The organism is Clostridium sp. C8 (genome assembly GCF_001010885.1).
GTDB lineage: Bacteria > Bacillota > Clostridia > Clostridiales > Clostridiaceae > Clostridium > Clostridium sartagoforme.
The window spans coordinates 1-57671 of the sequence record NZ_LBMX01000082.1 but is presented as its reverse complement, the minus strand read 5'-3'; the positions used below and the strand labels follow the sequence as shown (position 1 = coordinate 57671).

Sequence of the window (57671 nt, the reverse complement as noted above, 5' to 3'; positions counted from 1 at the left end):
AATATAATATTAAAGAAAATCAAATAAGACAGTTCGGAAACCTCCTGTCTATAAATAAAACTACGGTAATTAATTGCAATTTGTATTAAGTGTGATTTTATTTCTAGAGGGTTCATTTATATGAGCTCTCTATTTTATTTCTACATGTATTATACTTGTAATTTTATTTCGTATTTTTATATTTTTGAGGTGTCTATTTAAGGCACCTTTTTATTTTGATAAAATTCTAAGTGAAATTTTGGAGGAGATTATATTGAAAGAAAACATAACAAAAAAATTAGTTAAAGCAGCATTAGTTGCTGCAATTTACGCAGCACTAACAATAGTATTAGCACCTATAAGCTATGGTCCGGTACAATTTAGATTATCAGAAGTTTTAGTATTGTTAGCATTTATAGATCCGTTTTACATAGTTGGATTAACTATAGGATGTCTATTAGCAAATATATTAGGTGGACTAGGTATTATGGATATTGTCTTCGGGACCTTAGCTACATTTTTAAGTGTATCTGCAATATCTCTTACAGCTAAGTATATAAAATCGAAAAAACTTAGTTTAATAATTGCTTCATTATGGCCAACTATTTTTAATGGTGTAATAATTGGATGGATGTTAAATTATGTCCTTGGTGTTCCACTAGTATTAACTATGCTTCAAGTAGGTATTGGAGAATTTGTAGTTGTTACAGTAGTAGGTGTACCAGTATTTAAATTAATACAAAATAAATATAAAGATAGACTTGCTTTGCAATAAAAGATAAGCTTAGATACTTTTTATAGTTGTCTAAGCTTACTTTTTTATTTAAAATATACTTAGACACTAATAGACAAATGATTTAAGGAGAAAAATATGAATTTAATTACATTAGAAAATATAACTAAGACTTATAGTGAAAAAGTTTTATTAAACAATATAACCTTAAACATAAATGATGGAGATAAAATTGGTTTAATAGGATTAAATGGAGCGGGAAAATCAACTTTACTTAAAATATTAACCGGAAGAGATGAATTCTTTGATGGAAAAATAATAAGAGGAAAAAATATAAGGGTAGAGTATTTAGCTCAAGATACAAAATATGATGATAATTCTACTATATTAGAACAAATATTTAAAGGAGATACTCCTGAAATGAAGCTTTTAATGGAGTATGAGGAATTACTAGAAAAGATTAATAATGATACATCCCTTAATGATAAGTTGATAGCAATTCAAAGTAAAATAGATACTATGAATTTATGGGATTTAGAAAGTGATGCAAAAACTATCTTAACTAAACTTGGAATAAATGATTTTAATAAAAAAATGTCAGAATTATCTGGTGGTCAAAGAAAAAGAGTATTTTTGGCATCTTCACTAATAACTCCTTGTGAATTACTAGTTCTAGATGAACCTACTAACCACCTCGATTCAGAATCAATAGAATGGCTGGAAGATTACTTAAATTCAAGAAAAGGTGCTTTAATTATGATTACTCATGATAGATATTTCTTAGATAGAGTAACAAATAAAATACTAGAACTGGATAGAGGAAATCTTTATTTATATGATGGTAATTATAGCGACTTTTTAGAGAAAAAAGTAGAAAGGCTACAAATAGAAGCATCAAAGGAAGAAAAAAGACAAAAACTTATTTTAAAAGAATTAAAATGGGTAAAAAGAGGTGCAAAGGCTAGGACTACTAAGCAAAAGGCTAGACTTCAGAGGTTTGATGAATTAGTAAATACTGAGTATTTTACAGTAAATACTGATATAGAAATGCCTTTTGTAGGAAGAAGATTAGGTAAAAAGATTATAGAAATAAATAATATTTCTAAAACTTTCGATAATAAAGTTTTAATTAAGAATTTTAATTATATTTTTTCTAAAAATGATAGAATAGGTGTAATAGGTAAAAATGGTGTTGGAAAAACAACCTTAATAAATATGCTGATAGGTGCTATAGATCCGGATAAGGGTGATATAGAAATTGGAGATACAGTAAGTATAGGAGCTTTCTCACAAGATAATAATCATATGGACTTAAATCAAAGAGCTATAGATTATATAAAAGAAGGTGGAGAAAATATACCAACTGAGGATGGATATAATATAACTGCCTCTCAATTAGCTGAAAGATTTCTCTTCGATGGTACAATGCAATACACTCCAATAGAAAAACTATCAGGAGGGGAGCGAAGAAGATTACATTTACTTAGAATATTGATGGAATCACCAAATGTACTTATTCTAGATGAGCCTACAAATGATTTAGATATTGAAACCTTAAAGATATTAGAGGACTTTCTAGATGAATTCTTAGGCGTTGTAATTATAGTATCTCATGATAGATATTTCTTAGATAGATTATGTAATAGAATCTTTTCATATCAAGGTAATGGCGTAATAAAGCAATATGTAGGTAATTATAGTGATTACTTAATACATAAAGAGTATGAAATAAAACCTGAAAAATCTCAAAATGAAATAAAAGAAAAGAAGTCTTATCAAAAAGAAAATAAAAATACTTTATCTAAACCTAAATTTACTTTTAAAGAGCAAAAAGAATTTGAAGAAATTTATTCTACTATAGAATCTTTAGAAAATGAACTTACTAAAATAGAAGACAAAATGTCAAAAAACTCTTCAAATTATGGAGCTTTAAATGAGCTTATGAAAGAAAAGGAATCTGTAGAAGAAGATCTTTTATTTAAATATGAAAGATTAGAATATCTAGAAGATATTGCTAATAAAATTGAAGAATTCAAAAATAAATAATCAATTTTAAGTGCAACATAAGTTATGAACTAGATAATTTATATTACTAAGAAGAAATAATAAAATTAGTAGATGGATTGGCGCTAATAGTGATTATAACATTAGTTTCATAAATGTTATAAAATATTTAAAAATACAACTTTATTGACAATAAGATAAATATTTGATAATCTTTTAAAGGTTGATTTATATTACAACAACATAGGAGGAAATCATGGAAGAAACGAAAGAAGTAAAGATTTTAGTTGCTGATCCTTCAGCTCTAGGATTATTTGGTTTAGCTGTTATAACATTAGTAGCATCATCTCAAAAATTAGGTCTTACAGAAGGGGTATCTCTTGTGTTACCTTGGGCTATTTTCTTAGGTGCTACAGCTCAATTATTTGCATGTATAAATGATTTTAAACATAATAATACATTTGGTGCAACTGCTTTTGGAGCATATGCTTTCTTTTGGTATGCTATGGGAATGACATGGCTTATACAAAATGGTGTATTGGGAGACAAGCTTGCAGCAGCTACTGATACAAAACAATTAGGGTTTGCTTTTTTAGCTTACTTAATATTTACATTGTTTATGACTATTGGTGCAATGGAAACTCACAAGGTATTATTTATAATTTTTGTTTTAATAGACTTTCTATTTATAGGATTAATGTTAAACTCATTTGGAATTATACCTCATTTTGCACATAGTTTAGCAGCGTACTCAGAACTTGGAATTGCAATTTTTTCATTTTATGGAAGTGGTGCAGCTGTTCTAAATAAGCACTTTGGTAAAGTATTTTTACCTATTGGCAAACCATTTAATATTTTTAAATAACTAATAATTATGATATTATAAATATAGTGTTATTGTATTAAACTACTTAACACTATATTTTTTTCATTTTAAGTTTTATTAATATTATGAAAATTTTTATCTAATAAAATAATTAATTATGAATCAACTTGATTTAAGTTTAAATTTATACAATATAAGGAGAAAATATGAAAGTATCTATATTTTTAAAAGGAAAGAAAGAACCCGTTATATATGAAGGAGAAAGGATTGATATAGTAGATTTAAGCCTAAATAATATTGATTATACACAAATTAGATATTTTAAAAAGGGCAGCTCTAAATCAGAGCTAATAGTAAAGAACTTAATAAGTAAGATTATAGAAAGTGGGAAAGTGCATTAATAGCACTTTTTTATTATATTTTGTTCTAAAGGTTAAATGTTTACAATATTATATAATGAAAAGATACTAACAGCTTAATAATACATGTATCTTGAAAAGACACTTACAGCAATATTATAATTTCATTTATAATAATAAAAAACGTGTCTTGTAATACTTTTTAGGAGGATAAAATGTCAGGAATATTAAGTAAATTAAGAGAAGAATTATATAAAGTCTCGGAAATAGATATAGAGGAAAGTGAATCACTTAATGTAAATGAAGTTGAAAAATTTATAGATAATATAGTTTACTTTAGAAATGCTACAGAGGAGGAAATAATAGAAAATTTCAGAAGAATATTTTATTCTGGAACATCTTATAGCATAAAATTATTATTCTTTATTAGGGATAAGGTAAATGGACTAGGGGAGAGAAGGGTATTTAGGGTTCTTTTAAATTACTTAGGAAATGAGCATCCAAAGTATATAGAAAATAATTTAACATTAATTCCTAAGTATGGGAGATGGGATGATTTATATTCTTTATTTAATACAAAGGTTGAAGATGCTGTTATAGATTTGTTTAGAAATCAAATACAAATTGATATCAATTCTAATAAACCATCAACCTTAGGCAAATGGTTGAAATCAGAAAATACTTCCTCAAAGGAATCAAGAAGCTTTGGTAATAAGACCAGAAGATTACTTGGATATTCACCTAAAGAATACAGAAGGTTATTATCTAGCTTAAGAAGAAAAATTGATATAGTAGAAACGAATATAAGTAGGAGAGAGTATTCGAAAATAAACTATGAAAATCTTACAGAATTAAATATAAAGAAATATAAAAAAGCCTTTTTAAAGAATGATAAAGCTGATTATGAAAAATTCAAATTGGAAAATCCTAAAAAAACTTTTATATTTAAATCTCTTGAGAATATAATTTCTATTATTAGAGAAACATTAAATAATCCTGGCATAAACAGTATAGAAGATATGTATCTTAAGAATTTAGAATATCTAATTGATAAGAATATAAAAGACTTAAATACTTTTGAAGATACTTTAATTATTAATGGAATTGAAGGAGAGTTAATTCAAAATAAAAATAGATATTTTGATATACTAATTTCGACAATCCTTTTATACAATAAATTAAATTTGAACAGCTTTAAAAACTACTATATGTCTTTTAAAAATAATCCTAAATTTAATAAATTAACTAGCACTGATTATATAGGTAGTATAAAGAGCATGTCAAAAAATAATATAAATTATAATATGGATTTAAATTCTGCTTTAGATTTATTACTATTTACTAGTATAAAAAAGAATTTAAAACCTGAAGCAATACCTAAATCAATAATGTTCATATACAACAAATCAGAAGATATAAGTTTTAATAATCTTAAATTCATTAGTGAGAAATGGATAAATTCAGGATTTGAAATGCCTAAAATAAAGCTTTGGAATTTAAAAGACTTATCATCAAAATTTTCAATATCCTACAAAGATAACGTAGTGATAATTAGTGGATATAATAAATATATTTGGAAATACATTCTTGAATCTAGAGAAATTAAGAATTCTAATATAATTATAGATAAATTTAATAATATTCAATATAATGATTTAATTATTTAGTCTTAAACAATGCAAATGCATTGTTTAAGACTAAATAGATTTACATAACTTTTAATATGTTATATAAGCTTTAATTTTAATAACTTTTAAAGTTGAATTATTAAAATGACAATTGATAACATGCCGTGAATAAAATTGTGAATATAATTATGCAAAATCCATGTATAGCAAAATAACTTATAAAAAAATATAAAGTTTAATAATAATTTATATAAATACAATTTAAAACATATATACTATTATATTTAAAATTAATGTAGTTATTTGAAATTTATAATTTCTATATAGAAATAAATCATATAATAGTATAAAAAACCATAAAATTTCATTAAAATTAGCTCAAAAAGCTCAAAAATAATTTCGCTAAATATACATTTATTGCATTTCGTCGTATTGCAAGTTATAAAATGCTATGATATAATAAAATCAAGGCTTTACAGAGATTTTGGAGGTTAAAAAATGTCTACATTGCGAACGAAAACATATAAATATAAAGATTTTACTTATACTGAGGATATAAAAAATCTTTTGAACGTAGAGTTATCAAATAAAGATAAGAAAAAACTTCATTCAGTTTATTCTAATTATTACGATTTAGGTGTGGAACGCGGCTACGAATATATAATTGAAGATCTATTTAAACTTACTGAAATACATAAATTATCAACTTCTCAGCTTTCAGAAATTTATGATACAGGAATTAGGAATGTTCAAATTTGGCTTAAAGAACTTGGAATAAATCGTAGTATAAAAAAAGCTAAAAAGATTAATAAAAAGAATTCTAAATTGAATTTAGAATTGAATTCTGTCGAAAATTTGAATTCAAACTCAACTTCAATACAAAGTAAGTACGGTATTGAGCAAGTTCAAATTAAAAATTTACCAGAATCCGTTATCGACTTTTTAAACTACTTAGAAACAATTAAAGGAAAATCTCTTAATACAATTAAAGGTTATGAAATAGATCTAACTTTATTCTTTAGATTTTTAAAAGTATATAAAGGACTAATCACTGATGATTCTTTGGAATTTTCTGAAATAAATATTAGAGATATAGATAATTCATTTATTAGAAAAATTAAATTAACTGACTTATATGCCTTTTTATCTTTTACGGAAAAACAAAGAGAAAACGGAAATTATGCAAGAGCTAGAAAAGTTGCCGCTCTTAAATCTTATTTTAAATTCCTTCAAGGAAAAGCAAAAATTATAGATGATAACCCTACTTTAGAACTAGAGTCACCCAAAATAAATAAAAGACATCCAGTTTATTTAACACTAGACGAAAGCATAAACTTATTGAGTTCATTAGATAAAGATAACAAAAATTTTTATAGAGATTATTGTATTTTAACTTTATTCTTAAATTGCGGAATGCGATTATCTGAACTATGTAGCATCAAACTAGATAAAATTAAAGGTGATACTTTAACTATAATTGGGAAAGGAAATAAAGAAAGAACTGTTTACTTAAATGAAGCTTGCTTAAAAGCAATAAATAATTACTTAGCTGTTCGAGATGCTTCTAAATGCACAGTTGAAGACAAGGAATACCTACTACTCTCCTCCCGATTTAAACCTATTAATAAAAGAACTGTTGAATTGTTAGTTAAAAAACATATTTTAAATTCAGGGTTAAGTAATGAAAAATATACACCTCATAAATTAAGACATACAGCTGCTACATTAATGTATAAGCATGGTAATGTTGATATACGAAGTTTACAAAGTATTTTAGGACATGAAAATATATCTACTACACAAATCTATACTCATATAGATGATGAGACTTTAAGAGATGCAGTAAAGTCAAATCCATTGTCAAAATTATAAAAAGGTTAAGAGCTTCCTCTTAACCTTTTTATAATTTATTAGTACTTCCCTTTTAGTTTTCTAACTCCTGGGAAAATTTCTTCTGTAGCATCTTCTAATGAATCTTCACCAAATATGTCTAGATCATCTATGTATTCAATATGATCAAAAGCATCAACATAATCACTTGACTCATTTTCTAAATCATACTCTCCTACTTCTTCAATTTTAACATCTGATAAATGCTCTTCTTTTAAAGATTCTAGCATTTTTTTATATTCATTTTCTAAGAATTCATTTTCTTCAACAGTTTTAGCAATATCTTCTATCTTTATTGCTCTTACATCTATCCCTTCTTCTTTTAAACAATCTCCACAATTATCACAGATTCTATTAGGATATATATCGCAGTAATCTTCTTCTGAATATTTTTTTAAATCCATTACTTATCACCTACACCTATAAATTCAATTGAATATGATTATATCAAAGTTATTTAAAATAATCAAATTTAGTTATTTAAAGAACGTTAGTTTCGAGAACGTTAGTTTGATATTAATATTATCTTATGATATAATGTTAATAATAAAGCGAGGTGTAATTATGAACGAAATAAAAGATAAACAACTAGAAATTTATGAGTTCTTAAAAATATATACAGAAAACAAAGGTTACCCGCCTTCAGTAAGAGAAATCTGCGATGCTGTTAATTTAAGATCCACATCAACTGTTCATGGACATTTAAAGCGATTAGAAAAAAAAGGTTTTATAAAAAGGGATCCCACTAAACCTAGAGCATTAGAAATTATGGAAACTTCTAATTCAAAAAAAGAAATGCTGAATATTCCTTTAATAGGAAAGGTAACTGCCGGAACACCTATATTAGCTATAGAAAATATAGAAGATACCTTCCCTATTCCAATTGATTATATAAAACATAATGAAGAGTTATTTATGTTAAGGGTAACAGGAAATAGTATGATCAATGCAGGAATACATGATGGGGATTATGCTATTATAGAAAAATCTCAAACTGCTAAAAATGGAGATATAGTTGTAGCCTTAATAGAAAATGAAGCAACTATAAAAACATTTTATAAGGAAAAAGATCATATAAGACTTCAACCTGAAAATGATAGCTTATCGCCTATTATTGTTGAAGACTGCAGTATTTTAGGTAAATTAGTTGGTTTGTTTAGAGCATATTAGAAAATAAGAGTCATACAATATTGTATGACTCTTATTTTTTAGTGAGCATTTTAGGAGGTGCTAATTTGAAAATATCTATTTTAAAAAAAGATGATACTATAAGTAATTATTTACTAGATCAATACACGGAAGGATATATCATAAAAAAAGACTTTTTTAATATAATCTTATTTATTAAAGTTGTTGTGGCTTCCATATATGCTTTTGGGTTAGGATACAGTTTATTTTTTGTTGGAGATAATTTTATAAAGATAGGAATTAAATTTCTATTTCTATTAATAGTCTTATATATTTTTATAGAATTGCCATATGCATTATTTAAAGCATTATTATTACCAAAAGTCTTTAATAAAGATATTATTAAATTAGAATTATATCCTTTTAATATGAGTATATCAATATCATCCAAAAAACCTGTGCCAAAAGAAAGGATATTAATTTCTTTGATATTACCTTTCTTAGTTTTTGCATTAATTCCAACAATAGCAAGCTATACATTAGAATTTGATATTTTATTATATGCTATTGCTTCTAGTTCTGCAATAATATCTGTGCAAGATTTGATATTTTTTATATTACTAGTATTTGATAATTCTATAAAAGGAAGTTTGATAATGACTCCTTCTGAATATATCGATTCTAATATTAATTTAAATGAAATTAGTCTAGACTTAAATGAAGATAATAATAATGTTTATAAAGATGAATTTTGCTATCAGTTATTAGAGAATATAGAAAAAAATAAAATAAAAGAAAGTCTTAATAAAAAACAAGATGAAAAGCAATTTAAGGATGCAGAATATATTAAAGAAATGATTTTTAATATAGATGATGGTAATGAATAACAAAAAACACTAGCTAGATAAATAGCTAGTGTTTTTTGTTAAATACAAATCTATTTTAAATTATATTATTTAAAGAAATTAATATACCTATTTTAGCATGATCAAAAGTAAGACCACCTTGCAAATAAGCTATATATGGCTCTCTAATAGGTGCATCCGCTGATAACTCAATTGAAGAACCTTGAATAAATGCTCCTGCAGCCATTATAACCTCATCAGTATATCCTGGCATAGCCCAAGGTTCACATTCAACAAAAGAGTCTATAGGAGAGCCCTTTTGGATACCCTTACAAAATTGTATAAGCTTTTCTTTATCTCCAAACTTAATAGCTTGAATAATATCACTTCTCTTTTCATTGTACTTAGGCAAAATATCAAACCCAGCAAGTTCCATTATTCTTGAACAAAATACAGCACCTTTTACAGCTTCCATAGCTATATGTGGAGCCAAGAATAGGCCTTGATAAAATTGTCTCATAACTCCAAAGGTTGAGCCGCACTCTCCTCCTATTCCTGGTGTTGTTAATCTAAAACTAGCTTGCTCTACATATTCCTTTTTACCAGCTATATATCCACCAGTTGGTGCAATTCCTCCACCTATATTTTTTATAAGTGAGCCAGCAATTAAATCAGCTCCAACATCAGTAGGTTCTATAACATCAATAAACTCACCATAACAGTTATCAACAAAAACTACAACATCTTCTCTTATGCTTTTTACAAAATTAATAACTTCACCAAGCTCCTTAACTAAGAAAGAATTTCTCCATCCATAGCCAGTACTTCTTTGAATATGTACAAGTTTTATAGTTTTATCAGAAGTTAGTGTTTCCTTTATTTTATCTAAATCAAATTTGCCATCTTTTAAATCAACTTGTTTATAGTTAACACCATATTCTCTAAGGGATCCTATATTTTCTTTACCACTTATACCTATTATATTATGCAATGTATCATAAGGAGCTCCTGAAATACATACCATTGTATCTCCTGTCCTTAAATTTCCCATTAACGCACATCCTATAGCATGTGTTCCATTAACGAAATGAGGTCTAACTAGTGCACTTTCAGTATTAAATACTCTAGCATAAACTTTATCTAATGAATCTCTTCCTATATCATCATATCCATATCCAGATGAGTTTGTAAAGTGAGATTCACTTATTCTTTCATCTTGAAAGGCCTTTAGTACCTTTAATTGGTTGTATTCCCTTATTTCATCATAAGATTCAAAAACTTCTTCCACATCTTTTAAAGCCATTTTATATAGCTCAAATGTTTTAGATTTAAAGTTAAATTTCTTCATCATTAATTCTTCTGTTTCTCTTAGCATAACGTTATTATTACATATTATTTGATAATATGTAATCTCTCCCTTCTAAGTAAATTAAATAAGCTATTATATCACATAAATAAAATATTATCATATTTTATTATAATTTCATAGTATATATGTTTAATAAAAGGTTAACCTTCAAATAAAGTAAAAATTATAATACTAGATAAATATAGTCAGCACAAAATAAAAAGCAGGCAAATTGCCTACTCTTCATCATTATTAAATAAAATTGGTTTTGCTGGTGTTATAGTTGTTATTGCATGTTTATAAACTAACATTTGCTTATCATCACTATCAAGTACTACAGTAAAACTATCAAAACCTTTTACATATCCTTTTAGTTGAAATCCATTAGTTAAGTATATAATTACTGAAATCTTATTCTTTCGTGCTCCATTTAAAAATATATCTTGTAAGTTATTTGGTTGCTTATTCACCATATTCACCTCCGCATAATTCTTATACTACTATTATACAATTTGTGGTAGAAAATCACCAACTATTCTTTTAAATATATCATCTTCACTAAGTATATCCTTATCTAAAAAAATAGCTCTAGGGTCTCTTCTAAACCAAGTTAATTGCCTTTTCGCATAATTTCTTGACCCTTGTTTAATCATATCAATTGCCTCATGTAAGGATATTTTGTTTTCTAAGTAATAAAAAATCTCTTTGTACCCTATTCCTTGCATTGACTGTACAGATGAATTATACCCCATTTCCTTTAAGTTTATACATTCTTGCAGTAAACCTTTATCCATCATCATATCAACTCTTAAATTTATCCTACTATAAAGTTTTTCTCTATTCATGTTAAGCACATAATAGCTCACATCATATTTCCCATTAAAAAACTCTTCACCTGCATTAAAAGAACTAAAAGGTTTATTTGTTAATTTATACACTTCTAGAGCTCTTATTACCCTTTTCCTGTTATTATAATGAATTTCTTTATAACTTATAGGATCTATTTCTTTAAGCATATTATGGATATATTCATTACCATGCTCTTCTGCAAGTTTTTCTAATTCATTTCTATATTCTAAATCATTTTCTGCTTCTGTAAAGTTCATATTACAAGTTAATGCATTTATATATAATCCTGTACCACCAGTTAATATTGGAATCTTTCCACTATATAAAATATCATCTATACATTTTTGCGCCATTTCTTTATATTCAGCAACTGAAAATGGAGTGCTAGGAGTTATTACATCTATCATATGATGAGGAACTCCACACATTTCTTCTTTAGTAATTTTAGCAGAGCCTATATCCATGTATTTATATATTTGCATTGAATCTGTTGAAATTATCTCACCATTTAATTCTTTAGCTAGTTTTATAGATAAATCTGTTTTACCAACAGCTGTTGGTCCTGCTATAACTAAAATTTTTTCTTTCATTGTTACTCCTTTTATACTATTCGTCTAAACTTCTTATCTAATTCATAGTTTGTAAATTTGATTATTACTGGCCTACCGTGAGGACAATGGAATGGATCATCTATATACTTTAAATCATTTATAAGCTTTTCCATTTCAATTTGATTTAAAGAATCATTAGCTTTAACAGCAGCTTTACATGCAAGGGTTGCAATTCTATTATACTTTACTTCAGTTGTTTTTCCGCTACCTAATGACTTTATATTATCTAAGATATTAATAAATAAATTCTTAGGATCTAGTTTGCCTAAAAAATAAGGAACTTCCTTAATTGCTATAGTATTTCCACCAAAGTTTTCAATAGAAAATCCTGCTATAGTAAATACTTCTGAATTCTCCTCATAATAACAAAAATCATCTATAGTTAAGTCTATTAAAGTAGGCACTAGTAGTTGTTGTACTACTATATCCCCCTCTTCTATACCCTTTAAGTACTTTTCAAAAAGAATCTTTTCGTGAGCAGCATGTTGATCTATCATATATAGCACTTCATCATATTCAGCTAATATATAGGTCTTATTAAACTGTCCTATTATTCTTAAATTAGGGAACTTAGCATTTCTATTTTCTATATTATTTAAATTTTCTTTGTTACTTATTATATTTTCACTATTTGCTTGTTCTTTATTTATTTCATTTTTGATGAGTTCTTTTTTATCTTCACAAATTACAGTATTTGAATTATATTTTACAGGTTTATAATCAATACCATTATCATTATTTATGCTATTATTATTGTTATGTGCTTTAATATCTATTTTACCAAATTCTTTTAGGTTCTTAAGATTATTATAGAGCTCTTCTTCTCTTCTTAAATCCTCATAAGAAACTCCTAGTAAATTATTTATTTCATTTTCTTTAGCCTTATTACTATTATCATCATATTGAGATAAAGGCAAGTTATTTGAATAAGTATTATTTAAATTTATATTAAAAGATATTTCTTCAACTACTTCTGTTGGAGTGTTATCTTTTTGATCTTTTTCTTCTTCTGGAATGTAGAAATCATTGAAGACTTCACTTTTAAATGCTTTATGAACTGCATCAAATACCTTTTTAAAGATTCCTCTATCTTCCTTAAACTTAATTTCAGCCTTAGTTGGATGTATATTAACATCTACAAACTCAGGATATACTTCAAGGAATAAAACAAAGAAAGGAAATTTATTTACTGTTGCAAAAGACTTAAAAGCATTTTCTATTGCTGCAACTATAGTTTTATTCTTAATATATCTACCATTAACAAAGATGCTTTGATTATTTCTAGAACCTCTTGCTATTTCTTCTTTACCTATATATCCATATAAATGAATTGCATCTTCTACACTTTCAAAATATATTAGATTTTCACTTATAGATTTTCCATATACAGTTCTAATAACATCTTTAAGATTGCCTGTGCCATAAGTATGTAAAACCTTTTTACCATTGTTATAGAATTTTATAGATACATCTGGATTAGATAAAGCTATCCTTGATACTATATCGCTTATTAATGCTCCTTCTCTAGAAGTAGATTTTAAAAACTTTCTTCTAGCAGGTACATTATAAAATAAATCTCTAACTTCTATTATTGTTCCTTTATTAGTTCCTGTTTCACTTGAAGAAAGTATTTCACCGCCTTCTATTGAAATCTCTGAACCAAAATCTTCGTTATCTATTTTACTTCTTAATAATACTTTTGATATAGATGCTATAGAAGCTAAAGCTTCCCCTCTAAAGCCTAAGGTCATAATAGAATATATATCCTCTACATTTTGAATCTTAGAGGTTGCATGAGGCATAAAAGCTTTTTTAATATCATCTCTATGTATTCCATTACCATCATCTATAATTCTTATTAAAGAAATACCTCCTTCTTCTATTTCGATGGTGATATTTTTTGCTTCTGCATCTATTGAATTTTCTACTAATTCTTTTACAACTGAAGAAGGGCGTTCAACCACTTCACCAGCTGCTATTTTATTAGAAGTATGTTCATCTAATAGATTTATTCTTTTCATATAATCACCTCACTAATTTTCCCATTTTATAATTACTTTACCCTTTTTGCTTCAAGTGTTAACTTGTATAAGGTGTTCATTGCATCCATAGGGGTTAAAGACATAACGTCTATATCTGCAAGTGAATTAATTAAATTTTCTTTTTCTATCATTGTAAAATCTATCTGATAATCGTTTATTTCATCTTTAGAATTCTTTTTCTTTTTAGAATCCTTCTTCACAATAGTAGTATCTTCTAATATTGTATTATTTGTAGATTTTTTTTCTATATCCACATCATTAGAACCTTCTTGAATGTTATCTATTGAATTATTATCTAAATATACTTTATCTTCTTTAATATTATCACCATTATTTACTTTAATTGTTTCAAGTTTATCAGTTGCAACTTCCTTTATTGAAGTAATATCTAATGAATTACTATTTGATGTACCTTCTAGCGAAGAAAGTATTTCTTTTGCTCTATCAATAACTTGTTTTGGTAATCCTGCAAGTTTTGCAACCTCTATACCATAAGATTGATCTGCTCCACCTTCTACAATCTTCCTTAAGAATATTATAGTGTCATTAACTTCACTTACTGCAACTGAATAGTTTTTAACCCCATCTATAACACCTTCAAGTTTAGTTAATTCATGATAATGGGTTGCAAAAAGTGTTTTGCACTTAAGTTTATTATTTTTAGATATATATTCTATTACAGACCAAGCTATACTAAGCCCATCATAGGTTGATGTTCCTCTTCCAACCTCATCTAGTAATACTAAGCTTTTAGATGTGGCATTTTTTAGAATATTTGATACTTCCCACATCTCAACCATGAAGGTAGATTTCCCCCCTGCTAAGTCATCAGAAGCACCTATTCTTGTAAATATCTTATCACATATAGAAATATTAGCGGATTTAGCTGGTACAAAAGATCCTATTTGAGCCATAAGGGTTATAAGTGCCACTTGCCTCATATATGTAGACTTTCCTGCCATATTAGGACCAGTAATAAGTAAAAGTCTATTATCATTTGGATTTAATGTAGTATCATTAGAAACAAATTCACCTTTTCCAATAACTTTTTCTACAACAGGGTGTCTTCCTTCATTTATTTCTATAATTCCATCTTCATTTATTCTAGGTTTAACATAATCATTTTCTACTGCTATTAAAGCTAAAGTAGATAAAGCATCTAAGTTACCAATAATTCTAGCACTTTGTTTAAGCCTTGCAATTTCTTTTTCTATAGCTTCTCTTATTTCTATAAATAAGTTATATTCTAAAGACACTAACTTTTCTTCAGCACCTAAGATTTTATCTTCCATTTCCTTTAACTCCTGAGTTATAAATCTTTCAGCATTTGCTAGTGTTTGTTTTCTTATATATCTACCTTCAGGAATTGCATCATAATTAGCTCTTGATATTTCTATATAATATCCGAATACTTTATTATACCCAACCTTTAATGACCTAATTCCAGTAAATTCTCTTTCTCTATTTTCTAAAGCTGCAATCCATTCCTTACCATGAAGTTTAGCTGTTCTTAAATCATCTACTTCTGCATTATATCCATCTTTAATTATGTTACCTTCTTTTAAGGCAATAGATGGATCATTTAAAATTGAATTAGATAACAATTCTTTTATATCAGTAAGTTCATCTAAATCTTTATACCATTCCTTTAATATGTTTGAAGTAGAATCCGCTAAATGTTTTTTTATACCTGGTAACTTTTCTAATGAACATTTTAGTGAAATTAAGTCCTTAGCATTAGCATTCTTATTAGAAATTTTCCCTACAATTCTTTCTATATCATAAATTTCTTTAAGTAAAATTCTTAAATCTTCATTGAAGTAAGCATTATTATATAGCTCCTCTACACCTTCTAATCTCTTTTCAATTTCAGATTTTATTATAAGAGGCTCTTCAATCCATTTTCTTATTGATCTTCCTCCCATAGAAGTAGAAGTTTTGTCTAATACCCAAATTAAGCTTCCTTTTTTAGATTTCTCTTTTAAGCTTTCAGTAAGTTCTAAGTTTCTTCTTGAGTTACCATCTATAGTCATATAATTAATTATGTCATAATATTCTAAAAGATTTATATTAGTTAAAGTCATCTTCTGAGTATCATATATATATTTTAATAAAGCTTTAGATACAGTCTTAGATAAATCATTTAAGCTAGTTATACATACTTCAGAAAATTGTTTAATAAGTTCTTCATCTGTACAAATGCTCTTACTTAAATCTCTCTTAGTAATTAGCGCTGAAGTAATAGAAGTAATTTCTGATAATAATTCATCACTTATATTAATATCTACAATTATTTCTTTTGGAGATATCTTAGTTATTTCATCTAATAAACTTGCCTTTATTGCGGCAGTGCTCGTTACTTTAAATTCGCCAGTAGATATATCAGAAGAGGCTAACCCGTAATAACCACCATTTTCAACTATACACATTAAATATGTATTCTTATATTCACTATCTTCGCTGTTTTCTATATATGTACCAGGAGTTATAACTTTAATAACATCCCTTTTTACTATACCTTTAGCAACTGAAACATCTTCAACTTGTTCTCCGATAGCTACTTTATATCCTTTATTAACAAGTCTTGCAATATAAGAAGGGGCTGCATGAAATGGAATTCCACACATAGGAGCTCTTTCTTCAAGACCACAATCTCTTCCCGTTAAAACAAGTTCAAGTTCCCTAGAAGCGGTTTTAGCATCTTCAAAGAACATCTCATAAAAGTCACCTAATCTAAAAAATAATATACAATCTTTATAATTCTCTTTTATTTCAAAATATTGTCTCATCATTGGAGTTAACATATTTTTAATACCTCACAAACATAAACTTAAAATCTTTATAAACAAAAGATTTTATTACTATTATACTATAAAATTGGAATAAGTAACAAGTGAGTAGTATGTATCAAGTAATAGGTAATAATCAGAATTGAATATTCACGAACTAATAAAATAATTTTTATGAGTTAAGAATTAAATCAGAAGGTATTAATATTAATTTATAAAATCATCTACAACTAAAAGCAGCCTCCAATTTTATAATTGAAGACTGCTTTTTAATATTAATGTTTATAGTATGTATTATGACCATTGCTGATGACATAAGCCCCATTAGGAACCTGAAAACTAATTAAAATAATATTTAATAAATCAACACAAGATCCACCTGCATTCAATAAACATAATAAACAAATAAATCCATTTAATATTCCCAAAATACTTAAAATCATTGGTAAAATAAAAGACAGTGTTATATAAGGCATTAAAGAAATAATTATAAACCTACTCTTTTTTATCTTTTCTTCAGTATAAACAAAAGCGAACATACCATTAAATCCCCAATATGTCTTATTTGATTTTAGCATATTTGGTACATATATAGCATGAATAAGTTCATGTATAAACAGAAAAATAATAATAGCTACTAAATATACAAATATATTTAAATTTAAAGTTAGCTCAAATTTTAATTCACTATTCCCTTTAATAATATCTTTAAAAGGTTGATATAAAAAGAAAATTAATATTAATTCAATAAAAAAAGAAATGATCATAATTGGGAATGAATAAAGAATTGCAGCCTTAACATCCTTAGGTTCTTTTAGCTTTTTCCAACCATTTGATAATAAATTTTCACATATTAAATAGTCCGTAGAAGGAATATTTTTTATATACTTCAACTTAACACCTCCCATAAAAAAGAAATATTCTATTTAATAAGTCCATTATTACATACATATATAAATACCACAATTTCAAAGATAAAACTGTGGTATTTTAATCTTAAATTATTTCTTTCTAAAAGTCATTAAATATTCTGATTCCTTTGTATCCTCATTAATAAGTTCATCTAAAATCATAAAATCATTTTTATTATAGAAATTTATTGCCTTGTGATTTTTTTTAAATACATGCAAAGTTAAATAAGAATATTTATTTTTACAAAAATCTATTAGCTTTTTTCCTATTCCTTCTCTTTGGTAATTCTTTTTTACAAAAATTCCACCTATATAATTATTTTCAACTATACCTACAAAGCCTTTGATAACATCATTTTCCTCAAATATATAAACATCAGCTTCTTTAAGTAACTCTTTAACCAAATCATAATTTTGAATCCAATATTTTTTATCTATAAAGTCATGAGCATCTATATTTGTTTCTAACCAAATTCTCATTACTTCTTCTAATTTATTCATACTTAGATTTTTTATCATACTCTTTCTCCTTAATTTATATAAATTTTAAAAGTAAGAGTTTAAAACACTCATTAAGTTCACCCTTTCTAACGAAATATCAATGTTAATTTAATATTATAATTATATAATATTAATTTCCAATTGAAAATAGCCCAAGTATATCTTCTTCGCTTAGTGTATTTATGCTTGATATATCATTTTCATTGTCAAGTATCTTCTCAATTAGTTTTCTTTTTTCGTCTTGAAGATTTACTATTTTTTCTTCAATTGAATTTTTAGCTATAAGCTTAATCACTTCTACTATATTAGTTTGACCAAATCTATGAGCTCTATCTGTAGCTTGATCTTCAACAGCGGGATTCCACCAAGGATCAAAATGTATTACTATATCTGCTGATGTTAAATTAAGTCCAGTTCCTCCTGCTTTTAAGCTTATTAAAAATACAGAATTCTTTCCTTCATTAAATTCATTTACAAGTTCTAACCTTTTTTCAGAAGGTATAGATCCATCTAAATAACTATATAAAATATTTTCTGTTTTCAATTTATTTGTAATATTCTTTAAGACTGAAGTAAATTGTGAAAATACTAATATTTTATGGCCTTCTTCTATACCTTGTTGAAGAATTTCAATTAATGCTTCTACTTTGCCACTAGTTCCAATATAGTCATTTATTAACACTGAAGGATCAAGACATAATTGCCTAAGTTTAGTTATGTATGACAAAATTTCTATTTTACTTGTTTTTAAATCATCATCTTTAACTTTCTTTTCAATTAAGCTCTTAGCATGATCTGCATAAATAGAGTACACCTTTTCTTGCTCTTCAGACATTGAAACAACTAGTTTTTTTTCTATTTTAAGAGGTAATTCTTTTATTACATCCTTTTTATATCTTCTTAAAATAAAAGGTTTAATAAGTTTATTTAATTCTTCTAAAACTTCTTCTGATTCATTTAACCTCTTATGGTATCTTACACTAAACCTTTTTTCATCAAATAAATATCCAGGCATTATAAAATCAAAAATTGACCATAATTCCATTAGTGAGTTTTCTAAAGGTGTTCCTGTTAATGCAAATTTTCTATATGATTTTATTTTCTTTACAGCTAATGAATTTTGAGAAGTACTATTTTTTATATATTGTGCTTCATCTATAAAACAATAATCAAATTGAATCTTTTCGTACTCTTCTAAATCTCTTTTAACTAAATTATAAGTAGTAATTATAACATCGTATTTTTCAATAGTATTTATTATATTACATCTTTCATCTTTAGATCCATTTACAACAGCATACCTAATAGTTGGAGCAAATTTTTCTATCTCACTGCTCCAATTATAAATTAATGATGTTGGTGCGACAATTAATGTTCTTGATGGCAAACTTGATAATATAAAAGTTATTGCTTGAATTGTTTTCCCAAGTCCCATCTCATCACCTAAAATTCCACCAAAGCCCAGATAATCCATAGTTTTAAGCCAATTATAACCTTCTTTTTGATAAGGTCTAAGTTCAGCAGATAATTGCAGGGGCTCTTTAAATGTTAACTTATTTATATCTTTTATCTTCTTTTGAATCTGCGATAATTCTTTTTTCCCCTTTATATATCTAATATTATTATCTTTAATAAAACTATCTAGATATAATCCTTTATTTTTACTAAACAATATACTATCACCATCTATTTCATTTTCTAAGGATAGTACATCTAATAATTTTATAAAATTCTTTAATTCTATTTCTTCTAAATCTAAGAACTCGCCATTTTTAAGCTTGAAATATTTAAGATTGTCTCGAAGAGCTAATATTATATCTTTAACTTCAGTTTCTGGTATATCATCAATTTTAAATTTTAATTCAAAATAATCAAATTTACCGCTTTTAATTTGGCCTATAATATTTTTATTATTAATATTTTTTATTATTTTAAAGTTTTGTGAATAAAAAACTTCTCCTATATCTTGAAGTTTATCTATATCATATTTAAAAAATTTAAATAAGTAATCATCTCCAAGTAATAAATAAAGTTTATCTCCTGAAGCTTCAAATCCAAGAGATCTTAAAAATGATATTACTTCTCCTTCTTTATTTATATCTCTATAAATAATTTTATTTGTGTACTCATGAAAAATATTAAATTCATGTTCTCCATATTTAACCTTTAAGGTTAATGTTATATCTTTATTTACTTTATCAAAATAGAATCTAAACTCAACATTTTCTTTTACAATTTTATTTTTTATAGATTTATTAATACTTATATAATCAGACAGCGTGTAGAGCTTAGGTAATAGTCTATATAAAATTCTTATTTCCTGATTCTTATCTATTGAAATGGATTTTGTATTATTAAATATATTTAAATATGAAGATATATCATAACAATACTCAAAACTTGGTAGATAAATACTGCTTGCATATAAAAATACTGTACCCTTTTTATCAATTTTCTCAGGAATTCCATCCTCTAAACTTAATATATATTCTTTCTCTAACCCCTTTAAAGAAATTTTAATATTAGGTTTATCAAAAATAATTTCAGTTTCTACTGGCTTATAGAAAAAGCCTTCATTTAAATAAACTCTATTTTTTGAAATTATATTAAAAAATTCTCTTATTAAGAAATCCGGAATTATCAACATTTTTCCATCTATATATTTATCTTGTCTTTTCATAAATCCAGATGAAGTTGATTCGATATCTTTTACCTTTTCAAGAAAATCTATTATTTTCTTTTCCTTTATACTTAACCTTTGATATCTTGGATCAAAGCTGAAGTCCTTACCATATTTAACTGGTATTTTATTGTAGTAGGAAGTTAAAAGCTGATTTATATCTTTAACAACATATAATTTGTTTGAAGATAATCCCTTCAAGCCTATTTTAAATTCCGCTGCTAATTTATTTTTTATACCTTGTTTATTTATATAAACTTCTATTTTTATTTCTTCTTTATTGTCTTCTTCTAGAAGTAAATCTAGTATATTATCTTTTTGATTTTTAAATATATTCTTACTTAAAATAGATTTATTAAATTTAGATTTAAGTTCTTCATTATCATCTAATTCATTTAAAAACTTGTAAAAACTTGCAAATAAATGCTTACAGCAATAATTATTTTTACGAAGTTCATTTCTTTCAAAATCATCACATGTACAAAAGGTAGATATTATATTTTTAGTATTTATATCTATTTCTAATTTATTTATATATTCACTAAAATAATTTTCAGATATTATTTTAGAATTTATATAAATTAACTCTTCATCATGCTTTATATCAAAATTTGAAATCAAATCATTTTCTAAAATTCTTTTACCACCTAAATCATTTTTACCACAGGTATCTTTATTAAATTTTTCTAATAAAACTTGTTTAATCATAATTCTCACCTTAATTAATAATGGGTATAAACTGCTTAGCAATTTATACACTATCTTTAATTATAACAAAAAGAAGTGGCTTTTGCCACTTCTCCTTATGCCTCCATCCATAAATCTTTTAATTTATACTTATTCATCTCAAAATCATAGGAAGGGCTATATTTAATTCTTTTTCTTAAGATATATTCCTTAATTGGATTTTTAAAATCATTTTCAACTAGTATAGTTGTAGTAACTTTGTTTTCAGAATTCATAAAACATATAGGTAAATTACTTTGAAACATTAACATTTGAAGATGTTCTTTGTCTGAATCAATTGATTTATTATATATACGTCCATAGATAAACTTATCATTTCCTGCAAATTTAAAAAGCAATATAATCACAGGTTGTCCACCAACTGTAATTGTAGTTGCTTTCATTTCAAGGATTCCCTTATCTAAAATATAATTTAAATTTTCATTACTTTCTTTTAAGTAAAAACTTGAAGATATTTTATCTTCATCAAATTTTGTAATATAATTACCTATATATCCACAATCTAGCTGTAATAAATTTTCAGTGTACAAGGCCATTCCCCTCCTAAGAATACATATTATCATTAATTAATTATACTACTGTTATATCATAATATTAAAGGAGTATTTAATGGGAATAATGCCATTAATCCTTAAAGTCATATTAAGGTTTCTCGCCATAAAAAAATAATTTTAATATCATTATAGAAGAATAACTTAAATCAAAAAAATCATTATATTCATTTAATACTTTTGATAAAGAAGGATTGTTTAATGCATTATTATCTATTTTATATCTAAAATTATCTTTTCCTAATATATCACTATGATTTATTACACCCTCAATATCTAAATTTACAAATCCTATTGTTTTGAGTAAAGTTATTAATGCTCTGCCTATTTTTCTATTCCCTTCAAGGTTAGATTGAATTTTAGATAAATTTTCGTTTAACATTTTTATTAAATCATTTTTAGGATTTGTTAGTCCCCATAAATCACTATCAACATCTATAATAATTACACGTCCTCCTGGTTTAAGTAGTCTAAAGATTTCTTTTAAGGCTGCTATTGGATTACTTAAATGTTGAAAGACAAATCTTGCAATAATATAATCAAAATAATCGTCTGGTAATGAAGCTTTGGTTATATCATCTTTTACAAAAGTTACCCTTTCTCCATAATCTTTATTAAGATTGTTATGTGCAAGCTTAAGTAGTTTTTCATCATTATCTAAAGAAATTATTTTAGCCTCACTAAAATTATCTAATAATATTTTAGTAAAAAATCCAGGTCCACTTCCAATTTCAAGAATTTCACTATCTTCTTTAACTCCAAATAATTTAAGCATTCGCACTTCTTTATAAGCTCCAAGATTAGCCTGCTTTTCTAGTCGCTCCATCTCCCTTTTAAAACCAATTTTCTCATAAATTTCATTATATGACATAAAAATTTCTCCTAAGATTTATATACATTACAGTATATACCTAGAAATTTATTTTGTTCTGTTTTAAAGGATAATAAAATAAGGTAGGATAAAATATAATCCTACCTTATTTTTTATTAATCAACTGATTTTAATGACTCAACCATTTGAACTTTTTTTAATTTATAATACATTACTATATTAACTAGTATTGAAAATATTAATGTTAATACTGCAGATATTATAAAACTTAATAAATTTATACTTCTACCAAACATCATAGCATCAATTTCTACTGTTGCCATTATAAACTTGTGAAGGAATATACCCAGAAATTCTCCAAAAAGTATTCCTATTAATGTTAATATTATATTTTCCCTATAAATATATGCAGAAACTTCATTATCATAAAATCCTAAAACTTTTATAGTTGCAATTTCTCTTATTCTTTCACTTATATTAACATTAGTCAAATTATATAAAACAACAAAAGCCAAAGCACCTGCTGATACTATAAGAACTAATACAACATAATTTAAGCTCTTAATTGTATTATCAAAGTTATTTTTTATATTAGTATTAAAAGAGACTCCTCTAACTATAGAATTTTCCATAATCATCTTAGAAAAGCTGTCTTCATCTTCTATATTTTTAGTGTTAGTTAATATTGAATTATATTTAATATCTACATCAAATATATTTTTGTAATAGCTTTGAGACATATATGCATAATTAAATGTATAATTTTCAGATATCCCCGATACCTTTAGTGAAATATCCTTATTATTAATTTTAATTTTTACTTCATCCCCAACTTTGACTTTAGATTGCTTTGCCGCTTTTTCTGATAAAATTATTCCATCATTAGTTAATGTAATTTTCTCTTTAGAATTTCTGTTTTTTAAATTTATAAAATCATCTAATGTTCCTAATGACTCTGGAACTATAATATTCAAATCTTTTTCTCCAGATTTAGTACTTAATTTAGCATTTTCTAATAGTATCATAAGAGATTTGTCTACTTGAGGTAAACTATTAATGTAAGCATAAAAATCATCTTTCTCTAAAGTACTAGCATTTTTATCTATATTTATAGTTAAAGTATATTTAAATATATCTCCGAATTGTTTATTAACTATTGTTTTTATGGAATCTTTTATTCCAAAGCCAGTAACTATTAATGCTGTACAACCAGCTATACCAAAAACAGTCATAAAAAATCTCTTCTTATATCTAAATATATTTCTTATAGTTACCTTTCCTATAAAACTTAATTTTCTCCAAATAAAATCAATTCTTTCTAGTAATATTCTCTTTCCATTTTTAGGAGCCTTTGGTCTCATAAGCGTTGAAGGCGTTTCAAGTAATTCTTTGTAACAAGCAAGAAAAGATGAACTAGTTGTAACTAAAACTGATATTAATGTTATAGAAACAGAGATTAAAATATTAAATTCTAACTCTACCTTTGGTAAAGTGTACATAATTCCGTAGGCATCAAAAATTACTATTGGGAATACAGTAAGACCTATAGCTAAACCAAGAATACTTCCTAAAAGACTTGCTGAAAATGCATAAATAATATATTTAGATACTATTTGATACTTTGAATATCCTAGTGCCTTTAATGTTCCTATATTAATTCTTTGCTCATCTACCATTCTTGTCATAGTGGTTAAACATACTAGCGCTGCAACTAAGAAAAAGAAAACAGGAAATATTCTAGCTAATTTATCTATACTATCAGAATTATTCTTGTAATCTAGATAGGAATAGTTACTATTCCTATCTAAAATATACCAACTTGGTTCATCAATTATCTTCACGTCATTTTCAGCCTTTTCTATCTTTGCTTCTGCTGACGCTATTTCTCTTGCAAATTTATTTTTGCCTTCCTCATACTCTAATTTACCTTTTTCTAAAGTTTTCTTACCATTTTCTATTTCTAATTTACCATTTTCAAATTGTTTAAGAGTATCTACTTTAGATTTTTCTAATTGTAGTTTCTTTTCTTTTAAATTTCTTTCTCCATTTATTAATTCCTCTTCTTTAGTGATAATTTCATTTTGCGCTAATTTTAATTTTTCTTCTCCACTTTTAATTTCATTACTAATATATTCAATGCCATTAATTAGTTCATTTCTTCCCATTATTAGAGATTCTAATTGAATATTTAACCTAGTTTTTTCCGACTCTGGTAAGTTTGGTGTTTTCAAAGCAGTTTCTATTTCTAAAATTCTATTATCAAGATTTATTTTGGTGTTTTCTAAATTAGAAAGAGTACTTCTTGCAATATTAAGTTGTTCTTCGGCTTTTACTTTTTCTGTTTCAAAGGTCTTTTTGGCTGATTCTAGTGCAGCTTTACCTTCATCTATTTTATATTGGGCCAAGTAAAGTTCATTTTCTGCTTTAGAAATAGATTGATTAAACTCAGTTTCCTTTTTAATTAACTCACTTTCTCCATCTTTTAATTCTTTTTCTGATTTATCTAACTTAGCTTTAGCATCATCAAGTTCTTTTTGTCCTTTATTTTTTTCATCTTCTAATTTAAGTTTATTTTCACTTATCTTTTTATTAGCTTCATCTAAAATTTCACTATATCTTAAATCAGCTCTTTTATATCCAATATCCTCTAATGGGTTTTTTACTTTATCAATAACTTTAAAATATTCATCCGAATATGAATTTAATTTTTTTGCATCATCTAATGTTATATATACTTCTGTGTAGGCAGGAAGCTTAAAATTTTCTTGTGGAATAACAATAAAACTAGTAATCTTACCACTTCCTATATCTGAAGTTCCTTTTTCATAAGATAAATAATAAGGTGTTCTTACCTTACCAACTACCTCATATTCAATATTTTCTAATTTATCACTTAATGATTCATCTGATCCTGATGAAACAGTTATTTTGCTACCTACTGATAAATTTAATTTTTCTAGTTTTCCAGCTTCTACAACACATTCATTAGATTTTTTAGGAAGTCGTCCTTCAATTAACTTATACTTATTTACATTAACTTCTGATTCCAATGGTAATCCCATAACCTTTAGGACATTTTCAGAAGTATCTGTTTTTATTATTGCATCTAAGGAATAGGTTGGGAAGGTATCTAAAACCCCGTTAACTTTACTTATTTCCTCAATATCTTCGTTTGTAAATCCTAATGTAGAATATAATGTTAAATCCATAAAATTATAATCATCATAATATTTATCCGCTGTTTTCTTCATATCTATAGGAGCAATTTTTATTCCGGAAAAAAAAGCAACTCCTAAAGCTATAATTGCAAATATAGAAATGAATCTTCCCTTAGACTTTTTTATATCTCTAAATATATCTTTAATAAAAGCATTTTTAGGCATTACCATTCAATCCTTTCTACTGGAAGAGGATTTCTGTTTAATGTAATACTTTCAATAACTCCATTTTTAACTTTAATTACTTTATCACCCATTGGTGTTATTGCAAGATTATGTGTTATTATTACTACAGTCATATTATATTTTCTACATGTGTCTTGAAGTAATTTAAGTATTGCTTTTCCAGTAGTATAATCTAATGCACCAGTTGGTTCATCACATAAAAGTAATTTTGGATTTTTAGCTAATGCCCTCGCTATTGCGACACGTTGTTGTTCGCCTCCTGAAAGCTGTGCTGGAAAATTAAGTTTTCTTTCTTCTAAGCCTACTGCATTTAATATCTCAAATGAATCTAAAGGATCTTTAGAAATTTGCGTTGCTAATTCAACATTTTCTAGCGCAGTAAGATTTTGAACTAAATTATAAAATTGAAATACAAAACCAATATCATAACGCCTATATGTTATAAGTTCTTTATCTGAATAATTACTTACAAGATTTCCATCTACCATAATTTTACCGCTAGTTGATGTATCCATTCCTCCTAAAATATTTAAAATTGTACTTTTCCCAGCGCCACTAGCTCCAGCTACTATTACAAATTCCCCCTTATTAATTTCAAATGAAACTCCGCTTAGGGCCTCTATAGTTACTTCCCCCATCTTATATGTCTTTTTAACATCTTTAAATTCTATAAAACTCCTCAAACTTATACCCCTTTTTATTATTTATTTATTCATCTATTTCTTTATATGGCGTTATAAATTTTATTCCCTTATTCTTTAATGAAACATTTAATTTGTTACTTGTTGTAATTTCTCCATCAAGGCATATTGTAAAGTTTTCTTTAGATTTTATCTTTATACTATTACATTTTTTATATATAATATAATCTTTCAATTCTTCACTTTCTAAGTGCCTTCCTTCTTTATACAATTTCATTAAATTTACAAGTTTTAGTCGTGATATCTTTCTTACAATACATAAATCAATTAAGCCATCATCTATTTCTGCCAATGGTGCTCCTAAATAACCTCCACCATAGGATCTTCCATTTGCTATAACACACAATAAAAAATCTCCATTAATAATCTCACAGTCATCTATTTCTATTTCTAAATTAGTACACATTTTATTGATTAGTGAATAAAATACTGAAAGTGTATAGGCACCTTGTCCACTAATTAAAGGAATTTTTTTGAACTTAACCATATTTTCAGCAACTTTAGCATCAAATCCAATATTGCATAGATTAATAGAATATTGACCATTTACATTTAATAAATCTACTTCTTGTAATTTTGATTTTATTTGTTTATCTATATCATAAAATCCTATTTGTGACTGAAAGTTTCTTACAAAATCATTTCCTGTTCCATATGGAATAACTGAAACACTTGCATTTTCGTATCCTATAATTCCGTTAATAACTTCGTTTAAAGTTCCATCTCCTCCACATGCATAAAATCTTAAATTTCCTTCCTGACTTTCACATACATTTTTAGTATATATAGTTGCATCATTTTTATTTTTAGTTATGTAAATGCTATATTCTTCAGGTGAATCTTCAAATATTTTATTTATATCACTACTAATTTTTTCAGAAATATCAGTTTTCCCAGCTTTAGGATTTATCACAAAAAAATGTTTGTTTTTTGTCATTATTGTACCTCTCCAATTTTCTATTTAATAAGGTATATCGTTTTTTTATTTAATTTATATTTTTCATTACTCTATAAAGTATTTAAATTAAGTATACTATATAACATTATATTAATCATTATATTTTGTGAGTCAAAAAACTTTATTATAAAAAAATTCAAAAAAAGAAATTATAAAAAGGTTATTATTAAAATAAACATTTCATAATTTCTTAGATAATAAAATTAAAATTAAATATTAGTCTTTTTAAGTTTAATAGAAGTTGTAATTTAGGTCTTATTGTATTTATAAATAAGCATTTAATTTTGCATTTGATAACATAAGCTTAATTCTATTTTCCTGATTTATTTGAGATTGAGATGGATCATAGTCTATAACTACAATATTAGCCTCAGGGTTCTTATCAAGTATTTTTCTAATAGCACCTCTTCCTACTATGTGGTTTGGCAAACATCCAAATGGCTCTGCACATATAATATTATTGGCTCCTGTATGTATAAGTTCTAACATATTAGCAACTAAAAGCCATCCTTCGCCCATTTTAACGCCATAACCAATATATCCATCTGCCATTTTTCTTATTTCTTCAAAATCTGTAGGTTCTTCAAATTTAGAATATTTTTTTATATTTCTATTTATTTTACGTTGAAGTTTTAAAATAAATTTATAAGCTATTTGCGCTAGTTTAGATTTTAAAAATCCTCTTTTATAAAGCTTATAATCCATTACTGAATTTAAGATACAGTAATTAACAAAATCCATAAGACCTGATTGTACAACTTCTGCATCTTCTTTTATCAAAAATTCTTCAAGATGATTATTTCCCATCCTTGAATACTTCATATATATTTCTCCAACTATTCCAACTTTAATTTTTGACTTATTATTTATTTCAATTGAATCAAAGGCTTGTATGATTAATTTTGATATTTTATTTATTTTAAAGTATTTAAATCCAGAAAGTTTTGTATTCAAAGTTTCAACTAATTTATCTAATATCTTATCAGTTTCTCCTTTATTAACTTCATATGGTTTAACTTTATTATATAGGCACATAATCAAATCACCATATATAATTCCATAAACAGCTTTTAAAATGATTATTGGAGTTAATTTTAATCCTGGATGTTTTTCTATTCCAGATAAACTTAATCCTATAGCAGGAACATAATCAAAATCACTATTTTCAAGAGCTCTTCTAATTAAGTGAATATAATTTGAGGCTCTACATCCACCTCCAGTTTGCGTCATAAGCAGTGCAGTTTTTTCTGTATCATATTTACCACTTTTTAAAGCAGATATAAATTGTCCTATAACTATCATTGCTGGATAACATATATCATTATTAGAATATTTAAGTCCTTCATCAATTATTTTTGAAACATCATCTTCTAAAAATTCGATATCAAACCCATAATCCTTTAAAATTTTATCTAGTATCTTAAAGTGAATTGGTAACATATTGGGAACTAGTATTTTATATGCTTTTTTCATATCTTCCGTAAAAACTTTATAATCATAATTCATATATTTATCACCTACTCTTAATTGCTTCAACCATACTTCTTATTCTTATTTTAGCTGCTCCTAAATTACTTGTCTCATCTATTTTTAATTGTGTATACAGCTTACCCTTTGATTCTAAAATTCTCTTAGTTTCATCAGCAGTTATAGCATCCGTTCCACATCCAAAAGAAACTAATTGAACTAATTGCATGTCCTCATTTTTAGTAACAAAATTTGCTGCATTAAATAATCTGGCTTGATATGTCCATTGATTTAACATTTTTATTTCTGTATCTTTTTTATCTATTGATATTGAATCTTCTGTTAAAATAACTAGTCCTAATGAATTTATCATTCTGTCTATCCCATGATTTATTTCCTTATCAACATGATATGGTCTTCCGGCTAAAACAATAATTAATAAGCTATTTTCTCTAGCGTATTTAATTGCTTCTTTGCCTCTTTCTAATATATCTAATTTATAATTTTTATATTCCTCGATTGCTTTATAATAAGCTGTTTTCACTTTTTCTTTTGTTATATTATTATATCTATCTTTTAAGCTATTATATATATTTTTAATGGTACTTTTATCAGAATTTAAATCTAAGTATGGCATTATATAATCAATTTCTCTTATTCTAGAGATATTATTTTTTACAACCTCTGGATAGTAAGCCACAACAGGACAATTAAAACAATTATCTGATATTCCTTCATCAAAATTATATGTCATGCATGGATAAAAAATCTTTTGAACACCTTTATTTATAAGACTTTCAATATGTCCATGAACCAATTTAGCTGGATAGCAAACTGTATCAGAAGGAATAGTATGTTGTCCTGTTAAATAAAGTTTTTTTGAAGATTCCTCTGATAAAATAACTTTAATATCTAATTCATTAAAGAATTTAATAAAGAAAGGTAAATTTTCATACATATTAAGCACTAGTGGTATTCCTATAGTATCTTTACCTTTTTGGTTTTCAAAATAGTTTATAAGTTTTAAATTTTTGTATTCATACATGTTAGGAATATTATTTTCTTTATATTTACCTGTTGGCTTTGAGCACCTATTTCCTGATATATACTTTTTACCTCCTGTAAATGTATTTATAGTTAAATTACATTTATTCGTACATAAACCACATTTAGTACCTTTAGATTCATGTTTAAAGATTAAAATCTCATTTTCATTTAATATTTTCGAATTTTCTAAGCTTTGATTCTTAGCATATAATGCTGCTCCATAAGCACCCATTAATCCTGATATATTAGAACGTATTACATTTTGTCCTAATTCAATCTCTAAGCTTCTTAATATAGCATCATTACATAGTGTTCCACCTTGAACTATAACGTTTTTTCCTATATTTTTAGTTCTTATAACTTTATAAAGTGCATTTTTTACAACACTTATTGATAACCCAGCCGAAACATCTTCAATAGTAGCTCCATCTCTTTGAGCTTGTTTTACTGAAGAATTCATAAATACAGTACATCTAGAACCTAGATCAGCTGGATGATTTGAAAATAATCCAAGTTTTGAAAAACTTTCTACATCATATCCCATAGCTTTAGCAAATGTTTCTATAAATGAACCACATCCTGAAGAACATGCCTCATTTAAAATTATACTTTTTATAGCTTTATTTTCTATTTCAAAGCATTTTATATCTTGTCCACCGATATCAAGAATAAAATCAACATTCTTATTAAATTTACTTGCTGCTATATAATGTGCTAATGTTTCAACAATACCAAAATCTATACCAAAGCCCTTTTTTATTAATTCTTCACCATACCCAGTTACTGAACTTCCTTTTATATTTATTTTATCACCAAAATGATTATAAATATATTCTAATTGTTCTTTTATTACTTTTACTGGATTACCTTCGTTGTGAGCATAGTATTTGTACAATATTTCATCATTATTATCTATAATAACTAGTTTGGTAGTAGTACTTCCAGCATCTATTCCTATATATACATCACCTGTAAAATTGGTAATTTCTTTTTCTACTACTTTTGCCTTATTATGTCTTTCTAAAAATTTATTATATTCTTCTCTGCTTATAAATAACGGAGCTATTTCTTTTTTTATTTCTAATTTAGTATTGTTTAAATTTGATAATACAGATTCTAACTCTTCATATGTATAAAGCTTAGTTTCATTTCCTGCAAATAATGATGCTCCTTTAGCTACAAAAACTTCTGCATCTTGAGGTATAATACAACTTTCATCACTTAGTTTTAATGTTTTAACAAATCTTTTTCTAAGACCCTTATAAAAGTATAATGGTCCACCTAAAAAAAGAAGATTGCCTTCTATAGCTCTTCCTTGTGCTAAGCCTCCAATAGTTTGATTTACAACAGCTTCATAAATACTTGCTGCAATATCAGATTTACTTGCACCTTGATTTAATAATGGTTGTACATCTGATTTGGCAAAAACTCCACATCTTGAAGCTATTGGATATATATTTTTATGTTCTAAGCTAATTTTATCTAATTCCTCCACTGTTATTCCCATTAAACTAGCCATTTGATCTATAAATGCTCCAGTACCACCTGCACAACTAGAATTCATTCTCTCTTCTAATCCATTGGTAAGATAAATTATCTTAGCATCTTCTCCACCTAATTCAATAACTACATCTATATTATTAAATATTTTTTTTACCCCTATTGTAGTTGCAAAGACTTCTTGAACAAATGATATATTTGTATCCTTAGCAACTCCATATCCGGATGATCCTGTTATTGAAATCTTTATATTATTACCTAATAATATATTTTTTGCATTTCTAACTTCTTCTAATATTGTTTCTCTTACTTTAGTAAGATGTCTTTTATAGCTTTTATAAATTACATTATCATTTTCATCCAATATAACTAATTTCACTGTAGTTGAACCGGCATCTATCCCTAGTCTATATATCACTTAAATTCCCTCCATCTCAATATACTAATAAAATAGGCCCTATAAATACTATACTACTTATAGGGCAATAAAATTATACTATTTTGCAACTATCTCTTATAATTAATTTTACAGGTAAGACAACCTTCTTACTTATTTCTCTTTCTTCTTTTATTCTTTCCATAAGAACTTCAAAAGCAGTTTCCCCCATAAAATCAGTAAAAACTTTTACTGTAGTTAATGAAGGAGATAAATATTGAGCTGTAGCTATATCATCAAAGCCTACTATACTAATATCTTCTGGTATAGTGTAGCCATTTTCTTGAATCGCCTTATAAGCACCTATAGCCATTGGATCACTAGCTATAAAAAAAGCTGATGGAATATTTTTAAGTTTTAATGCTTTATTCATAAGATTATATCCATCCTCAGGAGTGAAATCTCCTTTAAATATCCATTCTTCTTTTAAATTATTAATTTCTAACATAAAATCCTTATAAGTTGCTTCTCTATAATTAATAAGCTCTGTACTATCAATATTATTGTGTGGAATAACTTTTGCACCTATATAACCTATATCATTATGACCTAACCTATATAAATATTCTAATGCTTTTCGCGCTCCATATTTTAAATCAACAACAATTGAATCAAATTCCCACTCCTCAGGAGAAGAATCTATAAATACAATATTTTTAGATAAATCCTTAAGTTTATCAATTTCATTATTTTGAAATATTCCTATAGCAATTATTCCATCAAGACCTTTGTAGCTAGCTATGTCATCATTTAATATCTTAGTAAAATATAAAGATTTAAAATCTACATTTTCTTTAATACACTTTTTTTCTATAGCCATCCTAATTGATAAAAAATATGGATCATTTAACTCTTTAACTTCTGTAAATGAACAAATTATACCTATAGTAAAGTTTTTAAGTTTACTTTTTCTTTCTTTTATAGTAACGTAGTTCATTTCTTCAGCTATACTTAAAACTCTTTTCCTTGTATCTTCTGAAACATTTAAAGTTTTATCTAAGTTTAATATACGTGAAACTGTTGAAATAGAAACTCCTGCTGAAGTTGCTATATCCTTTATTGTAGCCATTTCTTATCACCCCGCTTACTAAAAAAATATTGTAGCAGCTTAAATAGTAATTAAAGATGAGGTATTTATAAATACCTCATCTTATTAATTAATTGTTAGTTTTAAGCTACTAATATATCTTTGCATAGCTTCTTTTCCTTCTTCATTCCATTTAAATACTCCGCAATGCTCTAATACTTTAGTAAATACTTCTCCAACTTCATTTTCTATAATTAAGTCAATATTTTCTTTAGATATTGCTGGATTATTTTTCTTAATTTCTTCATACCAACTATAATGAATCTTCATATCGTCATCATTATATATTTCATCATTTTTACCAACTAGGTAAGCTTTTATAACCTCTAATTCATACTTCAATCTAGCTGGAAGAACGGCAAGGCCTAAAACTTCAATTAAACCTATATTTTCTTTTTTAATATTATGAAGTTCTTTATGAGGATGGAAAATTCCATCTGGATATTCCTCACTAATTCTATTATTCCTAAGAACTAAATCTAAAATATAAAGTTCACCAGATTTTCTGGCTATTGGTGTTATTGTATTATGTGGAATTTCATTGGTGTGAGAATATACATCAACAATAGGATCACTATAGTTTCTCCAATGAGATAGAACCTTGTCAGCTAATTCACTTAATTCCAATCTATTCCTACCTTTTAATCTTAATACAGTTAATGGCCATTTTACAATAGATAATTCAATATTTTTGTAATTATTAACTATAAATTTATAAACATCTTCTGCTTTATCCATTGCAAACTCATAATTTCCACCTTGATAATGATCATGTGTAAGAATAGAACCACCAACAATAGGTAAATCTGCATTAGAACCTATAAAATAATGTGGAAACTTTTCTATAAACTCTAATAGTCTATCAAAAGTGTTTTTTGTTATTTTCATTGGTACATGTTCTCCTGCAAAAACAATACAATGTTCATTATAATATGCATAAGGTGAATATTGTAAATACCAGCTTTCTTTATTTAATTCCATAGGTATTACTCTTATATTTTGTCTTGCTGGATGATTTACTCTACCTCTATATCCTTCATTTTCTTTACATAATAAGCATTTAGGATATTTAGATGGAGGTAAATTTTTTGCTGCTGCAATTGCCTTAGGATCCTTTTCAGGTTTTGATAAATTTATAGTTATATCTAAATCTCCATATTCAGTATTTGATTTCCATACTAAATTTTGTGCTATTCTATCAGTTCTTACATAATCGCATGATTTACTTATATTATATAAATATAATGTAGCACTTTCCTTTGAGATTGAATATCTTTTATAAAACTCACCTATAACCTCTGAAGGTCTTGGCATTAAAACTCCCATAATCTTAGTATCTAATAAATCTCTATATATAGGGGAATTAGATTCTAATATTCCATTGTTAAATGCATAATCTAATATATTATTTAGTATATCAGTTGGAGTATTTAAATTTTCATCCTCTATTTCAAAATCTTCATATTCATCAAGGTTTAAAACATCTAATAAACTATTTCTTACAAAGATTTCATCATATTTAGTAAAAAGTTCATGCTTTAATCCATATTGAATAAGTCTTTTGATTTCCCTATAAATATTCATCTCTTCACCTACTTATTAAAACCTTTTGGATTATTTTCATGCCAATTCCAAGCTGAAGCAATTATACCTTCAACATTAGTAAACTCTGGCTTCCATTTTAAAATATTTCTTGCTTTTTCAGCTGAAGCTATAAGTCTAGCTGGATCTCCTGCTCTTCTTTCACAAATTTTAGCTGGGATCTCATGTCCAGTAACTTTTCTAGCTGCGTCTATCATTTCTTTAACAGAAAATCCATTTCCATTACCTAAATTAAATATATCACTTGAATTTCCATCTCTAAGATATCCTACTGCAAGAATATGAGCATTTGCTAAATCAATTACATGAATATAATCTCTAATACAAGTACCATCTTCTGTATCATAATCTTCTCCAAAGATAGATATAAATTCTCTCTTACCTAAAGGAACTTGCAATATTAAAGGAATTAAGTGAGTTTCAGGACTATGATCTTCTCCAATACTTCCACTTACATGAGCTCCAGCAACATTAAAATATCTAAGAGATACATATTTAACACCATGTGCTATATCTGCCCATTTCATCATTTTTTCCATTGCAAGCTTTGTTTCTCCATATGCATTAGTTGGTTCAGTTTTATCTGTTTCAACTATAGGCATTTTAGTAGCTTCACCATAAGTTGCTGCTGTAGAAGAAAATACAATTTTCTTAACATTGTTTGCAATCATAACTTTTAATAAAACCTCTGTTCCATGAACATTATTGTTATAGTACTTTAGGGGATTTGTCATACTTTCTCCAACTAAAGAATTTGCTGCAAAATGAATTACTTCTGTTATATCATTTTCTTTAAACACCTTATCAAGTTCTTCTTCATTTCTTATATCTACCTTATAAAACTTAGCTTTAGGATTCACTGCTTCAATATGTCCTGTTTCTAGATTATCCACAACTATTACTTCTTCACCTTTATCAATTAACTGATAAACAGTATGGCTCCCAATATATCCTGCTCCACCACAAACTAATATCATTTTTTATACCTCCTAAATTTCTCTAGTTCCATCGCCTATATTAGCTATATAGAAACTAGCTTCATATCCTATTTTTTCTTTATATCCTTGCCCTACTTTTTCTATGAAATCTTCTACGCTATCTTTGTTTATTAATGCAACTGTACATCCACCAAATCCTGCACCAGTCATTCTAGCACCTATTGTAGCCTCATGATTCCATGCAAGTTCAACTAATGTATCTAATTCTATTCCTGTAACTTCATAATCATCTCTTAAAGAAATATGAGATTCATTCATAAGCTTACCAAAAGTAATTAAATCATTTTTCTCTAGCGCTTCTTTAGCCATTAATGTTCTTTGATTTTCATACACTGCATGCTTAGCTCTCTTGATTCGTATTTCACTATCTATTAAATCTTTATTATTTTCAAACTCTTCTATAGATAATTCACCTAATGAATTGATGCTTAATTTTGTTTTTAGTTCTTCTAAAGCCTTTTCACATTCACTTCTACGCTCATTATATTTAGAATCTGCTAATCCTCTTCGTTTATTTGTATTTGCAATAACTAAAATTTCATTTTTTAATTCTACAGGGCAATAATTATATTTTAATGTGTTACAATCTAAAAGTATAGCATTATTTTCCTTACCCATACCAATTGCAAATTGATCCATTATACCACAGTTAACGCCAACGAATTTGTTTTCTGCTTCTTGAGAAAATTTTACTAAATCAACTCTATCTATATTTAATCCAAATAGTTTGTCCATCATTACTGCCATTAAAAGTTCTAATGATGCTGAAGAAGAGAGACCTGCCCCATTTGGAATATTCCCATAAATAGCTACATCAAATCCTTTATTTATATCATATCCATGTTTTTTCATTACATCGATTACACCCTTAGGATAATTAACCCAATCATGAGATTTTTCATACTTAATATCATCTAAATTAAATTCAATTACTCCTAAATCTTCAAAGTTACTTGAATACATTCTTACAATTTTATCATCTCGTAAGCTTATAACTCCATAAGTTCCAAAACTTAATGCACAAGGAAATACATTTCCTCCATTATAATCAGTATGCTCACCGATTAAATTTACTCTACCAGGTGAAAAAAACGTTCTACAATTTTCCTTTTCTCCAAAAACCTTTTTAAAAGTATCATTAATTTCCTTTCTCATAACAACTCTCCCAATCATTATAAATTTGTTTTATTTACAATTTAATACTATCATATCAGGGAAAGTTTTTCAATGTTATTTTACTTAATTTTACTAAAAATTTTACTAAAAATTTTACCGATTTATTTTAATGGATTTACTATTTTATAATCTCATTAATTAACTTGTTTTCGAGATAGATAATTACTTAAATAAAAAAACTATTATAAAAACTCAATTAGAGTTTTTATAATAGTTTAATAAATTGTATTTCATATCAATTAACTTATAATTATCATCTGTATTTACAACTTACCTGTACCCTGTTACCTGTTACATATATCCTATTCCTTATTCTCTGTACTATCACTTAACTGTGAACTGTGTCATGTGCACTACAAACTGTCTAAGATGCTTCATTATTTTCAAATTGACTGTTATATAAACTTGCATAGAATCCTTGTTTTTCAAGTAATTCTGTGTGAGTTCCTTGCTCTACAATATCTCCATCTTTCATTACTAATATTAAATCAGCATCTCTTATTGTAGATAATCTATGAGCAATTATAAAACTTGTTCTATCTTTCATTAAATTATCCATAGCTTTTTGTATAAGTATTTCTGTTCTAGTGTCTACTGAACTTGTAGCTTCATCTAATATTAATATCTTTGGATCTGCTAAAATTGCACGAGCAATTGTTAATAATTGTTTTTGTCCTTGAGATACATTGCTTGCATCTTCATTTAATTCCATATTATATCCGTCTGGCAATGTCTTTACAAAGTGATGAACATGAGCTGCTTTTGATGCTCTTATTACTTCTTCATCAGTAGAATCTAAATTACCATATCGAATATTTTCCATTATACTACCATTAAATAACCAGGTATCTTGTAGAACCATTCCAAAAACTTTTCTTAAATCGCTTCTTTTAAAATCCTTTATATTATGATTATCTAGTAAAATGTCACCACTATTTAATTCATAAAATCTCATTAGTAATTTTACTATAGTAGTTTTTCCTGCTCCAGTAGGACCTACAATAGCCACTCTTTGGCCAGGCTTAATTTTACTTGAAAAATCATTTATTATTATTTTGTCCTCATTATATCCAAAGTGAACATTTTTAAATGTTACTTCACCATTAATATCTTCAATGCTAACTGGATCTTTAATATCCTCTATTTCTTCTTCTTCTTCTAAGAATTCAAAAACTCTTTCAGATGCAGCTGCAGTTGATTGAAGTATATTAGCAATTTGTGCTGTTTGAGCTATTGGTTGAGTGAAAGATCTTACATATTGAACAAAAGAAAGAATATCTCCAACTTCAATAGATTTCTTAATAGCAAGATATCCACCTAATATAGTTACCATAACATAACCAAGATTACCGATGAATGTCATTATAGGCATCATCATTCCTGATAAAAATTGAGATTTCCATGCTGAATTATATAATGTATCATTTAACTTATCAAATTCTTCTACAGCTTCTTTTTCTCCATTAAAAGCTTTCATTATAGTATGACCGCTATATATTTCTTCTACGTGTCCATTTACATGACCTAAAAATGTTTGTTGTTCTTTAAAATATTTTTGAGACTTTTTAACTACTAAAGCTATTAATATTCCTGATAAAGGTAACATTAATAATGATGCAAGAGTCATAGTAAAGCTTATTGATAACATCATTATAAGAACACCTATTAGTGTTGTTACTGACGTTAAAATTTGTGATAAACTTTGATTTAGTGTATTACTTACAGTATCAATATCATTAGTTACTCTTGATAAAACTTCCCCATGAGTCATTTTATCAAAATATTTAAGAGGCATCCTATTTATCTTTTCAGATATTTCTTTTCTAAGATTGTAAGAAACCTTTTGAGCAACCCCAGACATTATAAAGCCTTGAATAAATGAAAATAATGAACTTATTACGTATAAAACTATTAGTAATACAATTATATTTCCAATATAAGTAAAATCTATTGAAGCTCCAGCTTCTCCTGAAACCTTACTTACTAAACCTTCAAATAATTTTGTTGTAGCTTTTCCTAGTATTTTAGGTCCTATGATAGAAAAAGCTGCACTACCTATAGCAAAAATCAACACTATTATTATTGATAATCTATATGGTTTTAAATAATTTAGTAATTTCTTTGTAGTCCCTTTAAAATCCTTAGCCTTTGCACCACCCCCGTGCATTCCACCCATAGGACCACCGAAACCACCATGTCTTTTATTTCCTACATTGTTATTACTCATGACATAAGTTCCTCCTTTGAAAGTTGTGATAAGGCTATTTGTTTATAAACTTCACAGTTTTCTAAAAGCTCTTTATGAGTTCCTATTCCTACAATATTTCCTTCATCTAGTACTATAATTTGATTGGCATCTTTAATTGTACTAATTCTTTGTGCAACTATTATCATAGTTGCATCCTTTATATTTTCTTTAAGAGATCTTCTAAGGGCTGAATCTGTTTTAAAATCCAAAGCTGAAAAACTATCATCAAATATATATATTTGTGGTTTTTTAACTAAAGCTCTTGCTATAGATAATCTTTGTTTTTGACCTCCTGAAACATTGGTTCCACCTTGGGATATTTCAGTTTCATATTTTTCTGGTTTATTATTTATAAATTCTAAGGCTTGTGCAATTTCAGCAGATTTCTCTAGGTCCTCATTAGTTGCATCTTTAGATCCATACTTTAAGTTACTTTCTATAGTACCTGAGAAAAGAATTCCTTTTTGAGGTATATATCCTATTTTATTTCTTAATGCTTTTTGTTCAACATCTCTTATATCTATTCCATCTACAGTAATTTTTCCCTCTGATACATCATAAAATCTAGGAATTAAATTTATCAACGTAGATTTACCACTACCAGTACTTCCTATGATAGCTGTAGTTTCACCAGGCTTTGCAGTGAAAGAAATATTATTTAACACATAATCTTCAGCACCTGGATATTTGAAACTTACATTTTTGTATTCCACGCATCCCTTTTCTGATTTATTAAAATCTTTAGTTTCCTTTTTATCTTTAATACTTAAATCAGTATATAAAACTTCACTAATACGTTGAGCTGACACAGAAGCTCTAGGTAACATAATTGATATCATAGAAATCATTAGGAATGACATAATTATTTGCATTGCATATTGCATAAATGCCATCATATCACCAACCTGCATTGTACCTAAATCAACTTGGTGAGCTCCTACCCATACAATTAGTAGCGTTAATCCATTCATTATAAGCATCATTGCTGGCATCATTGCAACCATTATTCTACTTACAAATAAATTTGTATTGGTCAGATTTTTATTAGCTTCATCAAACTTCATTTCTTCATGTTTTTGAGTACTAAATGCTCTAATAACGAGCATACCTGTTAAACTTTCTCTTGTAACTAAATTTAATTTATCAACAAGTTTTTGGATTGCTTTAAATTTAGGCATAGCAAATCCGAATAAAACACCAACAAGTACTGAAATTGAAACAACGCCAACGGCTATTGTCCAAGTCATATTCGTATCTGTTCTTAATACCTTTAAAACACCACCAACACCTAATATAGGTGCATAAAATACTATTCTAAACAACATAACCATAAGCATTTGAATTTGTTGTATATCATTTGTGCTACGAGTAATAAGTGATGCTGTTGAAAATTTATCAAATTCTGAATTAGAGAAGCTTGTAACTTTTTTAAATACATCTCCTCTTAAAGATTTACCTAATCCAGCTGCAATTCTTGCTGAAATAAGCCCAACAATAACTGAAGCAACCATGCTAAGTAATGCTATTCCAAGCATCTTTAATCCTGAAATAATAATAGCATTTGTTTGTAGTTTATCTGTATTTATTCCTATTTCAGAATATTCATTCTTTACATAAGAAACTGCTGCTTGTTCTACCATACTATCTGGCATTTCACTAAATTTTTCATTTATTGCATCTACAATATTGTTTAATTGCTCTTTTGGGATATTCTTTAAAATCATAAATGGATCTGTATTAGCTGGTAATTGCATATTACTTTGCATATTACCTAACATGCTAGCATCAAATTCCCCTTTTTCTATTCCATAAACAACAAGCTCAGGTTTAGCTAAAATACTATTTAATTTAGATATCTTATCTTCATCTTTTGTATTAAGCTCATATAAAGCTTCTTTATCCAATATAGGATATTTCTTTATATATTCATCAAATTCCTCATTTGAAAGTTCACTTCTATCTATTAATGAATAATTCTCTTCTATAAAATTCAAATCATCTTCTCCAATAAAAATAGAAAGCTTTTCTAATTGAGTTTTTCGTATTACATCTGGTGTTGCATTTTCTATTCCACCTTGCTGAATTCCTACATTAACTATATTGGACATATAATCTGGTAGTGATAATTCGCTAATAGCTTGTATAAATAACAATGCTATTACAGCAATAATAGAACCAATAAATGGTTTTAAGTATTTTGCTAATTTAGTCATTTATTTTTCTCCTTTCAAGTTGTGTTTTGTATAAGTTATTATAGACATGTATTAATTATATTTTTATAACTATTATATGTCAATAACATTTATAGTTGTATAACAAAAAAAAATAGTTTATAATAAATTTGTAAGAAATAATTAGGAGGGATTTTATGAACAATAATTCTATGCTAGAAATATCTGACAACTTATTTAATTTAATGATACAATTTCATAATAAACTAATGAACCCAAATGAAATGACTAAAAGAGTATCAATTCCTCCATCTCATATGAAAGTTATTTTTTATCTTTCAAGGAAAAAGTTTATGTCTGTTTCTGATGTGGCTAAGTGTTTAGATATTTCTAAGCCTAATATGACTCCTATTATAGACAAGTTAATAAGCGAAGGATATGTTTATAGATATACTAATCCAGATGATAGAAGAAAGTTAAATATAGAATTAACTGAAAAGGCTTACGAATTTTTAAAAGAACGTGAAAACGCAATGAAAAGTATATTGTTAGAAAAGATTTCAAGCTTAGATGATGAAAATTTAAATAAATTGAATTCTTTAGTAAAAGATTTAAATGAAATAATAGTTAGTTTAAAATAGAAAGAACAATGTTAAATAGTATTATAAATATAACTATTTAACATTGTTCTTTTTTAAAAACTTACAAAGCTTCTATTGACATTACATCGTATCCAGCTTCATCAATTGCAGAAATTAATATAGTATCATCAATATCAGTATCAACTAAAGCAGCTTTTTCATTTAGATTTACTTCTAAAACTTTAACATTACTTAATTCTTCTAACGCCTCTTTTACATGAGCAACGCAATGTCCACAACTCATTCCTTCAATATTAATTTTTTTCTTCATAATAAATTCCTCCATATAAATTTTAATTTTATCTTGTTATTACCTTATCCAAAACCTTCATTATCTCATTGATTTTTTCATCGCCGTTACCATTTATAAAAGCATCCTTTACGCAATGAGATAAATGATTTTCTAAAATTATTAAATTAGCCTTTTTTAGCAACGATTGTGCTGCAAATATTTGATTAGAAATATCAATACAATACCTATCTTCTTCAATCATCTTAATAATTCCTTCTATTTGGCCTTTAGCTGTTTTTAATGACTGTAATGATTTTCTTTTTTCATCATTCATTTAATTTCATACCTCCCCCACCCTCTAGGGGTGTATTATAATTAAATTATAATATTTAAAAGATATTTGTCAACATTTGATTATACTAAATTTATATTAATAGTATTTATTTATAAATATATTCTATACAAAAAATTAAAAATCCTAAACTTTCTAAGTCTAGGATTTACGTTATAATCAAAAAAATCTAAATCTTCTATCTATTAACTTATAATCTAAATCTGGAATACTTCTTCCAAGTTCTTTAAATTTATTTTCAAGGAACTTTTTATTATGCTCAACCTTTGTCTTGTTACCACCATATAATAATGTTAATTCATTATAGTAATAAGCAGCTTCATAATCACCTAAAATTGAATAGCAAACGCATAGTTGAATGCTTGGTATCCATGTATAATAATCTCTATTATCTATCCCAAGGTTATCTTTTTCATGAATACATCCCATAGCAACCTTATACCAAAATATTGCTTGCTTTATTTGATTGTTGCTCATGAATATTTCTGCTAACCTACAACAAATATCTGCTCTTGGTACATCGAATTCAAAGGATTTTAAAATGATTTCTATTTTCTTCTCTGGCTTATTAGTAAAAGAATAACATTGAATTAAGTTTGCAATAGCAACTTTTTTGTCTTCTATCCACCCTAAATTACTGTCTAAAAATTTCTCATATTTTGTTATGGCTTCTTCATAGTATCCATTGTAATACAATTCATTTGAATAATAAAATAAGTCTCTAGTAGTAAATTCTACCCCAGAGGCCTCCATTTTTTTAAATATTTGTAAATTCCTGCTCCCGCTAGATTTTACTTTACCATGGTTTACGCAGACATTGCTATGAAAACTAACTCCTCCAACATCTAAATACTCATGAACTCTGCCAATCCATTTAAATCCATTTATTCTTTTAACTAATCTATTTCTTCTTAAAGAGTAAGTAGTTTGTCCATTTTCATCTCTAGTCAAAGAATATTCCATAGTTACCGTATCTACACTTCTATCTAATTGATCCTTTAAATCTTTAAAGTTATTAATATTTTCATCGTCTAAATAATCATCTCCATCTAACCAAAATATATATTCTTTAGTAGCTTTACTAAAAGAGAAATTTCTAGCAGCTGCGAAATCATCTATCCATTTGAAGTCATATATTTTAGAATTAAATTTTTTTGCTATCTCTTTTGTTTTATCAGTTGAGCCAGTGTCTACTATAATTATTTCGTCTACAATATCTTTTATAGAGGATAAACATCTTTCTAATGTTTTCTCTTCATCTTTAACTATCATACACAGGCTTATAGTAATTCTATTATTCAAAATAATCCTCCTTTATCTTATTAATAGATACTACATACTATGTTTTATTGAATAAATTTGTTGTAAGTTTATAAAAATATATTTAAAGATAAATTTTTGTCGTTTTATATATAAAATTTGACTTTACTCATTTCAACTATTTAAAATTAAAAATTAAATGTTATAATTATTTAGACATCAATAGATGCGGGTGGGTGAGGGATAAAGAAAAGAGGTTTTTACAGAAAGGATGGACAAATTATTTAAACTAAAAGAACATAAAACTAATTTTAAAACTGAGCTAATAGCTGGTTTAACTTCTTTTTTTGCTGCAGTATATATTATTGTAGTTAATGCTAGTATTTTAAGTGATGGAGGTATAGCACAAGAGCCACTAATTATTGCAACCGTACTTGCTTCATTTACAGGTTGCTTATTAGTTTCTTTGATGAGTAATACTCCACTTGTAATAATGCCAGGAATGGGAATTAATGCCCTATTTACTTATACAATAGTATTAAGTATGGGATTATCCTTTAATCAGGCACTAACAAGTGTTGTTATGGCTGGTATATTATTTTTAATTGTATCTATTACACCTTTATCTAAAATTCTAGATACATCTATACCTAATTCTTTAAAGGAATCAATAACTATAGGAATTGGATTATTTATTACATTCTTAGGTTTTCAAAAGGGTGGATTAATTATTCCTGATCCTTCTACAATGGTTAAAATAGGGTCACTTTCAGATCCAAAAGTAGTATTTTTTATAGCTATGTTTTTATTAACTGTTATACTATTTGCTAAAAATATTCCAGGAGGATTTTTAATAAGTATAGTTGTAGGAACAATTGCTGCTATATCATTAGGCTTTGTTAATGTATCTGAACTAACTTTTTCGCTTCCTAATTTTAGTGAATACAAAAGTATTTTTCTTAACTTAGACTTAAGTGCATTTTTTACTATTCCATTTTGGATTTCTACTTTTTCATTAACTTTAGTTTTAGTATTTGAAAATATAGGGTTATTACATGGACAGATTAACGGGTTGCTTAAAACTCCTGAAAAGCAAAATAAAGCTTTGAATGCAATAGCTTTATCTACTATAGCTTGTGGTTTATTCGGAACTAGCCCATCTGTTTCTACAGTTGAGGGAACAGCAGGTATAGCAGCTGGTGGAAAAACAGGCTTAACATCTCTTATATCAGGATTGTTACTTTTAATTTCATTAGTATTTATTCCATTTATAAACTTAATTCCAAATGAAGTAATTGCACCTATTTTAATAATAATAGGGAGTTTAATGATTAAGGGAATAGTTCATATTGATTTTAATGATATTTCAGAAGCAATACCATCTTTTTTAATTATTGTTCTAATTCCACTAACCTTTAGTATTGTAGATGGTATAGCATTTGGTTTTATTTCTTATACAATAATGAAACTTATAACAAAGAAAAAAGAGCAACTTTCTATAGTTATGTATATAATTTCTATTATATTTATAATATATTTCATACTTCATAGTATTTAAAAAGAGCTGCCTTATGGCAGCTTTTTTTAACTTTGCTTTTATAATAATATATCTAAAGTTTGTTTCTTAAACTGTTTAAAAAATCTTCTAATATTAATGCTGTTATTCCCCAAATAACATAATCCCTGTAAGTATAAAATAAAGATTTATATATTCCTTCTTTAAACTTGTAATTTTCACCTCCATTTATTAAATGAAATGGGAAACCTTCTGTTCTATTGACTAATACCTTATTATTTTCGATATGTGGTTGAATATTTAATAAATACTCTAATGGAACTGTAAATATATGGTCAACCTCATCTTTATTTATTTTTATATTATCAAAATTTTTAATATAGCCTAAAAAAGGATGGATTAATAAATTATAATGAGTTACTAATATATCAAGTGGACATATTATTTCAAAATCTTCTGATTGTAATCCTAACTCTTCACAAATTTCTCTAGAAACTGCTTCCTTTTGACTTTCATTAAAATCTATTTTACCTCCTGGAAATGAAATATCTCCAGGTTGGCTTCTCATATGCTTTGCTCTAACTTCAAAAACTATATTTATTCTGCTGTCTATTTCCACAATTAAAATAGCTACAGATGCTCTTTTCATATCTCTCCATCCATTTATATATGCTTTATTTTCTTTAAAGCTTTCAATGATATTATCTATAACTTTTATATTCATTTTTTACTCCCTTTAGTCTTTATAATATATATTTAAATTAATATCTTACGCAGTTAGAATAGTAGTATCTATTTTTTTATTATTAATCCTTATACTATAATATTATATAGATTGTAGATTATTTATAATATTATTTTACTATTTACATATAAATTTATTAAAATTATTTATTAAATTTAATGAAAACATTTAGCTAAATTGCTTATTTTTTCCTTATATTGTATAATATTACTATAAAATATAAGGATGTGATTTTATGAAAGTATCTAATTGCTATGAAGCTGCATTAAGGATGTTTGAAGTTTCTGAAGAATTAAGACAATTATTAGATGAAAATCAAAATGCAAAAAATGATAGAGAGAAAGAAATATTATCTAGTAAAATAGATAGAGCAGAAATGGAATTTTTAACATTAAAACATTCCTTAGATAAAATCCCATATGAAGAAAAGAAACTTTCCATTTTTAATTTGTAATAATAAATTTATAAAAGCCTCCATAATAACATGGAAGCTTTTTTATTTAATTAATATTATCCCTTTATTATTTTATCAATAATTTGAACTCTTTCATCACCTAAGTAAGGATAAAGTTTTAATGATATTTTATTATCTTTATAAACTCTATCTTCATTTGCGTCAACTATCTTTTTTACTTTACTTTCTAAATTTTCATAGCTTAGTAAATCTTCTAAATAATTGTCAACCAAGTCTTTTAAGCAAGTTGCTAATTCTTTTGGATTTCTATATACAGCTCTCATGTTCATCTCCTTAATATCTTCTAAAGTTTTCATATTCATTATAAATACTAAATAACTTTTTTTCTAGTACTATTTTTAAAATTTCTTATATTTTATGCACCTTGATTTAAAAAACTATATTGTGCCTTATATAACTCATAATAAGCTCCCTTTAATTCTATTAATTCATTATGAGATCCACTTTCTCTTATTTCACCATTTTCCACAACAATAATTCTATCACAATCTCTTATGGTTGATAATCTATGAGCTATTACAAAAGAAGTTCTATTATTAAGTAATTTTTCTATTCCCTTTTGAACTATAATTTCAGTTTGAGTATCTATATTTGAAGTTGCTTCATCTAATATAAGTATCTTCGGATTTGCTAGCAGTGCTCTTGCAAATGAAATTAGCTGTCTTTGTCCTAAGGATAGTCTTGATCCTCTTTCATTTACTTCAGTATCATATCCTTTTTCAAGTGACATAATAAAATCATGAGCATTAACGGCTTTTGCTGCTTCGATTACTTCTTCATCGCTAGCATCTAATTTTCCATATTTTATATTTTCTTTTATAGTTGTAGAAAATAAAAATGTATCTTGAAGCATGATTCCCATTTGACTTCTTAAGGAACCTAAATTATAATTTTCTATATTTTTTCCATCTATTAATATTGATCCTTCATTAGGCTTATAAAACCTGCTTATTAATGACACTATAGTTGTTTTTCCTGCTCCTGTTTCACCAACTAAAGCAATTCTCTCTCCGTTTCTAACCTTAAATGACACATTTTTAAGTACTAAGTTATTGCCGTATCCAAATGAAACATTATAGAATTCTACATCTCCATTAATTTCGCCTATATTTGGTTTGTCTAAATCATCTTTTATAAATGGTTCAATATCTAATATTTCAAAAATTCTATCACCTGCAGACAGATTAGTAATTAAAGTATTATAGAAATTAGATAAATTCATTATAGGTCGCCAGAACATTCCTATATACATAGAAAATGCAATTAATGTACCAACTTCTATTGTACCTAATTTTATTAAGTTATATCCTACAAAAAATACAACTATAGTACCTACTCCCCATGAGAGTTCAACTAATGGCCACATACAATCATTTATTCTTACAGCCTTTAAAAAGCTTTCTAAATGATCCCAAACTAAGTCTTTAAATTTTGAATAGGTAGAGTTTTCTTTTGCATAAGATTGAACAACTTTTATTCCTGAAATATCTTCATGTGTAAAACCATTTAATATTGATCTTTTACTTCTATATTCTGACCATCTTTTCCTTGAATTTATTTCTATAAAAAGCATACCTATTCCTAATATTGGTAATAATAATATACATGCAAATGCTAATTTCAAGTCCAAAATTAACATGAATACAATTACTGATAGTAAATTTACTAATTCAGGTATTACTGATTGGATACTTTGGTCAAATAAATTTTTCAGTGAATTTACGTCTCCCATGACCCTAGCTAGAATTTTTCCTACTGGTCTACTATCAAAAAAATCAAATGGTAACTTTTGTATATGAGTATATAGTTCCATTCTTATATTAATTAATATATTATTTGTTATATAGCTTACAACTTTCCACTTAAGCTTTGAAAAAATTAATGTAAATATATTAATAACAATTAAAAATACTCCAATTATAACTAGCCCTTTTACATCTTTATTTTTTATATTTTCATCTATGGCTATTTTCATTAAATATGGATTTAAATTATTTGAAACTGTAACCAATCCCATCAATATTATGGAGATTGTAGTTTCCTTTTTGTATTCTTTTAAGTATGAAAATAACCTAAAAATAACTTCTTTTTTACTTTTAATCATTTCATTTTCTTTAGGCATTTTAAACAACCTCCAAGTTATCAAAATCTTTAAATTGCTCTTTATAAACACCATAATAATGACCTTTTTTGCTTAATAAATCCTCATGAGTACCTTTTTCCACTATACATCCATCTTTCATGAATATTATTAAATCTGCATTTTTCACAGCTGATATTCTATGAGCAACTAATAAAGTTGTTTTATTTTTCTTAATATAATTAAGATTTTTTAATAATTCATGCTCAGTATCCATATCCAATGCTGAAGTTGAATCATCTAATATTAATATAGGAGCTCGTCTAATTATAGCTCTTGCTATTGAAAGCCTTTGTTTTTGGCCTCCTGAAAGCCCAACTCCTCTTTCACCTACTTCAGTATGGAAATTACTTTCTAAATTTTCTATAAAACTTAAAGCACAAGCCTTATTTGCACCATCTTTAATTTCTTCATTAGATGCATTAACATTTCCAAACCTTAAATTATTTTCTATAGTGTCTGAAAATAAAAAAGTATCTTGCTGAACTACAGCCATATTATTTCTAAGAGCATTTAAATTTAAATCTTTTACATTTACACCATCAACCTCAATACATCCATCAGTTGCATCATAATATCTTCCGATTAGAGATAATAAAGTTGATTTCCCTGATCCAGTAGCTCCCATAATAGCTACAGTACTTCCTGCTTTAATATTTAAGTTTATGTCTTTTAATACTAATTCATCATTATATTTAAAACTTACATTCTTAAACTCAATATCACCTTTTACGTCCTTAACTTTCAAACCTTCATTAGGATTTATCTTAGTATATCTATCTAATATATTAAATATTTTGAAGGCAGATGCTTTATTTTTAGAAAGTATATCCATAAGCCACCCTATCATTCTCATAGGCCATATTATATTCCAAATGTACCCTGAAAAGGCGATAAGCGTTCCTAGAGACATTTCATCTATTAATACAAAATACCCCCCAAGTATTATCATGATTACTAAAGATATATTAGTTAAGAATTCTATAAATGGAAAGCTTTTAGATATAGTCTTTGCTTGCTTCATGTTAAGATCATAATAGTCTTTATTTAGATTTCTAAATCTTTTTATTTCATGTTTTTCTCTACTAAAAGCTTTAACTAGTCTAACTCCAGCTATATTTTCTTGAGCTCTTGTGTTTATTTCTGCTGTTTTGTCACTTATTTCTTCATAACCATCATTTAAGTTTTTTTCAAGCTTATATGCTATTACTCCTATAGGAGCTAAAATTACAAGGCAAATTAATGTAAGCTTCCAATTTAAATAAAATAATATAATAGTACTAAATGTAAAATATAATATATTTTCAACAAATAATCTAAGTCCAAAACCTATAGTTTGCCATATATTTTCAATATCTTCACCTATTCTAGACATCAATTCTCCTGTATTTGTGTTATCAAAATACTCAAATTCAAAACTTTGAATATGTGAAAATAGTTCTGTTCTCAAATCAAAATGAACTTTTGCTCCGATATAGTCATATAAATATTCTTTCAAATAGCCTAATATTGCTTTTATTAACGTTAAAGCTAGAAATATAAATAAAATCGGCAATATAATTGAGTATTTTCCTTCTATTATACCGCTATCAACTATTTCCTTTTGCAACATAGGTGTTATTTGGTCTATTGATATAATTAATATCATAGACATTGTACCAATTATTAATGATTTTTTTTCTTTTAATAAATATTTTAATATTCTTTTCATACCATCCCTCCTTATTAAAAATATTTATTCTTCATAAGTATCTAATTCCTTTATTTCATAAACATTAATTCTTCCATCACTAGAAATCCATGAAATTGCTTCCTCCATAGAGTTATTTTTTATATTGGCTGGAATAATTAAGTATTCTCCTTTTCTTAATAATTTTGATACTTCCTCATAGTTATTATTCCTATTACCTTTTATATATTTATTTATATCTAAAATTTCTGATATATTAAGTTTATGAATTCTTATATCCTCAGCTTCTGATTCAGTTGTCATTATATATACTGAATCTCCTTGCCTATTTATTATTTTTACCAAAGCACCTTTTTGAGTTAAGTCACTTTCAACCTTTGATATTATATCTTTAGTATCTATATTTCTTTCCTTTGAAGAAGCCTTAAATATTATAGTGTCGTCGCTATTTTCTATTTCTCGCTGTTTTTCTTCTGATTTAAACCGATTCTCATCATTACTTATTTTATTGGTACAAGAATAAAATGTTGAAATAATTAAGAATAGTAAAATAATAATTTTCTTCATATCTTTTCTCCTAAGCTATATTAATATAATTAGTATTCCTAAAGTTTAATAAAGTATAGGGAATTTATATTAAAAGGTTGGATTAAAATATAAAAATTAATATTATTTTTTATACTCCATGCAGTTTTATGACATGAAAGGATAATAATGATATTAGATGATTACTTACCATTATATAATGTTATTATAAAATAGGAAATACCAATTTTATAATTTATTGTAAAAAAAGAGTTATACTAAATTCATTAGCATAACTCCATTTTCTTTCAACCAAATTTTGCTTTTTTTATAATCATTACAATAATAATTTACTAAACTCCAAAACTCCTTTGAATGATTCATATGTTTTATATGACATAATTCATGAATTATAATATACTCCATAACAGCATATGGCATTAAAACCAATCTCCAATTTAATCTAATTTCTTTTTTGGAATTACAGCTTCCCCATATGCTTTTTTGATCTTTTATTATAATTTTTGAAGGCTTTATTGAAATCTTATTAGATACTTCCATAGCCCTCGCTCCAATAATATCTGTAGCTATTTTCTTATACCAGTCTACTATTAATTTTCTTGTATAAGTTTTTTCTAGTGAGACAGTATTAATTATAACTTTATCCTTTTCTATAAAAACTCTATTAATATTAGATTTTTTTATTATTGTTTCATAGTATTTTCCTAATAAAATCACTCTATCTTCTTCTACTAAATTACCTTTTTCAATATTTTCCATAGATTTTATTATCCATTTACTTTTTTCTATAATTAGTTTATCTAAATACTCATAAGCTATTCCTGCAGGAGAATACACAAGTATATCCTTTTTATTATCTATTTTTATAGAGATATTTTTCTTATTCTTAAAAATAATAGAGTATTCTATTTCTATATCTTTTAAAACAATTTTTCTTTTCATAATTTTCAAGCTTTAATCATATTATTTTGTCTATTAGCCTTTGGAAGGAATATAACCAATATTATTATTGATATAAATACTAATATAGCACCAGATATATACATTCCGCCATAACCAAACTTTTGCTGCATAAAGCTATATATGGATGGATATATAAAATTAGAACCTCCAGTACTTAGTACAGAAAGAATTGCAAAAGATGTTGCAATTAAACTTTCGTCTAATATTTCTCTTAGATATTTAAATATAAAGGTTAAATATAATCCATACAATATACCATGAAGCTGGTCCCCAAAAACTATAAGTAATAGGTTACCACTTGAGAATAATAGCAATCTAATACAAGCTATTGATAATGCTATTATAAGACATCTTTTACTATTAGCTTTACTTAAATATTTAGCAATAATTAAAAATGAGAAAAACTCAATTACAACTCTAAAGCTTATTGAATAACTATATATATTATTTGCTTTATCAAAATCTCCAACAATATCAACTAAATATGATGAATAAGCAAAATCCAATCCCATATAGCTGCCCATACCTAAAAAAACTACTAATATAAGCAGTATTAGATTTTTATTTCTAAATAAATCTAATACCTTTGCATTTTTTTTCTGTTCTTTTCTATCTAAAGTCTCTTTGAAGTTAAAGAATATTATTGCCATGATTACTAAGATAATTGCTAATGCAATAATGTGCAATGTCTTATAACCAAATTTGTTAATTATAATTCCTGAAAGAAATACTATAAATCCAAAGCCTATAGATCCCCATTTTCTTATATCTGAAAATTCATACCCATTTTTTATAGATAATTCTTCTATATATATTTCAAATACTCCTACCATTGGACTTAATAATAAGCCATAGAAAGGTGCAAAAACAATAGCTAAATCCTTATTTATAAACATAAGTCCAACTATAGCTATAAAAACTATTGCTAAATAAGTTAATATAAATTTGTTCTTGTTTTTTGAATTTGAAAACCTATTAGACAATAAAGGTTGTGCAATTATTGTAAACAGCGCTCCTATTGAAACTACCTGTCCAACTTCTACCAGCGATAAACCTATTTCTTGATTTAAATAAGGAAAATAAAAAGTTGTTAAAATACTATAAATTCCAATAGTTAAGAAGGTAGTCATATTATAATACTTTTTCATTTGTATTACCTCCGTTTTATTCTTACTACCTGTAAATTCTATCATTTGTGATTAATAAAGTAAATAAAAAGGTTGATATATGTAAGTTTGCTTATCCCGTCGCTTCACTCCAAGTCAACTTAAACTTACATATATCAACTTGAAAACTGAAGGAAACTCTAAAAAGCTATCCTAGTATATCTAAGATAGCTTTTTATTTTTCTTATTATTTATTACTCCATAATCCATGTAAATTACAGTATTCTCTTACTCTATCAACATTTCCACTTACGTTAAATTTAGCTTCTGGCTTTTCACCTGGTTTCAATTCTTTTCTTATAACTTCACCTTCAGTAGTTATAACTTCTACCCATTGAATAAAGTGCTCGTCCAACATTGGATGTGCAACTTCTCCAACTTTAACTAAAAGTTCTCCATTTTCTTCTACTGCCACAGGAATATGTTTTTCTACAGCTGCATCAACTGTGTTTTCATTTAATAATGTCATTGGTTTACCGCAACATACTAATGTTCCACCTGCTTCATTTAATACTTCTACCATAGATCCACAAACTCCACATTTATATACTTGTAATTTTTTAACCATAAAATTTCACTCCTTAATTATTTAATTTAATATATTTTACTATATATTGTTTACATTTACAAAGTTTTCTTAAAGTTCAATTGCATCCTCAGCTAATGATCGAACATAGCTGTATTCACTTACATCAAAGTATTCAAAATTAACATTAAGTTTCAAACTTTTTATAAATATTTTTAGCTTGTCTACTAATATTTCAGTACTAGCACTAATATCAATATGCTTTTCATTTAAATAATCTACTAACATTAAATTAGATATATATACAGTTACACTTTCAGCATCTTTTGATTTTGAAATAATATCTATTCCATGTAAAATAGCATAAATTTGAGCTTCACAACAAGTCCCAGTACCTACATTTCTTGAAAATGATGTTTCATCTCCATAATCGTTTAAGATTACTCCTCCTATTCCAATATTACTTTGAAAACTTCTATAGTTTTTACATTTCCCATTTACATAAAGTCTATATTTCATATATCCTCCATTTATAAACTTATATATTATAAAATTATTCAATTTATAATATTATTATTCTTAAAGGATATATAAATTTTTATACTTATCTATAGGAAAATTTTTCATTATTAATATATATTTATGATAACATAAGTAATAATAGTTATCAAGTAAAATAAACTATTTATATTTTAGAATTTTAATTATACATATATTTGATTTTTTATATTATATTTTTTATACTTTAATTTAATACTAATTATTATGGAGGTTTTTATGAAAAGTATATTAAAGATAAATGATACAATTGCATTAATTGCTTGTTCAAATGGTCTAGATAAAAATACTACGACTAAAATAAATGAATTAATTAATATATTAAATTCTTTAAATTTAAATGTAGTTTTATCAAATTCATTATATAAAGATGAAAATAATAACTCTTATTCTTATGAAATAAGAGCTAAAGAGCTTATGAATTTTTATAAAGATAATACTATAAATGCCATATTCGATTTGTCAGGTGGTGATTTATGTAATGAAATTCTTGACTTTTTAGATTATGAATTTATCTCTACATGCAATAAACCTTTTTTTGGATATAGCGACTTAAGTGTAATCTTAAATGCTTTACTAACAAAATCAAATACTATCAATTATAATTACCAATTAAGAAATCTTATAAGAGAAGACTCTGAGAATCAAATTATAAATTTCAAAAATAGTGTTTTAGAAGGAACTAATGATTTATTCAATTTTTCTTACAAATGGCTTCAAGGAAAGTCCATGATGGGAGAAGTAGTTGGAGGAAATATTAGATGTTTTTTAAAATTAGCTGGAACAAAATTTATTCCAAGTTTCAATGGTAAAATACTTTTTCTTGAAGCTTTAAGTGGAGATATTAATAAAATTTCTACATTTCTAACACAATATAAGCAAATTGGAGCCTTTACTAATATTAATGGGATTTTACTAGGTTCATTTACAGAATTAGAAAAGGACTTTTCTGAAGAAGAAGTTATAAATCTACTTTTAAGAAAAATAAATAATCCTGATCTTCCTATAGCCAAAACAAATGAGTTAGGTCATGGTTCTAATTCTAAATGTATAGCAATTGGTAAAACTTTATTTTTAAATTAGAATTTTACTTATTATTAGTTTTCTTGCAATAATATTCCTTAAAGTATATAATTTTAACAGAGATAAACGACATTGTTTATTAAGAATATTCTAGTGAGGTGAAAGTAATATGTTAAAAGAGGAATTAAAGAAAAACGAAATAGCTGCTATGAAAGCTAGAGATAAAGCAACTGTTAGTGTTTTAAGATTAGTTAATTCAGAAATAAAAGCATTTGAAGTTAATGAAAGAAAAGATATTTCAGATGAAGATGTTTTGAGAATTATAGAAAAACAAATTAAACAGCTTAAAGAAGCTCTTCAATATGCTATACAATTAAATGATAATGATAAAATTAATGAAGGAAATTTTGCTATTAACTTATTAACTCCTTATCTACCTGCACAACTTGCAGATGAAGAAGTTGAAACTATGCTTAGAGAAATAATTACAAATGGTAATTATGCTTCATCTGATATGGGAAAGATAATGAAAGAAATTATGCCAAAGGTAAATGGTAAATTTGATAAATCAAAAATTAATCCTATGGTAAAAAAAATATTAGGATAAAATAAAGCCTCTCTGTATGAGAGGCTTTATTTATATATTTAATTTATAGTTAAATATATAAATAAAAAAATAATTATCTTAATTACTTTTTTCAACTTTATCTAACTTCTTATTATAAATAAACATATAATAAGATGAAGCAAAAATAATAAAATATCCAATAAAACTTAGTAAATCTGGCAATACCCTAAATATTATGAAGCTGATAATAGCAGAAAATAAAATATTGGAATAATCAAAAATAGATATTTCTTTTGCTGGTGCATACTTATATGCAATTGTTATTCCAAATTGTCCTATACTAGCAAATACTCCTGCCATTAATAAGTAAAATAATTGTTCACTATTCATAGGTACATATACTGACATCATAAATGGAAAGATTACTATTAAAGAAAATAATGAAAAGTAAAATACTATTGTATAATGATTTTCTTTTCCTCCAAGGAACCTAAGGCAAGTATATGCCCCGGCTGCAAAAACTGCACCCAATACTCCCATAATAGCAGGAATCATGTCTAAATTAAAACTAGGTTTTATTATAAATAATGTTCCAATAAATGCTACAATAATTGCTAAGAATTGTTTAAAATTAATTTTTTCACTTAAAAATAAAGCAGAAAAAATAATTACAAAAAATGGACTTAATTTATTTAACATATTTGCGTCTGATAACACCAATTTATCTATTGAATAGAAATTTAATACTATTCCAATTGTTCCTAAAGCTGATCTTAATATTAACATCTTCTGATTTTCTCTTTTACCAAAAAAGCTTTCTTTATTTTTTACAATAAAAAATAAGGCTATTATGCAAGATACTAAATTTCTAAAAAAAGTCTTTTGAAATGATGGTAAATCACCTGCTAATTTTACAAATGCAGACATTACTGCAAAACCAAAGGCTGAAAAAATTAAAAATAAAATTCCTTTAGTTCTATTACTTAAATTATTCATATAATCACTCCCTTTTGATATAATATCATATTATTTTATATAAGTTATAATGAGCACATATATTATTGAACTATTAATTTATAGTTTAATGAAAAAATAACAATATAAAATAAAATTAATTAAAAAAACTCCCGTTTAAACTTGACCCTGTCAAGTAGACAATAGAAAAAAGACTCTTTATGCAGCATGAGACTTATATTGAATAGGACTCATGCCGTATTTTAGT

At 26.2% G+C, this 57671-nt stretch carries 48 protein-coding genes; 13 read left to right on the top strand and 35 right to left on the bottom strand.

All coding sequences use genetic code 11. The features are described from left to right. Nucleotides 1–253 precede the first annotated feature (253 nt). The 6 genes from AAT22_RS11770 (at nt 254) to AAT22_RS11745 (ending at nt 7401) form a co-directional block, all read left to right on the top strand. A complete protein-coding gene (locus AAT22_RS11770) occupies nt 254–754 on the top strand; it encodes a QueT transporter family protein (protein WP_047001368.1) in 501 nt (166 codons plus the stop codon). 96 nt (nt 755–850) lie between these two features. Then, nucleotides 851–2758 carry an ABC-F family ATP-binding cassette domain-containing protein gene (locus AAT22_RS11765; protein ID WP_016208481.1) on the top strand — a complete coding sequence of 636 codons (1908 nt, stop codon included), beginning with the start codon at nt 851–853 and terminating at the stop codon, nt 2756–2758. Nucleotides 2759–2972: 214 nt separating this feature from the next. Next, complete coding sequence (locus AAT22_RS11760; protein ID WP_047001367.1) at nt 2973–3581, top strand: GPR1/FUN34/YaaH family transporter; 609 nt, start codon at nt 2973–2975, stop codon at nt 3579–3581. A 167-nt stretch (nt 3582–3748) separates the two neighbouring features. Continuing rightward, nucleotides 3749–3943, top strand: a complete 195-nt coding sequence (locus AAT22_RS11755) for a hypothetical protein (RefSeq protein ID WP_016208479.1) — start codon at nt 3749–3751, stop codon at nt 3941–3943. A gap of 173 nt (nt 3944–4116) precedes the next feature. Beyond that, nucleotides 4117–5568: a DUF2828 family protein gene (locus AAT22_RS11750; RefSeq protein ID WP_047001366.1), complete on the top strand. Its 1452-nt coding sequence runs from the start codon at nt 4117–4119 to the stop codon at nt 5566–5568. Nucleotides 5569–6405: 837 nt separating this feature from the next. Next, nucleotides 6406–7401 carry a tyrosine recombinase XerC gene (locus AAT22_RS11745; RefSeq protein WP_047001518.1) on the top strand — a complete coding sequence of 332 codons (996 nt, stop codon included), beginning with the start codon at nt 6406–6408 and terminating at the stop codon, nt 7399–7401. A 38-nt stretch (nt 7402–7439) separates the two neighbouring features. On the opposite strand, the gene AAT22_RS11740 is transcribed toward AAT22_RS11745, so the two are convergent. Then, nucleotides 7440–7823 carry a hypothetical protein gene (locus tag AAT22_RS11740; protein WP_047001365.1) on the bottom strand — a complete coding sequence of 128 codons (384 nt, stop codon included), beginning with the start codon at nt 7821–7823 and terminating at the stop codon, nt 7440–7442. A gap of 160 nt (nt 7824–7983) precedes the next feature. Between AAT22_RS11740 and lexA the strand changes: the two genes are divergently transcribed. Next, nucleotides 7984–8589 (top strand): transcriptional repressor LexA, encoded by a 606-nt coding sequence (gene lexA, locus AAT22_RS11735; protein WP_016208476.1) that lies wholly within the window; start codon nt 7984–7986, stop codon nt 8587–8589. Nucleotides 8590–8654: 65 nt separating this feature from the next. Next, on the top strand, nt 8655–9434 hold the full coding sequence (locus AAT22_RS11730; protein ID WP_242849817.1) for a hypothetical protein: 780 nt from the start codon (nt 8655–8657) through the stop codon (nt 9432–9434). Nucleotides 9435–9489: 55 nt separating this feature from the next. On the opposite strand, the gene AAT22_RS11725 is transcribed toward AAT22_RS11730, so the two are convergent. The 21 genes from AAT22_RS11725 to AAT22_RS11625 all read right to left on the bottom strand — a co-directional run bounded on the left by AAT22_RS11725 (nt 9490) and on the right by AAT22_RS11625 (nt 42090). Further along, nucleotides 9490–10767: a methionine gamma-lyase family protein gene (locus AAT22_RS11725; RefSeq protein ID WP_047001364.1), complete on the bottom strand. Its 1278-nt coding sequence runs from the start codon at nt 10765–10767 to the stop codon at nt 9490–9492. Between the two features lie 209 nt (nt 10768–10976). Further along, nucleotides 10977–11213 (bottom strand): RNA chaperone Hfq, encoded by a 237-nt coding sequence (gene hfq, locus AAT22_RS11720; RefSeq protein WP_040436980.1) that lies wholly within the window; start codon nt 11211–11213, stop codon nt 10977–10979. 30 nt (nt 11214–11243) lie between these two features. Then, on the bottom strand, nt 11244–12179 hold the full coding sequence (miaA, locus tag AAT22_RS11715) for a tRNA (adenosine(37)-N6)-dimethylallyltransferase MiaA (RefSeq protein ID WP_047001363.1): 936 nt from the start codon (nt 12177–12179) through the stop codon (nt 11244–11246). 11 nt (nt 12180–12190) lie between these two features. Next, the gene (gene mutL, locus AAT22_RS11710; protein WP_047001362.1) at nt 12191–14221 is read right to left on the bottom strand and encodes a DNA mismatch repair endonuclease MutL; all 2031 of its coding nucleotides are present in this window, start codon (nt 14219–14221) and stop codon (nt 12191–12193) included. A 32-nt stretch (nt 14222–14253) separates the two neighbouring features. Continuing rightward, on the bottom strand, nt 14254–17046 hold the full coding sequence (gene mutS, locus AAT22_RS11705) for a DNA mismatch repair protein MutS (protein ID WP_047001361.1): 2793 nt from the start codon (nt 17044–17046) through the stop codon (nt 14254–14256). A 260-nt stretch (nt 17047–17306) separates the two neighbouring features. Beyond that, nucleotides 17307–17924: a DUF3267 domain-containing protein gene (locus AAT22_RS11700; RefSeq protein ID WP_047001360.1), complete on the bottom strand. Its 618-nt coding sequence runs from the start codon at nt 17922–17924 to the stop codon at nt 17307–17309. A gap of 108 nt (nt 17925–18032) precedes the next feature. Further along, nucleotides 18033–18461 (bottom strand): N-acetyltransferase, encoded by a 429-nt coding sequence (locus AAT22_RS11695; protein WP_047001359.1) that lies wholly within the window; start codon nt 18459–18461, stop codon nt 18033–18035. 112 nt (nt 18462–18573) lie between these two features. Then, a complete protein-coding gene (locus AAT22_RS11690; RefSeq protein ID WP_047001358.1) occupies nt 18574–21831 on the bottom strand; it encodes an SNF2 helicase associated domain-containing protein in 3258 nt (1085 codons plus the stop codon). A 95-nt stretch (nt 21832–21926) separates the two neighbouring features. Next, nucleotides 21927–22406 (bottom strand): hypothetical protein, encoded by a 480-nt coding sequence (locus AAT22_RS11685; protein ID WP_242849816.1) that lies wholly within the window; start codon nt 22404–22406, stop codon nt 21927–21929. A 106-nt stretch (nt 22407–22512) separates the two neighbouring features. Further along, on the bottom strand, nt 22513–23292 hold the full coding sequence (locus tag AAT22_RS11680; protein ID WP_052953955.1) for a class I SAM-dependent methyltransferase: 780 nt from the start codon (nt 23290–23292) through the stop codon (nt 22513–22515). A gap of 116 nt (nt 23293–23408) precedes the next feature. Further along, nucleotides 23409–26642, bottom strand: coding sequence for an FtsX-like permease family protein (locus AAT22_RS11675; RefSeq protein WP_242849815.1), 3234 nt, complete (start codon nt 26640–26642; stop codon nt 23409–23411). Beyond that, nucleotides 26636–27340 carry an ABC transporter ATP-binding protein gene (locus tag AAT22_RS11670; protein ID WP_047001356.1) on the bottom strand — a complete coding sequence of 235 codons (705 nt, stop codon included), beginning with the start codon at nt 27338–27340 and terminating at the stop codon, nt 26636–26638. Before AAT22_RS11670 ends, AAT22_RS11675 begins: the two co-directional genes overlap by 7 nt. Nucleotides 27341–27365: 25 nt before the next feature. Then, entirely contained in the window at nt 27366–28295 is a 930-nt protein-coding gene (locus AAT22_RS11665; RefSeq protein ID WP_047001355.1) for a diacylglycerol kinase family protein, read from the bottom strand. A gap of 285 nt (nt 28296–28580) precedes the next feature. Beyond that, nucleotides 28581–29852 carry a 2-hydroxyglutaryl-CoA dehydratase gene (locus AAT22_RS11660; protein WP_347456961.1) on the bottom strand — a complete coding sequence of 424 codons (1272 nt, stop codon included), beginning with the start codon at nt 29850–29852 and terminating at the stop codon, nt 28581–28583. Beyond that, the gene (locus AAT22_RS11655; RefSeq protein ID WP_052953954.1) at nt 29830–32748 is read right to left on the bottom strand and encodes an acyl-CoA dehydratase activase-related protein; all 2919 of its coding nucleotides are present in this window, start codon (nt 32746–32748) and stop codon (nt 29830–29832) included. Before AAT22_RS11655 ends, AAT22_RS11660 begins: the two co-directional genes overlap by 23 nt. A gap of 73 nt (nt 32749–32821) precedes the next feature. After that, nucleotides 32822–33835, bottom strand: a complete 1014-nt coding sequence (locus AAT22_RS11650; RefSeq protein ID WP_016209105.1) for a LacI family DNA-binding transcriptional regulator — start codon at nt 33833–33835, stop codon at nt 32822–32824. An 84-nt stretch (nt 33836–33919) separates the two neighbouring features. After that, complete coding sequence (galT, locus tag AAT22_RS11645) at nt 33920–35437, bottom strand: UDP-glucose--hexose-1-phosphate uridylyltransferase (RefSeq protein WP_047001353.1); 1518 nt, start codon at nt 35435–35437, stop codon at nt 33920–33922. Between the two features lie 8 nt (nt 35438–35445). Further along, entirely contained in the window at nt 35446–36432 is a 987-nt protein-coding gene (galE, locus tag AAT22_RS11640) for a UDP-glucose 4-epimerase GalE (RefSeq protein WP_016209107.1), read from the bottom strand. 12 nt (nt 36433–36444) lie between these two features. Next, nucleotides 36445–37608, bottom strand: a complete 1164-nt coding sequence (locus AAT22_RS11635; protein WP_016209108.1) for a galactokinase — start codon at nt 37606–37608, stop codon at nt 36445–36447. Between the two features lie 385 nt (nt 37609–37993). Beyond that, the gene (locus AAT22_RS11630; RefSeq protein ID WP_016209109.1) at nt 37994–39856 is read right to left on the bottom strand and encodes an ABC transporter ATP-binding protein; all 1863 of its coding nucleotides are present in this window, start codon (nt 39854–39856) and stop codon (nt 37994–37996) included. Further along, nucleotides 39853–42090, bottom strand: a complete 2238-nt coding sequence (locus AAT22_RS11625; RefSeq protein ID WP_047001352.1) for an ABC transporter ATP-binding protein — start codon at nt 42088–42090, stop codon at nt 39853–39855. The genes AAT22_RS11630 and AAT22_RS11625 overlap by 4 nt, the downstream gene beginning before the upstream one ends. 155 nt (nt 42091–42245) lie before the next feature. On the opposite strand from AAT22_RS11625, the gene AAT22_RS11620 reads away from it, so the two are divergent. Further along, nucleotides 42246–42689, top strand: coding sequence for a MarR family transcriptional regulator (locus AAT22_RS11620; RefSeq protein WP_016209111.1), 444 nt, complete (start codon nt 42246–42248; stop codon nt 42687–42689). Between the two features lie 61 nt (nt 42690–42750). Here the strand turns inward: AAT22_RS11620 and AAT22_RS11615 are convergent, their stop codons facing one another. The 3 genes from AAT22_RS11615 to AAT22_RS11605 form a co-directional block, all read right to left on the bottom strand. Continuing rightward, entirely contained in the window at nt 42751–42960 is a 210-nt protein-coding gene (locus AAT22_RS11615; RefSeq protein WP_016209156.1) for a heavy-metal-associated domain-containing protein, read from the bottom strand. Between the two features lie 28 nt (nt 42961–42988). Then, nucleotides 42989–43255, bottom strand: a complete 267-nt coding sequence (locus AAT22_RS11610; protein ID WP_016209155.1) for a metal-sensing transcriptional repressor — start codon at nt 43253–43255, stop codon at nt 42989–42991. 177 nt (nt 43256–43432) lie between these two features. Further along, nucleotides 43433–44575, bottom strand: coding sequence for a glycosyltransferase family 2 protein (locus AAT22_RS11605; protein ID WP_047001351.1), 1143 nt, complete (start codon nt 44573–44575; stop codon nt 43433–43435). Between the two features lie 229 nt (nt 44576–44804). Here AAT22_RS11605 and AAT22_RS11600 point away from each other — a divergent pair, with 229 nt between their 5' ends. Further along, on the top strand, nt 44805–46091 hold the full coding sequence (locus AAT22_RS11600; protein ID WP_016209153.1) for an NCS2 family permease: 1287 nt from the start codon (nt 44805–44807) through the stop codon (nt 46089–46091). Nucleotides 46092–46143: 52 nt separating this feature from the next. On the opposite strand, the gene AAT22_RS11595 is transcribed toward AAT22_RS11600, so the two are convergent. Continuing rightward, nucleotides 46144–46773, bottom strand: a complete 630-nt coding sequence (locus tag AAT22_RS11595; RefSeq protein WP_016209152.1) for a CoA pyrophosphatase — start codon at nt 46771–46773, stop codon at nt 46144–46146. A 256-nt stretch (nt 46774–47029) separates the two neighbouring features. Between AAT22_RS11595 and AAT22_RS11590 the strand changes: the two genes are divergently transcribed. Beyond that, on the top strand, nt 47030–47248 hold the full coding sequence (locus AAT22_RS11590; RefSeq protein ID WP_016209151.1) for a hypothetical protein: 219 nt from the start codon (nt 47030–47032) through the stop codon (nt 47246–47248). A 56-nt stretch (nt 47249–47304) separates the two neighbouring features. On the opposite strand, the gene AAT22_RS11585 is transcribed toward AAT22_RS11590, so the two are convergent. The 8 genes from AAT22_RS11585 to AAT22_RS11550 all read right to left on the bottom strand — a co-directional run bounded on the left by AAT22_RS11585 (nt 47305) and on the right by AAT22_RS11550 (nt 54819). Then, nucleotides 47305–47532, bottom strand: a complete 228-nt coding sequence (locus AAT22_RS11585) for a TIGR04540 family protein (RefSeq protein ID WP_016209150.1) — start codon at nt 47530–47532, stop codon at nt 47305–47307. 92 nt (nt 47533–47624) lie between these two features. Next, the gene (locus AAT22_RS11580; RefSeq protein ID WP_047001350.1) at nt 47625–49391 is read right to left on the bottom strand and encodes an ABC transporter ATP-binding protein; all 1767 of its coding nucleotides are present in this window, start codon (nt 49389–49391) and stop codon (nt 47625–47627) included. A 1-nt stretch (nt 49392) separates the two neighbouring features. Next, nucleotides 49393–51120, bottom strand: coding sequence for an ABC transporter ATP-binding protein (locus AAT22_RS11575; protein ID WP_047001349.1), 1728 nt, complete (start codon nt 51118–51120; stop codon nt 49393–49395). 24 nt (nt 51121–51144) lie between these two features. Continuing rightward, nucleotides 51145–51666, bottom strand: a complete 522-nt coding sequence (locus AAT22_RS11570; protein ID WP_047001348.1) for a hypothetical protein — start codon at nt 51664–51666, stop codon at nt 51145–51147. Between the two features lie 231 nt (nt 51667–51897). After that, nucleotides 51898–52587 carry a SprT family zinc-dependent metalloprotease gene (locus tag AAT22_RS11565; RefSeq protein WP_047001514.1) on the bottom strand — a complete coding sequence of 230 codons (690 nt, stop codon included), beginning with the start codon at nt 52585–52587 and terminating at the stop codon, nt 51898–51900. A gap of 5 nt (nt 52588–52592) precedes the next feature. Then, on the bottom strand, nt 52593–53756 hold the full coding sequence (locus tag AAT22_RS11560) for an MFS transporter (protein WP_047001347.1): 1164 nt from the start codon (nt 53754–53756) through the stop codon (nt 52593–52595). Between the two features lie 205 nt (nt 53757–53961). Then, a complete protein-coding gene (locus tag AAT22_RS11555; RefSeq protein WP_016209144.1) occupies nt 53962–54342 on the bottom strand; it encodes a desulfoferrodoxin in 381 nt (126 codons plus the stop codon). 69 nt (nt 54343–54411) lie between these two features. Next, the gene (locus AAT22_RS11550; RefSeq protein WP_016209143.1) at nt 54412–54819 is read right to left on the bottom strand and encodes a hypothetical protein; all 408 of its coding nucleotides are present in this window, start codon (nt 54817–54819) and stop codon (nt 54412–54414) included. 258 nt (nt 54820–55077) lie between these two features. On the opposite strand from AAT22_RS11550, the gene AAT22_RS11545 reads away from it, so the two are divergent. Both AAT22_RS11545 and AAT22_RS11540 read left to right on the top strand, forming a co-directional pair. Then, entirely contained in the window at nt 55078–55941 is an 864-nt protein-coding gene (locus AAT22_RS11545) for an LD-carboxypeptidase (protein ID WP_047001346.1), read from the top strand. A gap of 109 nt (nt 55942–56050) precedes the next feature. After that, entirely contained in the window at nt 56051–56488 is a 438-nt protein-coding gene (locus AAT22_RS11540; RefSeq protein ID WP_016209141.1) for a GatB/YqeY domain-containing protein, read from the top strand. Nucleotides 56489–56566: 78 nt separating this feature from the next. Here the strand turns inward: AAT22_RS11540 and AAT22_RS11535 are convergent, their stop codons facing one another. Continuing rightward, the gene (locus AAT22_RS11535) at nt 56567–57445 is read right to left on the bottom strand and encodes a DMT family transporter (protein WP_047001345.1); all 879 of its coding nucleotides are present in this window, start codon (nt 57443–57445) and stop codon (nt 56567–56569) included. Nucleotides 57446–57671 lie beyond the last annotated feature (226 nt).

What these genes read in the sequence shown, in the direction of transcription:
- AAT22_RS11765 (WP_016208481.1), top strand. Translation starts at nt 851, where the DNA reads ATGAATTTAATTACATTAGAAAATATAACTAAGACTTATAGTGAAAAA.
- AAT22_RS11760 (WP_047001367.1), top strand. Translation starts at nt 2,973, where the DNA reads ATGGAAGAAACGAAAGAAGTAAAGATTTTAGTTGCTGATCCTTCAGCT.
- AAT22_RS11755 (WP_016208479.1), top strand. Translation starts at nt 3,749, where the DNA reads ATGAAAGTATCTATATTTTTAAAAGGAAAGAAAGAACCCGTTATATAT.
- AAT22_RS11750 (WP_047001366.1), top strand. Translation starts at nt 4,117, where the DNA reads ATGTCAGGAATATTAAGTAAATTAAGAGAAGAATTATATAAAGTCTCG.
- AAT22_RS11740 (WP_047001365.1), bottom strand. Translation starts at nt 7,823, where the DNA reads ATGGATTTAAAAAAATATTCAGAAGAAGATTACTGCGATATATATCCT.
- lexA (WP_016208476.1), top strand. Translation starts at nt 7,984, where the DNA reads ATGAACGAAATAAAAGATAAACAACTAGAAATTTATGAGTTCTTAAAA.
- AAT22_RS11725 (WP_047001364.1), bottom strand. Translation starts at nt 10,767, where the DNA reads ATGCTAAGAGAAACAGAAGAATTAATGATGAAGAAATTTAACTTTAAA.
- hfq (WP_040436980.1), bottom strand. Translation starts at nt 11,213, where the DNA reads ATGGTGAATAAGCAACCAAATAACTTACAAGATATATTTTTAAATGGA.
- miaA (WP_047001363.1), bottom strand. Translation starts at nt 12,179, where the DNA reads ATGAAAGAAAAAATTTTAGTTATAGCAGGACCAACAGCTGTTGGTAAA.
- mutL (WP_047001362.1), bottom strand. Translation starts at nt 14,221, where the DNA reads ATGAAAAGAATAAATCTATTAGATGAACATACTTCTAATAAAATAGCA.
- mutS (WP_047001361.1), bottom strand. Translation starts at nt 17,046, where the DNA reads ATGTTAACTCCAATGATGAGACAATATTTTGAAATAAAAGAGAATTAT.
- AAT22_RS11695 (WP_047001359.1), bottom strand. Translation starts at nt 18,461, where the DNA reads ATGATAAAAAATCTAAGTATGAATAAATTAGAAGAAGTAATGAGAATT.
- AAT22_RS11690 (WP_047001358.1), bottom strand. Translation starts at nt 21,831, where the DNA reads ATGATTAAACAAGTTTTATTAGAAAAATTTAATAAAGATACCTGTGGT.
- AAT22_RS11685 (WP_242849816.1), bottom strand. Translation starts at nt 22,406, where the DNA reads ATGGCCTTGTACACTGAAAATTTATTACAGCTAGATTGTGGATATATA.
- AAT22_RS11680 (WP_052953955.1), bottom strand. Translation starts at nt 23,292, where the DNA reads ATGTCATATAATGAAATTTATGAGAAAATTGGTTTTAAAAGGGAGATG.
- AAT22_RS11675 (WP_242849815.1), bottom strand. Translation starts at nt 26,642, where the DNA reads ATGGTAATGCCTAAAAATGCTTTTATTAAAGATATATTTAGAGATATA.
- AAT22_RS11665 (WP_047001355.1), bottom strand. Translation starts at nt 28,295, where the DNA reads ATGACAAAAAACAAACATTTTTTTGTGATAAATCCTAAAGCTGGGAAA.
- AAT22_RS11650 (WP_016209105.1), bottom strand. Translation starts at nt 33,835, where the DNA reads ATGGCTACAATAAAGGATATAGCAACTTCAGCAGGAGTTTCTATTTCA.
- galT (WP_047001353.1), bottom strand. Translation starts at nt 35,437, where the DNA reads ATGAATATTTATAGGGAAATCAAAAGACTTATTCAATATGGATTAAAG.
- galE (WP_016209107.1), bottom strand. Translation starts at nt 36,432, where the DNA reads ATGATATTAGTTTGTGGTGGAGCAGGATATATTGGGAGCCATACTGTT.
- AAT22_RS11635 (WP_016209108.1), bottom strand. Translation starts at nt 37,608, where the DNA reads ATGAGAAAGGAAATTAATGATACTTTTAAAAAGGTTTTTGGAGAAAAG.
- AAT22_RS11630 (WP_016209109.1), bottom strand. Translation starts at nt 39,856, where the DNA reads ATGAGTAATAACAATGTAGGAAATAAAAGACATGGTGGTTTCGGTGGT.
- AAT22_RS11625 (WP_047001352.1), bottom strand. Translation starts at nt 42,090, where the DNA reads ATGACTAAATTAGCAAAATACTTAAAACCATTTATTGGTTCTATTATT.
- AAT22_RS11620 (WP_016209111.1), top strand. Translation starts at nt 42,246, where the DNA reads ATGAACAATAATTCTATGCTAGAAATATCTGACAACTTATTTAATTTA.
- AAT22_RS11615 (WP_016209156.1), bottom strand. Translation starts at nt 42,960, where the DNA reads ATGAAGAAAAAAATTAATATTGAAGGAATGAGTTGTGGACATTGCGTT.
- AAT22_RS11610 (WP_016209155.1), bottom strand. Translation starts at nt 43,255, where the DNA reads ATGAATGATGAAAAAAGAAAATCATTACAGTCATTAAAAACAGCTAAA.
- AAT22_RS11600 (WP_016209153.1), top strand. Translation starts at nt 44,805, where the DNA reads ATGGACAAATTATTTAAACTAAAAGAACATAAAACTAATTTTAAAACT.
- AAT22_RS11595 (WP_016209152.1), bottom strand. Translation starts at nt 46,773, where the DNA reads ATGAATATAAAAGTTATAGATAATATCATTGAAAGCTTTAAAGAAAAT.
- AAT22_RS11590 (WP_016209151.1), top strand. Translation starts at nt 47,030, where the DNA reads ATGAAAGTATCTAATTGCTATGAAGCTGCATTAAGGATGTTTGAAGTT.
- AAT22_RS11585 (WP_016209150.1), bottom strand. Translation starts at nt 47,532, where the DNA reads ATGAGAGCTGTATATAGAAATCCAAAAGAATTAGCAACTTGCTTAAAA.
- AAT22_RS11580 (WP_047001350.1), bottom strand. Translation starts at nt 49,391, where the DNA reads ATGCCTAAAGAAAATGAAATGATTAAAAGTAAAAAAGAAGTTATTTTT.
- AAT22_RS11575 (WP_047001349.1), bottom strand. Translation starts at nt 51,120, where the DNA reads ATGAAAAGAATATTAAAATATTTATTAAAAGAAAAAAAATCATTAATA.
- AAT22_RS11570 (WP_047001348.1), bottom strand. Translation starts at nt 51,666, where the DNA reads ATGAAGAAAATTATTATTTTACTATTCTTAATTATTTCAACATTTTAT.
- AAT22_RS11565 (WP_047001514.1), bottom strand. Translation starts at nt 52,587, where the DNA reads ATGAAAAGAAAAATTGTTTTAAAAGATATAGAAATAGAATACTCTATT.
- AAT22_RS11560 (WP_047001347.1), bottom strand. Translation starts at nt 53,756, where the DNA reads ATGAAAAAGTATTATAATATGACTACCTTCTTAACTATTGGAATTTAT.
- AAT22_RS11555 (WP_016209144.1), bottom strand. Translation starts at nt 54,342, where the DNA reads ATGGTTAAAAAATTACAAGTATATAAATGTGGAGTTTGTGGATCTATG.
- AAT22_RS11550 (WP_016209143.1), bottom strand. Translation starts at nt 54,819, where the DNA reads ATGAAATATAGACTTTATGTAAATGGGAAATGTAAAAACTATAGAAGT.
- AAT22_RS11545 (WP_047001346.1), top strand. Translation starts at nt 55,078, where the DNA reads ATGAAAAGTATATTAAAGATAAATGATACAATTGCATTAATTGCTTGT.
- AAT22_RS11540 (WP_016209141.1), top strand. Translation starts at nt 56,051, where the DNA reads ATGTTAAAAGAGGAATTAAAGAAAAACGAAATAGCTGCTATGAAAGCT.
- AAT22_RS11535 (WP_047001345.1), bottom strand. Translation starts at nt 57,445, where the DNA reads ATGAATAATTTAAGTAATAGAACTAAAGGAATTTTATTTTTAATTTTT.